This is a genomic window from Duganella sp. Root1480D1 (genome assembly GCF_001427305.1).
Classification (GTDB): Bacteria; Pseudomonadota; Gammaproteobacteria; order Burkholderiales; family Burkholderiaceae_D; genus Rugamonas.
This window is the reverse complement of the sequence record NZ_LMFZ01000049.1, coordinates 110240-166779: the sequence shown is the minus strand read 5'-3', so window position 1 is coordinate 166779 and position 56540 is coordinate 110240. Positions and strand designations below refer to the sequence as shown.

The window sequence follows — 56540 nt, the reverse complement described above, 5'->3', positions numbered from 1 at the left end:
GACAAACCTTCACGGCGCGCCAGCTCATCAAGTACCTGCTGCGGCGACAAATCGAATTGCGCCAGCAGCACCAGCGAATGGAACCACAGGTCGGCGCATTCGTACAGCACTTTCGATGCATCGCCGCTGACGCGGGCGTCTTTCGCCGCCATCACGGTCTCGGTGGCTTCCTCGCCGATCTTTTTCAGGATCGCGTCGTCGCCCTTGGAAAACAGCTTGGCCACGTAGGAGGACGACGGGTCGCCGCCCTTGCGCGATTCGATGGTGGCCGCCACGCGGTCCAGTACATTGCTCATTTTTTCACTTCCGCGTAAATCTCTTCGGGGTCTTTCAGCACCGGTTCGGTGTTCTGCCAATCGCCATTTTCGAACTTGTTGAAGAAGCAGGAGTGGCGGCCGGTGTGGCAGGCGATCGAACCTTCCTGTTCGATCTTCAGCAGCACCACGTCTTCGTCGCAATCGAGGCGGATTTCCAGCACTTTCTGCACGTGGCCGGACTCTTCGCCCTTATGCCATAGCTTCTTGCGCGAGCGGCTCCAGTAGACGGCCTCGCCCAGCTCCACGGTTTTGTAGAGCGCATCGCGGTTCATCCAGGCGAACATCAGCACGTCGTTGCTGCCGGCTTCCTGGGCGATGACAGGCACCAGGCCATGCTCGTCCCACTTCACCTTGTTCAGCCATTTGGCTTTGGCGACATTAGCTGCAATTGCGGTAGCCATTGTGTGTTCCCCGAAGTTTAAGAAAGGCGCATGGGAATGCCCTGCGCCGCCATGAATTGCTTGGCTTCCTGTACGGTGTGCTGGCCGTAGTGGAAGATGCTGGCTGCCAGCACTGCATCGGCATGGCCCAGCTTGACGCCGTCGGCCAGGTCCTGCAGGCCGCCCACGCCGCCGGAAGCGATCACCGGGATGTTGACCGCATCGCTCACCGCGCGCGTCAGGCCCAGGTCGAAGCCGGACTTGGTGCCGTCGCGGTCCATGCTGGTCAACAGCAGTTCGCCCGCGCCCAGCTCCGCCATCTTGCGTGCCCACTCGACTGCATCGAGGCCGGTGGCGTTGCGGCCGCCGTGCGTGAACACTTCCCAGCGCCCAGGCGCCACGTTCTTGGCGTCGATCGCCACCACGATGCATTGGCTGCCGTGCTTCTGCGAAGCTTCGTACACCAGTTGCGGGTTGGTCACGGCGGAGGTGTTCATGCTCACCTTGTCGGCGCCGGCGTTCAGCAGGCGGCGCACGTCTTCCACCTTGCGCACGCCACCGCCCACCGTCAGCGGGATGAAGACTTGCGATGCCACGGCTTCGATGATGTGCAGGATCAGGTCGCGGTTGTCGCTCGACGCAGTGATGTCGAGGAAGGTCAGTTCGTCCGCGCCCTGCTCGTCGTAGCGGCGTGCGATTTCCACCGGGTCGCCAGCGTCGCGCAGCTCGGTGAAGTTGACCCCTTTCACGACGCGGCCATCGGTCACGTCAAGGCAGGGGATGATGCGTTTAGCCAGCATATTCTTTACTCTGAAAGTTCGTCGGCACGTTCCTGCGCCGAAGCCAGGTCCAGCGTGCCTTCATAGATCGAACGGCCGCAGATCACGCCTTCGATGCCTTCGTCCTGCACTTTGCACAGGGCTTCCACATCGCTGATGTTATGCAGGCCGCCGGAGGCGATGATCGGGATGCGCACTGCCTGCGCCAGGCGCACGGTGGCTTCGATGTTCACGCCGCCCATCATGCCGTCGCGGCCGATGTCGGTGTAGATGATCGATTCAACGCCGTAGCCTTCGAACTTCTGCGCCAGGTCGATCACTTCGTGGCCGGACAGCTTGCTCCAGCCATCGGTCGCCACCTTGCCGTCCTTGGCATCCAGGCCCACGATGATGTGGCCAGGGAAGGCGCCGCAGGCATCCTGCAGGAAGCCCGGGCTCTTCACGGCGGCGGTGCCGATGATGATGTAGCTGATGCCGTCGTCGAGGTAGCGTTCGATGGTGTCGAGGTCACGCACGCCGCCGCCCAGTTGCACCGGGATTTCAGGCAGGTCGAATTCTTCCGCATAGTCTTGCACGGCTTTGAGGATGGACTTCACCGCGCCTTCGTTCTTTGGCTTGCCGGCGAAGGCGCCATTCAGGTCCACCAGGTGCAGGCGGCGCGCGCCCTGATCCAACCAGTGGCGGGCCATCTTGCCCGGGTCGTCGGAGAAGACGGTTGCAAGTTCCATATCGCCTTGTTTCAGGCGAACGCAGTGACCGTCCTTGAGGTCGATAGCAGGAATGAGCAGCATGATGTTGTTCTTGAGGTTAAGGATTCCAGTGGATGAAATTTTTGTACAGTTGCAGGCCGGTGGCGGCACTCTTTTCAGGGTGGAACTGTGTGGCAAAAATATTGTCGCGGGCTACCGCGCAGCAGAACGGCTGACCGTACACGGTCTCGCCGACGTTCTGCGCATCGATCTCCGGCTGCGCAAAGTAGCTGTGCACGAAGTAGAACCAGGCATTGTCCGGAATGCCGTCCCACATGGCATGCGGCACGCGCTGGCGCACCTGGTTCCAGCCCATCTGCGGCACTTTGAAGCGCGAGCCGTCTTCCTGCACCTGGCCTTCGAGCTGGAAGCGCACTACCTTGCCTGGCAACAGGCCCAGGCCCGGCGTGTTGCCGTTTTCTTCGCTGGCGTCGAACAGCATCTGCTCGCCCACGCACACGCCCATCATGGGCTTGGACGCGGCAGCGCGCATCAGCGCTTCCTGCACGCCCGACTCACGCAGACTGCCCATGCAGTCGCGCATGGCGCCCTGGCCGGGCAGTACGATGCGGTCGGCGGCATCGATGGCGGCGGGATCGCCGGAAATCATTACGTCGGCTTCGGGCGCGACCGCACGCAATGCCTGCGCAACGGAGCGCAGGTTGCCCATGCCGTAATCGACTACTACGATTTTTTTCATGTCAGTCAGCCGGTGTGTCGTTACAGGCTTCCTTTGGTGGACGGGATGGCGCCAGCAGCGCGCGGGTCAAGTTCGCTGGCCATGCGCAGGGCGCGGCCGAAAGCCTTGAACACCGTTTCGCACTGGTGGTGTGCATTGGTGCCGCGCAAGTTGTCGATGTGCAGCGTGACGCCGGCATGGTTGACGAAGCCGCGGAAAAATTCCAGCGTCAGGTCGACGTCGAACGCGCCGATCATCGCGCGGGTGAACGGGATGTGGTATTCGATGCCCGGGCGACCGGAAAAGTCGATGACGACGCGCGACAGCGCTTCATCCAGCGGCACATAGGCATGACCGTAGCGGCGGATGCCCTTCTTGTCGCCAATTGCCTTGGCGATCGCCATGCCCAGCGTAATGCCCACGTCTTCCACCGTGTGGTGGTTGTCGATGTGGGTGTCGCCGGTGGCTTCGATATCGAGGTCGATCAGCCCGTGGCGGGCGATCTGGTCCAGCATATGGTCGAGGAAAGGCACGCCCGTGTTCAGCTTTTGGGCGCCGGTGCCATCGAGGTTGATGGCAACGCGGACCTGGGTCTCGCTGGTGTTGCGAGTGATTTCTGCGGTGCGGTTCATGAAAAGCTCTTGAGTTTCGCTTCAGGACGCCAGGGCGGCTTTCAGGCCGTCCAGCATGATTGCGTTTTCCTCGGGCGTGCTGACCGTGATGCGCAGGCAGTTGGCCAGTACATTGTGCATTCTACCCACATTTTTGATCAATACCTTGCGCTCCAGCAGTTTGGCATGAACCTGGTCGGAGTTCGGTACGCGAATGAGGATAAAGTTTGCCGCCGAGGGGAAAACGTTGACACCCGGCAATTCCGCCAGTGCCGCCGACAGCTCGCTGCGCTGTTGGCGCAACAGGGCGGCCTGCCCATTCAGCACCTCGAGGTGGTCGAGGCAGAATTCGGCGGCGGCCTGGGTCAGGACGTTGACGTTGTAGGGTGGGCGGATCTTGTCGAATTGTTCCAGCAGGGCTGGCGCGCACGACATATAGCCAAGGCGGATGCCCGCCAGGCCAAGTTTCGACAGTGTACGCATGACGATCAGGTTGGGGAATTCAGGCAGGCGGCCCATGAAGCTTTGTTGCGCAAATGGCTCATATGCTTCATCGACCACGCACAGGCCCTTGTCGCCCAACGCATTGATGACTTGTTCGATATCGCCGGCAGCAAACAGGTTGCCGGTCGGGTTGTTCGGGTAGGCCAGGAACACCAGCGCAGGCTGGTGCTGTTCGATGGCTGCCAGCATGGCCGCCAGGTCCAGCGTCAGGTCGGCCTTCAGCGGTACGCCGACGAAGTCCATGCCCGCCACCATGGCCGAACGCTGGAACATCACGAAAGACGGCGCGGGCGCCATCATCACGACGCGGCGGCCTTCCGCCGGCTGCAAAGCGCAGGCTTGCGCCATGATGGCAATCAGCTCGTCGGAGCCATTGCCCAGCATGACGTCATAGCCTTGCGGTACACCCAGCTTGGTCCGGATGCGTTGCTTGATGGTGTCGTAGCTGGCGACCGGATAGCGGTTCAGCGCGACGCTGGCGATACGGTTCGCCAGTTCATGATGCAGGTGGCTCGGCAGCACATATGGATTCTCCATCGCATCCAGCTTGATAAATCCGCTGGCATCCGGCACATGGTAGATGTGGTCGGAACGCACATCCTGGCGGATCGTATTGGCGATAAGGCTGTCGAGGGACATCTGCATTACTCCTGTTCTAAAGCCTCGCTGGGCAAGGGCGCCGATTTGGCCCTGCGCCCTCTGCGTGGCGGAGGTGTCTGACCCTGCGGGTCCGACACCGGTTTACCGGTTTCGGCTAGCGCCTCGAGGCGCCTCCGAGCTATGTCGCAATACTCCGGATTCAACTCAAAGCCGACAAAATCACGCCCGCAGCGACGCGCGGCAACAGCGGTCGTCCCGCTGCCCATGAACAGGTCCATCACCACGCCATCCGGCGGGCAACTGGCCTTGACCATGCGCTCGATAATTTCCAGCGGCTTTTGCGTCGGGTGATCGACCCGTTCCGCATGCTCCCGGTGCAAGCGCGATACGCTCCACAGGTCCTTGGGGTTGTAGCCCACTTCCAGCCATTTCGCGCCGACGAAGATCGAGCGTGAACGGGCTTTCTTGGTTTCGGCGTCATACGGGATACGCACGGCGTCGAGGTCGAAGTAGTAATCCTTGCGGCGCACGAAAAAACCAATCGTGTCGTGCACCGACGAAAAGCTGCGGGTACTGCCGCCCATGGAAGGCACGCGGCGGTCCCAGATAATTTCATTCATCATCGTCATGCGCTTTTTCAGCATGACGAAAATCTCCGGCGAGTAGCGCCAGGTCAGGAAGATGTACAGGCTGCCGTTCGGCTTCAGTTTCGGCAGTGCCGCGTCGATCCAAGCTTCGGTCCACGCCAGGTAGTCTTCCATCGACTGCTGGTCGGAAGTGTTGCCGTAATCCTTGCCCAGGTTATAGGGCGGATCGGTCAGGATCAGGTCGACGGAACCATCCGGGACGCGGGCCAGTCCGGCCATCGCGTCCTCTTGGAAGACCTGGTTTTTCCAAGGATGGGATGAATGCGTCATTTCAAGCGCAACTCCGCGCTGCGGGCGTGGGCTTGCAAGCCTTCGCCGTAAGCCAGTTCGGCCGCGATCTTGCCCAGCGTCTGAGCGCCGACTTCGCTGACATGGATCACCGAAGAGCGCTTCTGGAAGTCGTACACCCCCAGCGGCGACGAGAAGCGCGCGGTGCGCGAAGTCGGCAGCACGTGGTTCGGGCCGCAGCAATAGTCGCCCAGCGATTCGGACGAGAAGCGGCCCAGGAACATGGCGCCGGCGTGGCGGATCTGGTCGGCCCACTGCTGCGGGTTCTCGGCCGAAATTTCCAGGTGTTCGGCAGCGATGCTGTTGGCGATGGCGCAGGCTTCCGCCATATCACGCACTTTCACCAGCGCGCCGCGGTCGCGCAGCGAGGTTTCGATGACGGCCTTGCGCGGCATGGCCGGCAGCAGCTTGGCGATGCTCGCTTCGACTTGCGCGATATAGCCGGCGTCAGGGCACAGCAGGATGGCTTGCGCCAGCTCGTCGTGCTCGGCCTGTGAGAACAGGTCCATCGCCACCCAGTCGGGGTCGGTGGTGCCGTCGCAGATCACCAGGATCTCGGACGGGCCGGCAATCATGTCGATGCCGACGGTGCCAAACACGCGGCGTTTGGCCGATGCGACGTAGGCATTGCCCGGGCCGACGATCTTGTCGACCGGCTGGATGGTTTCCGTGCCGTGCGCCAGCGCCGCCACGGCTTGCGCGCCGCCGATGCCGATCACGCGCGTCACGCCGGCAATCGCAGCCGCAGCCAGCACCATCTGGTTCTTCACGCCGTCCGGGGTTGGCACGACCATGATGATTTCCTGCACGCCGGCGACTTTGGCCGGCACGGCGTTCATCAGCACCGACGATGGGTAGGCAGCTTTGCCGCCAGGGACGTAGATACCCACGCGGTCCAGCGGCGTAATGCGTTGGCCGAGGATAGTGCCGTCGGCTTCGGTATAGGTGAAGCCTTGCAGTTCCTGCTTCTGGCGCTCGTGGAAGGCGCGGATGCGGTCGGCAGCGGTTTGCAGCGCGCTGCGTTGCGCAGCTGGCAGCGCTGCCAGGGCTACCTCCATTTCGGCCTGGCCAATGTCGAAATCGGCCATCGACGCGGCTTTGGTGCGGTCGAAGCGGTTGGTGTATTCCAGCACGGCTTCGTCGCCACGTGCGCGCACGTCGGCGATGATCTTCGCTACCACGCTTTCGATGGCATCGTCGGTTTCAGCTTCAAAGGCCAGCAACGCGTCGAGCGTTTCCTGGAAGTCGTCCTGGGTGGAGTCGAGCTTGCGGATCATATTCATGCTTTCGCCAGCGAGGCGCGTTCAAAGGCTTCGATAATCGGTTGCAGGCGGGTGCGCTTCAGCTTCATCGCAGCCTGGTTCACGACCAGGCGCGAAGAGATGTCCATGATCTCTTCCACTTCCACTAGGTTGTTGGCGCGCAGCGTGCTGCCGGTGGAGACCACGTCGACGATCGCGTCGGACAGGCCAACCAGCGGCGCCAGCTCCATCGAGCCATACAGTTTGATCAGGTCGACGTGCACGCCCTTCTTGCCGAAGTGCTCGCGCGCGATCGTGGTGAACTTGGTCGCTACGCGCAGGCGCGCACCCTGGCGCACCGCGGTCTCGTAATCGAACCCGGCACGCGTCGCCACCGACATGCGGCACTTGGCGATATGCAGGTCCACCGGCTGGTACAGGCCTTCCCCGCCGTGTTCCAGCAGAACGTCCTTACCCGCCACCCCGAAGTCCGCCGCGCCATGCTGCACATAGGTCGGCACGTCGGATGCGCGCACGATCAGTACGCGAATGCCAGGGTCCGAGGTAGGCAGGATCAGCTTGCGGGAGGTTTCCGGATTTTCGAGGACTTTGATGCCTGCGGCTTCCAGCAGCGGCATCGTGTCTTCAAAGATCCGGCCTTTCGACAGGGCGAGGATAAGTTCCATAACGATTTATTTGATACGGGTGATATTGGCGCCAACGGCGGACAGCTTGTCTTCCATGCGGTCATAGCCACGGTCCAGGTGGTAGATCCGGTCCACCAGGGTTTCGCCCTTGGCTGCAAGGCCGGCGATCACCAGCGACGCCGATGCGCGCAGGTCGGTCGCCATCACCGGCGCGCCGATCAGCTGCTCGACGCCGTCGATGTAGGCGGTATTGCCATCGATGGAAATCTTCGAGCCCAGGCGGTTCATTTCCTGCACGTGCATGAAACGGTTCTCGAAAATCGTTTCGGTCACGCGGCTGGAGCCGTTGGCGATCAGGTTCACGGCCATGAACTGCGCCTGCATATCGGTCGGGAAGCCCGGGTATTCGGTAGTGCGGAAGGTGACCGGGTTCGGGCGCTGATCCATCTGCGCGCGGATCCATTTGTCGCCCACGGTCAGTTGCACGCCCATTTCACGCAGCTTATCCAGCGCCACGTCGAAGATGTCGGTGCGGGTGTTGCGGATGGTGATATCGCCACCGGTGGCAGCAACTGCGCACAGGAAGGTCGCCGCTTCGATACGGTCGGAAATTACTTCATGCCTGGCGCCGTGCAGTTCCGGCACGCCCTGGATCACCAGGCGGTCGGTGCCGATGCCTTCGATCTTGGCGCCCATCGCCACCAGCAGGTTGGCCAGGTCTGTCACTTCCGGTTCGCGCGCGGCGTTTTCCAGGATGGTCTCGCCTTCGGCCAGGGTGGCCGCCATCAGCAGGTTCTCGGTGCCGGTCACGGTGATCATGTCGGTGACGATGCGGGTGCCCTTGAGCTTCTTGCACTTGGCGTAGATGTAGCCGCCGTCGATGCTGATCTCGGCGCCCAATGCCTGCAGGCCTTTGATGTGCTGGTCGACAGGACGCGAACCGATCGCGCAGCCGCCCGGCAGCGAGACCTTGGCTTCGCCGAAGCGCGCCAGCAATGGGCCCAGCACCAGGATCGAAGCGCGCATGGTTTTCACCAGCTCATACGGCGCTTCGTACTTGTCGATCTTCGAGCCGTTCAGCGTGACCTTCTCGCCGTCCTGCTCGACCGACAGACCGGTCTGACGCAGCAGCTTGAGCATGGTCGCCACGTCGTGCAACAGCGGCACATTGGTCAGTTCCAGGTCGCCCGCGGTCAGCAGGCCCGCGCACAGGATAGGCAGGGCAGCGTTCTTGGCGCCGGAAATCTTGATGTCGCCGACCAGGCGTTTGCCGCCGGTGATAAGCAGTTTGTCCATATTGTTCTTATCCTTGGAATTCTTCTGGGGTCAGGGTTTTCATCGACAGCGCATGGATCTCTTCGCGCATGCGGTCGCCCAGCGCGGCATACACCAGCTGGTGGCGCTGGATCGGGCGCTTGCCGGCGAAGGCAGGCGACACGATCACGGCCTGGAAGTGCTGGCCGTCGCCCTCAACTTGCAAGTGGGTGCATTCAAGGCCGGCAGCGATGTAGCTGTGGATTGCTTCTGGAGTTGTGGTCACGTTGAATTCCTCAATAAATCAGTGGCGCAAGCGATAGCCGCTGCGCAGGAGTTTGATAGCGAGCAGCGCCAGCCCCACCAGGAAAGCGGAGACGATGGCGACGCTGACCCATGGGTTCACGTCGGACTGCCCAAAGAAGCCGTAGCGGAAGCCGTCGATCATGTAGAAGAACGGATTGGCGTGCGATACGGCCAGCCAGAAAGGCGGCAGCGAATGGATCGAATAGAACACGCCAGCCAGGAAGGTCAGCGGCACGATCAGGAAATTCTGGAAGGCTGCCAGCTGGTCGAACTTCTCGGCCCAGATGCCGGCGATCAGGCCCATGGTGCCGAGGATGGCTGCGCCGAGCAGTGCGAACACCAGGATCCACAGCGGCGCGGTGAAGCTCAGGTGCGCGAACCAGGCGGTGATGGCGAACACGCCAAAGCCCACGGTAATGCCGCGCACCATCGAAGCCAGCACGTAAGCGGAGAAGATCTCCCAGTGCGACAGGGGTGTCAACAGCACGAACACCAGGTTGCCGGTGATCTTGGACTGGATCAGCGAAGAAGACGAGTTGGCGAAGGAATTCTGCAGCACGCTCATCATCACCAGGCCCGGGATCAGGAAGGCGGTGTAGGTCACGCCCGGATACACCTCGACGCGGCCCGACAGCACATGGCCGAAGATCAGCAGGTACAGCATGGCGGTCAGGATCGGCGCGGCAATCGTCTGCGTGGCGACCTTGTAGAAGCGCAGCGTCTCTTTATAGACCAGGGTGCGGAAGCCGGTGGTGATCATACGATGTTCTCGTCCATGATTTGCAGGAAGATGTCTTCAAGGTCGGCCTGCTGCAGCTGCATCTCGTCGATGCTGATGCCGCCCTGGCGCAGGCGCGCGAGGATGCATTCCACTTCCGCGTAATCGTTGATGCGCAGGCTGTACTTGTTGTCTTCCGGAGGATGGTTCAGCAGCGGCTGCAGCTCTTCCGGCAGGGAGTTGTGCGGCAGGTGCAGCACCAGTTGCGAGCCGGAGATGCGGCGGATCAGCTGCGACATGGTATCCAGCGCCACCACTTTGCCCAGCTTGAGCATGGCGACGCGCTTGCACATGGCTTGCGCTTCTTCCAGGTAATGCGTGGTCAGCACGATGGTGTGGCCTTCGCGGTTCAGGCGCGAAATGAATTTCCACAGGGTCTGGCGCAACTCGACGTCGACGCCGGCGGTCGGCTCATCCAGCACGATGACCGGCGGTTTGTGTACCAGCGCCTGCGCCACCAGCACGCGGCGCTTCATGCCGCCGGACAGGGCGCGCATATTGGTGTCGGCCTTGTTGGCCAGGCCCAGCTCTTCCATCACCTCGTCGATCCACTTGTCGTTGTTTCCGAGGCCGAAGTAGCCGGACTGCAGGCGCAGGGTTTCGCGCACGGTGAAGAAAGGATCAAACACCAGTTCCTGCGGCACCACCCCCAGCTTCTTGCGCGCGGCGCGGAAATCCGACACCACGTCATGGCCGTGAATCTTGACCCCGCCGGCGTCGGCGCGAATCAGGCCGGCAATGATGGAGATCAAAGTGGTCTTGCCCGCGCCGTTCGGACCGAGCAAGCCAAAGAACTCGCCCTCTTCGATTTTCAGTGACACGCCGCCAAGCGCCTGCAGCGCCTTATAGCGCTTCTGGACGTTGCTGATTTCGATTGCTGTCATGCTTACTTGTATAGATAACTGGGACAACGATGACCGTTGCAAAGGCGCGCGCTCAACAGGCGCGGTAGACGGTCAATTATATGGGAAATTCGGTTCGGGCTCGCTGGACCCGTATTTACTTAGCGGTGCCAGGTGCTGACAGGCGGAGCCTGCTAGCCCCTGATACCGCTAATTTAGCGGCGGAGGGGGAGGCGGGGGTCAATGATGATGCAGGTCGGCGGGCGACACGAGCGTGCACACGCCGTAGAGCTTGGTCAAGCTCTGGAGCTGTCCTGGCAGGTTGCGCAGTTCCAGCTTGATGCCGTGTTGAACGGCAGCGCGCTGCCATGCCAGCATGACTGACACGGCAGCGGAGTCCACGGTTTCCACCTGGCCCAGGTCGAACACGGTCTGGCCGGCGCGCAGCGCAGCCAGGCCCTGTGCCAGCGCTTCCGTGGCATTGGCCACGGTCAGCGTCTTCAGCGACAGTTGGTTGGAAACAGTGGTGTCAGGCATTTTTATTTACCTGCGGTCTTCAGCGGCTTGGAAGCCAGTTTCTTGTTCTTCTCGGACAGGGTCTTGATCAGGCCATCGACGCCGCCCTTCGAGATTTCCGAAGCGAAGGTGCCCTTGTAGGCTTCTACCAGCCAGGCGCCCAGCACGTTGATGTCATAGATCTTCCAGCCGGCATCGGTCTTGGCGACGCGGTAGTTCAGTTGCACAGGCTCGCCGCGCTGCTGATTGACCTGGGAACGCACTTCCACTTCAGTGTCGCCCGGGGACGAACGCATAGGCTTGAAATCGACGGTCTGGTCTTTCACCTGGGACAGGGCGCCCGAGTAGGTGAAGATCAGCAGGGTACGGAATTCGGCAGCCAGCTGCTTTTGCTGCTCCGGGGTAGCTTCACGCCAGTAGCGGCCGGCGGCCAGCGAGGTCATGCGCTGGAAGTCGACGTAAGGCAGGATCTTGGTTTCCACCAGGTCCATGACTTTCTTCTGGTTGCCGGCCTGGATGTCCTTGTCGGCCTTGGCGGTTTCCAGCACTTCGGAGCTGATGCGCTTGACCAGCACGTCCGGCGCTTCGTTGGCAGGAGCAGGGGCGGCAATTGCGCTGGTGGCCAGGGCTACCGTTGCTACCGCGATCAGTTGTTTGATCAGTTTCATTGTTCTTTACCTATGTAGGGTTGTGTTCCGGATCACAGGCTGGGTTTGGTTTCAGCCGGTTCCGGCATTATAGCCTGAGGCTGTTTTGGCGCCTCGTCCTCCTCGTCAGGCTTCTTCTGCTTGTCCTGCGGACCGTCTTCACCATCGTAAACCTGGCTGTTACGGCGCTGCATCCAACCGTCACGGATGAACTCGTAGCGGTCGAGGGCGGCATCTTCAAGCAGCGTGGAGGCGTCCAGCAGAGCTGCACGCTGATCCACAACACGAAGAACGGTGCCGGTGTTGCGCACGTTGACAGGATCTTTGTATTGCCATGGGTCGGCGGTGATATCCACCGGCAAGGCCGCCGTGTCACGCACGGTCGACGGGCCCAGCAGCGGCAACATCAGGTAAGGGCCGGATGGCACGCCCCAGGAGCCCAGGGTCTGGCCGAAATCTTCTTTATGTTTTTGCAAACCTGCTTCGGATGCAATGTCGAGCACGCCCAGCAGGCCGAAAGTCGAGTTCATTGCTACGCGCATCAAGTCCGACATGCCATCGCCAACCTTGCCTTGCAGCAGATTATTGGCAGCGGTCCAGACGTCGGCCAGGTTGCCGAAGAAGTTGCTCACGCCGGTCTGGAAGAAACCCGGGGTGACGTTCTTATAGGCGGTGGCAGTTGGTTTCAGCGCGTATTCGTCGACCTTGTCGTTGAAGTTGAAAACGGCGCGGTTATAACCTTCGAACGGGTCGCGTGGGTTCGGACCGGCGCAGCCGCTCAGCGTGCCCACCACGGCCAGGCTCAGGGCAAGTGTACGGAATTTGCTCATTGGGCGTCCTTTCCTTCTGCTGCCTTGCTATAGATAAATTGGTTGATCAAGTCTTCCAGCACGGTTGCGGACTGGGTACGGGCGATCTTGTCGCCAGCCACCAGGTTCTTGTCGTCGCCACCGGCTTCGATGCCGATGTACTGTTCGCCCAGCAGGCCGGCGGTCAGGATCTTGGCCGAGCTGTCTTTCGGGAATTTGAAGCCCTCTTCCATGTCCAGCGTGACAACGGCCTTGTAGACCTTGTCGTCAAAGCCGATCGAGGCAACGCGGCCCACCACCACGCCAGAGGCCTTGACGGCAGCTTGTGGACGCAGCGAGCCGATATTGTCGAAGCGCGCAGTTACCTGGTAGGTCTTGCCAAAGGCCATCGAGCCAAGGTTGCCGGCCTTGAGGGCCAGGAACATGAGCGCAGCCGCGCCCATCACGATAAACAGGCCAACCCAAACGTCGAGAGATTTACGTTGCATATCAAATCCTATAATCAGCGGTGTCAGGTCCTGACATACAACACGCTGCGCGTGTCGTATGTCAGGACCTGACCCCGGTTTTCATTTACTGAACATCAGCGCCGTCAGCATGAAGTCGAGCCACCAGATCATCAGGGAAGAGATGACCACCGTGCGCGTCGTCGCACCGGAAACGTCTTCCGGGGTAGGCTGGGCTTCATAACCCTGGTACAGCGCGATATAAGTGATGGCTACGCCGAACACCACACTTTTCACGAATCCATTGAATACGTCTTTCCATACGTCCACGCCGCCCTGCATCTGCGACCAGAACGCGCCTTCGTCGACACCGATCAGCTCCACGCCGATCAGGTAGCCACCGAGGATACCCACAGCGCTGAACATCGCGGTCAGCAGCGGCACCGAAATCACGCCAGCCCAGAAACGCGGCGCCAGCACGCGCTGGATCGGGTTCACTGCCATCATTTCCATGGCGGACAGCTGTTCGCCCGCCTTCATCAGGCCGATCTCCGCGGTCAGCGAAGTACCGGCGCGGCCGGCGAACAGCAGGGCGGTGATCACCGGGCCCAGTTCGCGGGTCAGGCCCAGCGCCACCAGCAAGCCCAGCGACTCGGATGCGCCGTATTTATTAAGGGTGTAGTAACCCTGCAGCCCCAGCACCATGCCGACGAACAGGCCGGACAGGATGATGATCAGCAACGAATAGTTACCGATCACGTGCAACTGTTCGACCAGCAGACGCGGGCGGCGCAGCAGGCCGGGCGACAGGCCCAGCATGACGAACATGGTACGGAAGGAAAGGCCGATGCTTTCCACATAGTCGCGCGCGCCACCACCCACGCTCAGCAGGAAACGGCGCATCATTTGCGTGCTCCCAGGCCCAGGTCGTCGGCCAGCGATTTGCCAGGATAGTGGAATGGCACGGGGCCATCCGATTCGGCATGCACGAATTGCTTCACGTAAGGATCAGTCGAAACCATCATGTCCGCCGGTGTGCCGTGGGCAACGATCTTGCCCTGCGACAGGAAATACACATAGTCAGCGATCATGAACGACTCTTTGACGTCGTGCGACACCAGGATCGTGGTCGAACCGAGCGCATCGTTCAGGTTGCGGATCAGGTTGGCGGTCACGCCCATCGAGATCGGATCCAGGCCGGCAAACGGCTCGTCATACATGATCAGTTGCGGGTCCAGCGCGATCGAGCGCGCCAGCGCCACGCGGCGCGCCATGCCGCCGGAAATTTCACCCGGCTTCAGCTTGGCGGCGTTGCGCAAGCCGACCGAATGCAGTTTCATCAGCACCAGGTCGCGGATCAGTTCTTCCGGCAAGTCGGTATGTTCGCGCAGCGGGAAGGCCACGTTTTCGTACACGGTCAGGTCGGTGAACAGTGCACCGTGCTGGAACAGCATGCCCATTTTGCGGCGCAGCACGTACAAGTCCCTGGTCTTCAACTGGTGAACGACCTGGCCTTCCACATTGACAGTGCCTTTTTGCGGGCGGATCTGGCCGCCGATCAGGCGCAGGACCGTGGTCTTGCCACTGCCGGAACCGCCCATGACAGCCACCACCTTCCCGCGCGGGAAGTCCATATGAAGGCCGGACAGGATAGCCCGCTTCCCATAGCTGAAGTGTAAGTCACGGATTTCGACTAAATTTGACACTGATGTCGCTCTTTGTTCTTGAGGCCACATTGTAATTCAGAAACGCGTCTCTCTGCTTGCAGCCCCGAAGCGGCCCAGGTGGCACAGCTAAAGAGGCAAATTTTACAACACTAATAACCGCAAAGTCAGCAATTTACAATTAGAAACGCCTGTTGACTGGCTGTTCACTGCTGCAAGGCAGCAAATTCCTGCTATTTTAATAACTTTGGCTCATTCATAGGAAAAAAGGCATGAAAATTCGTCGGACGGTCCTTGCTTGCTCCCTGGCAGCTATTTCAGTCCAGGCCCTGGCGGAAAGCGACAAGATCGAAGTCGTCACCGTGACCGCGCAAAAGCGCAAGGAAGATCCGAACAAGGTGGCGATGAGTATTTCCGCCATCAGCGGTTCATCCCTGCTTTCGCAGCAGGTGGACGATTTCACCGACCTGACGCGCGCCGTGCCGAATATTTCCTTCACCGCAGCCACCGGCAACGGCGGCGCCGGTCCCGGCACTTCCAATATCGAGATCCGCGGCATCAGCTCCGCAGCCGGCCAGGCGACCGTGGGCATCTACCTCGGCGACGTGTCGCTCACCGTAGGTAACCTGTACACCATGGGCACGGTGGAACCGAAGTTTTTCGACATCGACCGGGTCGAAGTGCTGCGCGGCCCGCAAGCCACGCTGTACGGCGCCAGTTCGATGGGCGGCACCATCAAGTTCGTGCCGAACGAGCCGGACCTGAAAGAACGTGAAATCAGCGCGTATGCCGAAGCCTCTTCCACCAAGGGCGGCAGCCCAGGCTATTCCACCAATGTGGTCGGCAACTTCCCGCTGGTTGCCAATGAACTTGCGCTGCGTATCGGCGCCCAGGCCCAGCGCTCCGGCGGCTTCATCGACCAGATGGATGGCGACGGCAAAGTGCTGGCCAGCGATATCAACAAGATCAATGACCAGGAGTTGCGCGTAGCACTCAAGTGGGCGCCGACGCGCGACCTGACCATCACGCCATCGGTCTACTACCAGCGGGTGGATGCCAAGGATATTGCTGCCTTCAACCTGGACCGCCCGCCATACCAGGCGCAAAAGCAGGTGCGCGAGCCTTCCATCGACAAGCTGCTGACGCCGAACCTGGCCGTCAACTGGGACCTGGGCGGGGCCGACCTGACCTCCAGCACCAGCTACTTCCAGCGCAAGTTCGACCGCACGCAGAACGGCTCCGCCTACAACAGCTATTCGCTGTCGACCTTCCTGACCTCGACCGACGATGGCGGCAAGGCGCCGCCGGAGTTGATCGAAGCGATCGCCGGCCTGCCCTCGGCGGTCTACCTGAACAACGCGGTGCGCCAGATTTCGCAGGAATTCCGCCTGGCCTCCAAGCCTTACGAGGCGGGCGGCTCGCCTGTGACCTGGCTGGCGGGCTACTACTTCTCCAACCAGCACACCAACCTGAACGAGAACGATCCGATCTTCGGCGTCAACGACACTTTCACCAGGTTCGGCTTCTCCAGCGCCGATCCGGACTTGCTGCCGGATTCCTATCCAGGCGCCTTCCCGAACGATAATTCCTTCGCCGGTGAATTCCACTACCGCGAAAAACAGCACTCGATCTTCGGCGAAGTGAATTACTACTTCTCGCCGGCGTTGCACGCCACCATCGGCGCACGCTACCTGAAGGGCAAGTCCGCACTGGCGCAGCGCAATAGCCTTTACCTGGCCGGCGCGGGCAATAACAGCACCACCAACCTGTCATCGCATGCCTTCACGCCGAAATACGCGCTCACCTGGGAAGCTTCGCCCGACCATACGGTGTATGGCTCGGTTGCCAAAGGCTTCCGCCTCGGCGGCTCCAATGTGTTCGTGCCGCCCACCACCTGCGGCCCCGATCTCGAAGAAAACGGCCTCACGGCCGGTCCGCCGACCTACGCCTCCGACAGCCTGTGGAGCTATGAAGTCGGCAGCAAATCGCGCTTCATGCAAGGCCGCATTGCCGTCAACGCCGACGTGTTCTACGTGAAATGGAAGAACATCCAGCAAGGCGTCTACCTGCCAACCTGCGCCTATTCGTACAATGCCAACGCCGGCAACGCCACCAGCAAGGGCTTCGAATTCGACGTCAAGGCCAAGCCGATGGCGGGCCTGACCCTGAGCGCCGCCGGCGGCTATGTGAAGGCCGAGCTGTCGAACGATGACGGCATCGCCAACGGGGTAGTCGGCGCAGTCAAAGGCGCGCAAGTACAGGGGGTACCGAAGTACAATGGCACCGTCACCGCGCAATACAACTTCTCGACCGCCGGCGGCCGCAGCGCCTTCGTGATGGGCGGCGTGCAATGGGTCGGCCCCAGCAAAGGCTCGCTCAACCCCGAACAGACCGACTACCAGCGCCCGGGCTACCACACCGCCAACTTCAGCGCCGGCATCTCGCTAGACCGCTACCAGTTGACCGCCTTCGTGAAGAACGCCTTCGACGAAGACAAGGTAATCCAGCACCCGCAGGTCGCCTCGATCGTGCAGGGCTATCGATTGGCACCGCGCAGTATCGGCATGAGCGTTGCAGCGAAGTTCTAAGTTGATGAAAGCATCGGATTTCGGTGCACGCCTTGTCGTGCTGCTGTTCGCGCTTGCATTTGCGCTTGTGTTCACTTGGGGCGGGGTTTGGGCTTGTCTCCGCCCCTTGTACATGCAGTTGCACGACAGCTGGACGGCCAACAGTTATGTGCCAGTGCCGGCGCGAGTCGAGTCGATTGTGCTCGACGAATGGTCTAGCAAGAAGACCGGCACCGCGTACCGAGCGAGAGGTGAATTCAGTTACGAATTCCAAGGCAGCACCTACCATGGCAACCGCCTTAACTTCAGCCTCACAGCGGACAACAAAGGCGGCTACCAACACGCCTTATATGCAAAGCTGAACAAGGCTCGGACGTTTGGGCGACCCGTGAATTTGTGGGTGGACCCAAACAACCCTGAATTCTCCGTCTACGACCGCTCGATACGCTGGGACGACTCGATCCTGGAACTTGTGTTCGGCCTTCTGTTCACGGCCGGTGGACTTTATGCCTGGCGCATCGTCTACCGCATATTTCGGGTTTGACACAACTACAATGATGTCAATTCCGAAATTGAGTCTTGAACGATGTTGGCACCTGCCAGAAAATTTGACCAATAATTGGCTGCGAAATAGCTCCGCTCCGCAAGCGCTGATCGATAAACTCTGTCGGGAATGTCCATTCCCAATTCCTTCCGGTCTACTTGCGTTATGGGCATATTCCAACGGCGGCGAAAGCGGTCACCTGGACCTGCCACCTGGCACTTTTATCCTGGACCGTGTTGAAGAAGCCATCGTATCTTTAACGAGGGATTTCGAATGCACTGAATTTCCCGGACTGTTCTTCTTCAGCGGGAATGGGGGTCTCGAACGGCTGGCGCTCGACTATCGGGCTTCGGCATCGCCACTTGTCGTAATGGTCGACCCCATCGCCGGAATTGAAAGCGTCGAAGTCATCGCGAATTCGGTCGAGGAATTGTTTTCAGCTGTCTGCGCTTACCCGGAAGATCACGACGAGCCATCCAGCTCGGATGGCTATTCTTGCTAAACCGCCGAGCGCTAATATTACAATTCGTCCATATTCCAAAACATAGCGTTAGATCATGGACGACAAAGACGACGACAATCCGCTCAGTATGCGTGTAGCCGTGGTAGTGGCAATCCTCGCCACCTTCATGGGCATCTGCAAGGTGAAGGACGACAACATCAACCAGGCCATGCAGCAGTCACAGGCCAACAAGGTAGATCACTGGTCGTTCTACCAGGCCCGCAATATCCGCGAAGAAGTTGCCAACTCGACCATCCTGCAGCTCAAGCTGGCCAAGGCCGGGCGGCCGGTAAGCGAGCAGGCTGCCTACGACGAGGCCATCGCCAGTTACACCAAACTTGCAGCGGACCAGAAGCGCAAGAAGGAAGAGCTGAAGGCCCAGGCCAAAGAGGATGACAAAACCTATGATGCCTTGAATTTCAAGGACGATCAGTTCGACCTGTCCGATGCCATGCTGGCGATCGCAATCGCCCTGCTGGCCATCACGGCGCTGACCAAGCAGCACTGGCTGTTCACGCTATCCATGGTGCCGACGACGTTTGGCGTGTTCATGGGCTTGTGCGGCTTGTTCGGCTGGCACTTCCATCCAACGGCGCTAGTCGCGCTGCTTTCCTGAAGTGCTGGACGAATGTTTGAGTTTAAGGTGGTTGACCTCCTCCCAATCCGTGACCGTAACATCGTATTTACCGGGAGGGTTGCGCAAGGCGAGGTACGCACCGGCGATACGCTTCTCCTGCGCTCCCCGCGAGGTGAACTTCCTGTCACTGTCATCAGCCTCGAGCCAAGTGGATTCCGTCGAGCTGGAGCGAAGGCTGGAGACAATATCGCAATTGTCATCAAATTCCAGGACCTTCGCGAAGTCGCAGATGGTTTTCGTCACTTAGAAGGGAGTACTTATCAAGTACAGTCCCTGACTTTGCTAGGAAAATGAGTTCCCAACAAGTAAGAGCGGCACCAGGTACCGAAGGCTACGCTGAAGATGCCACTTGGCTGATTCCTCGATACGACAGCATTTCGTTTGAGGACAAATATCGAGCTGTCTCGCATCTGATGCCTACGGCACCGAGTTCGGTTCTTGATATAGGAGCTGGCACAGGTAGCGATTCAGTTTGGCTCGCGGCACGAGGGCACAAGGTGATGGCCATTGAACCTGTCACTGAATTTCGCAACGCAGGTATCCAGCGACACTTCCCGCTTCAAATCGATTGGATTGACGATAGCCTTCCGGACTTGGTAAAAGTCGCACGATGTTTGGAATCCTTCGACCTGGTGCTGGTTGCCGCTGTCTGGCATCACCTCACGCCAGATGACCGGATAGTCGCTATGTCCAACATAGCGCGGTTACTGAAAAATGGCGCTATCCTCATAATGTCGATCCGTCATGGCCCGTCCCCAGCGAATCGTCGAGTATTTGAAGTGTCCGCTGACGAAACGATTGACCTCGCGATTTCATATGGCCTCAAGAAGATGCTTGAAACTCAAACCGCCTCGGCACAGCAAATCAACCAGAAAGCTGGTGTTACATGGACTTGGCTAGCCTTCGCCAATGAGAGATTCATACCCGCTGAATACATTAATAATCAGTGTAACTGTGCCGAATCCCATTGCCGCGATCATCTCTTCATCGGTCACATTGGAAGCACTAAGCGCCATAGACTTTGGCCAGGATCGCGACTACTCCAAGCACGACCGTAAATAGCATGCCTGTAAGGACACGAATTTCCACACGAACGCCCCGAATTTCCGCTCGAACATCACGAAAATTCCCTCTCGTCTCCTCTCGGAATTCACGGAAATTCTCGCGCGTATCCTCGCGAAATTGATTTAGCAACACCGATTGATGTTCAGCCTCGAGCCGAGATACTCGGTTTTCAACGTCACCATTTGGCTTGCGGGTTGGATCGCCGTTCATGGCTGCCTCGCATGAGAATGCGTGAAACCAGTTTACGCTCATGCGGAAAAGCGTCAAGCGCACTGGGCTGTGCGCTTGACGTGTACGAAGATCAGTTCACCGTGATCTTGCCGGTGCCTGCGTTACTCAATACAGATGCCTTCACCGCCGACGCGTTCAGCGGCGTCACCGAGTACGGCACGCTCCAGCCGACCTGGTTGCTGAAGTTGCACTTGCCTGCTACATCGAGCGCTGCACCGTTCAGCAGCGAGCCAGCATCAGTAATCGCGCCGGTCTTGCTGGACGAGCCAGGGTTGGTCACGACATTCGGGCAGCTCGAAGCGCCGGCAATATCAAATGCGTTGTTTTGCGAGATGATCTTTGCCTTGTAGGCGACGCCAATGCTGTAGTGGTTCGGGTAGACAGGATGCGAACGCGAGCCTTCAAAATAATTGTTATACAGGTGCACCTTGCCGAACCGCACGCGAGGACCGCGTTCCGCCACGTTCAGGAAGTGGTTATTGTTGAAGGTAACGGTCAGGTGGCCCTCATCGGAGGTGCGGCTGTCCGACGAGCCAATCAGGTTGTTTTTCTGGTGCAATTCGAAGCGGTTGTTCGATACGGTCACGTAGTCCGAGCCGTTCTTCACATCCAGCGCGCCGTCATGGCATTGCTTGGTCTTGCCGTTTTCAATTGGCAGCTTGTCGTCCGTGATCGAGCCATCAGTGAAGACGTTGTGGTCGACCCACACGTTGCGGGAGCCGGAGATGGTAATGCCATCGTATTCCGAATTCCAGTTGCCGCTGCTGCCATCGTTAGGGTCCCAGACCGGGTAGAGCGAGCATGGGTTCTGGATGGTCAGGTTGCGCACGATGACATTCTGAACGCCGCTCAGCACGATATTGCCGTTAACCAGGCGGGCATCGCTGCCCACGCCGATCAGGGTGGTGTTGCTGCCCGGTTTGATTTGCAGGCGCAAGCCTTCATCGGTAGCGCTCTTGAATGGACCGCCATTGTCGGATGCGGCCATATTGATGGTGCCCTGCAGCTTGATGATCTTCGGATTGTCGCCTTGTGCCTTGAGCGCGGCGACGAGTTGCGAACCGGTGTTGACCAGGTAGATCGCCGAAGCTGGGGCTGCTGCGCCGCCGGTGGTGCCGCCGCCTTGCCCAGCCCAACCGGTGGAAGGCGCAGCTTCCTTGGTGGCGTTGGCGGATGGCGCCGGGGTTGGCGTTGGGGTTGGGGTGGGTGTCGGGGTCGGTGTTGGGTCGGTGCCCAGCGCTCCGACTGCGCACTTCTTGGCCACGCCAGGATAAGGGTCGCTGCCAAACGTGCTGGTGTCGCACTTGATATCGCCCGACAAGGTCTTGAGGACCCATTTGTCTTTGATGCCATACGACACCGAGCGGCCGCTGCTACCAACTTTGCAGGTGCCGCCCTGGTCGGCACACTTGGAATAGCCACCGGGCCAATCTGCCGCAAATGAGCCAGCGGAATAGATCAACATCAGGGCGCCGCAAATGAAGCTTTTCTTCATAGCCAAGATATCTCCAAAAATTGTTTAGGGGAAGTGACATGCTGGACAATATTGTTCAAATAACGCATGTCGTCAGACATCCTATAACATTACAGGAATTTACGCAAAAATATTTCTTATAGGTAACTATATCGCAGGTATGGCGGGATTTTGGCGGGTTGGATGCCCACAGTTGTATGATGACTATGAATTTTGAACCTTTTGAGCGCGGTGTGGAATCAACCTCCATCGACATTCGAAAGGAGACGCCATGAAAATCCGATATCCCTCCAGCAGGGCGTGTGCGGCCGGCCTTGCCACCATGATCGCTGCTGCAATGCTGGCAGCTTGCGGCGGCGGTTACGGCGGTGGCAGCGATTACATGCCTCCCGCCCCGATGCAGCAACCGCCCGTCATCGCCGGCTACAAAAGCACCAGCCTGGTTGTCGACGTGGCCACGGCTGGCGTGGCCAACACCGACGCAAAACTGGTCAACGCCTGGGGCATTGCCTTCAACCCGGCAGGTTTTGTCTGGGTGGCCAATAACGGCAGCGCCACTTCCACCCTGTACGACGGCAACGGCGTGCCGCAAACGCTGGTGGTGGCCACACAGCCCGGCCCTACCGGCATCGTTTTCAACGGCAGCCAGGATTTCAAAGTCACGCAGAACGGCGCGACAGCCGCCAGCCCCTTTGTCTTTGCCAGTGAAGGCGGCATTATCTCGGCCTGGTCGCCGACGGTGAACCGCAACGCCGTGGTCAACGTTTTCGACGGCAGCTCGGCGAATAAGGTGTACAAGGGCCTCGCCACAGCGCCTTATCTCGGACTGAACTACCTGTATGCGGCGGACTTCCACAACAACGCCATCAATGTCTTTGACCGCAATTTCGCTCCGGCTGTGTTGCCCGGTTCGTTCAGGGATCCTGGTTTGCCGGCTGGCTTTGCGCCGTTCAATGTCCAGGCAATTGGCGACAAGATCTACGTGGCATATGCCAAACGGGAGGCCAGCGGCGACGACGAACAGGCCGGTGCAGGGCTCGGCGTGGTCAGCGTGTTCGATACGGGCGGAAACTTCGTCAAGCAACTGGCTTACGGCGGGGCGCTCAACGCACCGTGGGGCCTGGCGATGGCGCCAGCGAATTTCGGCGCGGCCAGCAACATGCTGTTGGTTGGGAATTTCGGTGACGGCAAGATCAATGTCTACAATCCGGCGACCGGTGCGTTTGCCGGCGCGCTGGCCAGGGCCGACAACACGCCAATCGTGACTGAAGGCTTGTGGGGCATCGCATTCGGGCCGGGCGTCAACAGCCAGCCCACCAACACCCTGTTTTTCACCGCCGGTCCGGGCGACGAGAAACATGGGCTGTATGGCCGCATCGATATGCAGTAAAGCTATGGAAGGGCGTCAAGCGCACAGGCATGTACGCTTGACGCGAGGCAGGGCTTAGCGTGGCAGGACGGAGCTACCCATCAGGTATTCATCCACCGCGCGGGCGCACTGGCGACCTTCGCGGATCGCCCACACCACCAGCGACTGGCCGCGGCGCATGTCGCCTGCTGCGAACACGCCTGGCTTGCTGGTCTTGTAGCTGTTGTCGCCTTCAGTCTGCGCGCGCGCGTTGCCGCGTGCGTCCTTGTCGACACCGAAGGCGTCCAGCACTTGCGCCACTGGCGAGACGAAACCCATGGCCAGCAGCACCAGGTCGGCCTTCATTTCGAACTCGGAGTTCGGCACTTCGCTCATCTTGCCGTCTTTCCATTCGACGCGGCAGGCGATCAGCTTTTCAACCTTGCCGTTCTTGCCTTCGAAGCGCTTGGTGGCGACAGCCCAGTCACGCTCGCAGCCCTCTTCGTGCGAGGAGGAGGTGCGCAGCTTGGTCGGCCAGTATGGCCATACCATCGGCTTGTTTTCCTGCTCCGGCGGCATTGGCATCAGTTCGAACTGGGTAACGCTGGCAGCGCCGTGGCGGTTGGAGGTGCCGACGCAGTCGGAACCGGTATCGCCGCCGCCGATCACGACCACGTGCTTGCCGCTGGCCTTGATCTGGTCCTTGATCTTGTCGCCGGCATTGACCTTGTTCTGCTGCGGCAGGAAGTCCATCGCGAAATGGACGCCTTTCAGATCGCGGCCGGGCACTGGCAGATCGCGCGGTGCTTCCGCGCCGCCTGCCATCACCACGGCGTCGAAGTCCTTTTCCAGGTCTTCAGGGAAGATGGTTTCCTTGGAGCCGTTGGCCACGCTCGCCGGGAAGTCCTTGCCGATCAGGACCGAGGTGCGGAATTTCACACCCTCCGCCTCCATCTGTTCGACGCGGCGGTCGATGTGGTGCTTTTCCATCTTGAAGTCGGGGATGCCGTAGCGCAGCAGGCCGCCGATGCGGTCAGCCTTTTCGAACACGGTCACGTCGTGGCCGGCGCGCGCCAGCTGCTGCGCGGCGGCCAGGCCTGCAGGGCCGGAACCGACCACCGCAACCTTCTTGCCGGTTTTGACTTCGGCCGGCTGCGGCACGACCCAGCCGTGCTCCCAGCCTTCGTCGATGATCTTGTGCTCGATCGACTTGATGCCGACCGGCAGCTCGTGGATGCCCAGCGTACATGCGCTCTCGCAAGGCGCAGGGCAGATACGGCCGGTGAACTCCGGGAAGTTATTGGTCGAATGCAGCGTGTTCAGCGCTTCGCGGTAGTGGCCGCGGTATACCAGGTCATTCCAGTCCGGGATGATGTTGTTGACCGGGCAGCCCGAGTTACAGAACGGGATGCCGCAATCCATGCAGCGTGCGCCCTGTACCTTGGCCTGGTCGTGCGTCAGGTGGATGACAAATTCCTTGTAGTTCTTGAGGCGAGCCTCGGGTGCCAGGTAGCTTTCTTCCTGGCGCTGGAATTCCATAAAGCCGGTGATCTTACCCATTTTCGTGATCCTCTCTTACGCTGCGATTGCTTGAGTTTCCGCTTCGATCGCGGCGTTGTCTGCCATTTCCACCAGGGCGCGTTTGTACTCGCTCGGGAACACTTTGACGAATTTGGAACGGCTCTCGTTCCAGTTGTCGAGCAACAGGCGCGCGCGCGTGCTGCCGGTGTGTTTGAAATGGCGCTCAATCAGGCGCTTGAGGATGATTTCATCGGCCTCCGGTTCGCCATTGCGATGCTGGCTATGCCAGGTGGCTTTGTCGACCAGCTGGTCGGCTGCCGCCCTCACTTCTTCCAGGCTCACCATGGACATATTGCATTTGCTGTGGAATTCGCCGTCCGGGTCGTACACATAGGCGATACCGCCCGACATCCCCGCCGCGAAGTTGCGGCCGGTGGCGCCCAGCACGACCACGGTACCGCCGGTCATGTATTCGCAACCGTGGTCGCCCAGGCCTTCCACAATCGCGGTGGCGCCCGAGTTACGCACGGCGAAACGCTCGCCGGCCACGCCGTTGATGAAGGCTTCGCCGGCCACCGCGCCGTACATCACGGTATTGCCAACGATAATGTTATTCACAGCCCAGCCGCGGAACTCGGTGTTCGGGCGCACGATGATGCGGCCGCCCGACAGGCCCTTGCCCACATAGTCGTTGCCTTCGCCCACCAGGTCGATGGTGATGCCGGCCGCCAGGAAGGCCGCAGCCGACTGGCCTGCAGTACCCTGCAGCTGGATGTGGATGGTGTCGTCCGGCAGGCCGGCGTGGCCGTATTTCAGGGCCACTTCGCCCGACAGCATGGTGCCGACGGTGCGGTTGACGTTCTTCACCGGCGAGATGAAGGACACGCGTTCGCCTTTTTCCAATGCCGGCTTGGCTTGGGCGATGAGTTTCAGGTCGAGGGCCTTGTCCAGGCCGTGATCCTGCTCTTCGCTGTGGAAGATCGACATGCCGTCGTCCACCTTCGGCTGATAGAACACATTGGTGAAGTCCAGGCCCTGCGCCTTCCAGTGGGTGATGGCTTTCGACTTGTCCAGCAGGTCGGCGCGCCCAATCAGTTCCTGGAAGGTGCGGATGCCCAGTTGCGCCATCAGCTGGCGCGCTTCTTCGGCGACGAAGAAGAAGTAGTTCACCACGTGCTCCGGCTTGCCCTGGAACTTCTTGCGCAGTTCAGGATCTTGCGTTGCAACGCCGACCGGGCAGGTGTTCAGGTGGCACTTGCGCATCATGATGCAGCCTTCCACCACCAGCGGTGCGGTGGCGAAGCCCACTTCGTCGGCGCCCAGCAAGGCGGCGATCACCACGTCGCGGCCGGTACGCATCTGGCCGTCGGCCTGCACGCGCACACGGCTACGCAGGCCGTTCAGCACCAGGGTTTGCTGGGTTTCGGACAGGCCCAGTTCCCATGGCGTACCGGCGTGCTTGACGGAGGACAGCGGCGATGCACCGGTGCCGCCGTCATGGCCGGCCACCACGATATGGTCAGCCTTGGCTTTCGACACACCGGCAGCCACGGTACCGATACCGACTTCCGACACCAGCTTGACCGAGATCGAAGCGCGCGGATTGGCGTTCTTCAGGTCGTGGATCAGCTGTGCCAGGTCTTCGATCGAGTAGATGTCGTGGTGCGGCGGCGGCGAGATCAGGCCCACGCCTGGTACCGAGAAGCGCAGTTGCGCAATGTACTCGGAGACCTTATGGCCCGGCAGCTGGCCGCCTTCGCCCGGCTTGGCACCCTGCGCCATCTTGATCTGGATCTGGTCGGCGGAGTTCAGGTACTCCGCGGTGACGCCGAAGCGGCCGGATGCTACTTGCTTGATGCGCGAACGCAGCGAGTCGCCTTCCTGCAGTTGGATATCCGATTCAACCTGCTCCTTGCCCAGCACGGAAGCCAGGGTTTCGCCGACCTTGATCGGGATGCCTTTCAGCTCGTTGGAGTAACGGCGTGGATCTTCGCCGCCTTCGCCGGTGTTGGACTTGCCGCCGATGCGGTTCATTGCAACTGCCAGGGTGGCGTGAGCTTCGGTCGAGATCGAGCCCAGCGACATGGCGCCGGTAGCGAAGCGCTTGACGATTTCCTTGGCCGGTTCCACTTCATCCAGCGGGATCGCCTTGGCCGGGTCGATCTTGAATTCAAACAGGCCGCGCAAGGTCAGGTGGCGCTTGGTCTGGTCGTTGATCAGCTGCGCATACTCTTTATAGGTCGAGTAGTTGTTGGAACGGGTCGAGTGCTGCAGCTTGGCAATGGCGTCCGGCGTCCACAGGTGGTCTTCGCCGCGCACGCGGTAAGCGTATTCGCCGCCCGCGTCCAGCGCGTCGGCCAGCACTGGGTCATTGCCGAAGGCCAGCTTGTGCAGGCGCAGGCCTTCTTCAGCCACTTCGAACAGGCCGATGCCTTCCACATTCGACTGGGTGCCGCGGAAGTACTTGTCGACCAGCTGGCGGTTCAGGCCAACGGCTTCGAAGATCTGGGCGCCGCAATAGGACATGTAGGTGGAGATGCCCATCTTCGACATCACCTTCATCAGGCCCTTGCCGACTGCCTTGGTGTAGTTGTAGATGGCAGCTTCCGGAGTCAGGTCGCCCGGCAGCGAGTGCGCCAGTTCGGCCAGCGATTCCATCGCCAGGTAAGGGTGCACCGCTTCCGCGCCGTAGCCGGCCAGCAGGGCGAAATGGTGGGTCTCGCGGGCCGAGCCGGTTTCCACCACCAGGCCGGTGGAGGCGCGCAGGCCCTTGCTCACCAGGTGCAGGTGGATGGTGGACGTTGCCAACAGGGCAGGGATCGCGACGCGGTCAGGGCCGACAGTGCGGTCGGAGATGATCAGGATGTTGTGGCCGGATTTCACCGCATCGACGGCTTCCGCGCACAGCGACGCCAGCGACGCTTCCACGCCTTCCTTGCCCCAGGCCAGCGGATAGCAGATGCTCAGTTCATAAGACTTGAACTTGCCGCCGGTATGCTGGCTGATGGTGCGCAGGCGCGCGATGTCGTCGAAGCCCAGCACCGGCTGCGACACTTCAAGGCGCATCGGCGGGTTGACGTTGTTGGTATCCAGCAGGTTCGGTTTCGGGCCGATGAAGGACACCAGCGACATCACCATCGCTTCGCGGATCGGGTCGATCGGTGGGTTGGTCACCTGTGCGAACAGCTGCTTGAAGTAGTTGTACAGCGGCTTCAGTTTGTTGGAAGTGACGGCCAGCGGCGAGTCGTTGCCCATCGAGCCGACGGCTTCTTCGCCATTGATCGCCATTGGCGCCAGGATGAAGCGCATGTCTTCCTGGGTGTAGCCGAACACCTGCTGGCGGTCCAGCAGCGATGCCGATTGCTTCTCGCCGGCGGCCGGGCCGTACTTGGCCACGTTGGCCGCGGTCTGGCTTTCGCTCATTTTGAGCTCGCCCAGCTTGATGCGCACGGCGTTGATCCATGCCTTGTATGGCTTGGCGTTGGCGTAGGTGTCTTTCAATTCCTTGTCGTCGATGATGCGGCCGGCTTCCAGGTCGATCAGGAACATCTTGCCCGGCTGCAGACGCCATTTCTGGATGATCTTCGATTCAGGAATCGGCAGCACGCCCGATTCGGACGCCATCACGACCAGGTCGTCGTCGGTCACGATGTAGCGGGCCGGGCGCAGGCCATTGCGGTCCAGGGTGCCGCCGATGTAGCGGCCGTCGGTGAAGGCCATGGCGGCAGGGCCGTCCCATGGTTCCATCATCGATGCGTAGTATTCGTAGAAAGCCTTGCGGTTGTCGTCCATCAGCGTGTGGTTTTCCCACGCTTCAGGAATCATCATCATCATCGCTTGCGCCAGCGGGTAGCCTGCCATCAGCAGCAGTTCCAGCGCGTTGTCGAAGCAGGCGGTGTCGGACTGGCCTTCGTAAATCAGCGGGAACAGCTTCTGCAGGTCGTCGCCCAGCACGGCCGACTTCATCACGCCTTCGCGAGCCCGCATCCAGTTGAAGTTGCCCTTCACGGTGTTGATTTCGCCGTTGTGCGCGATCAGGCGGTATGGGTGGGCCAGCGGCCACTCAGGGAAGGTATTGGTCGAGAAGCGCTGGTGCACCAGCGCCAGCGCGGAGATGCAGCGCGGATCCTGCAGGTCCTTGTAGTACACACCCACCTGGTCGGCCAGCAGCAGGCCCTTGTACACCACGGTACGGGCCGACATCGACGGCACGAAGAATTCCTTGCCGTGGATGAGTTTCAAAGCCTGGATCGCGTGGCCGGACGATTTGCGGATCACGTACAGCTTGCGTTCCAGCGCATCGGTCACCATCACATCCTGGCCGCGGCCGATGAAGATCTGGCGGATGACCGGCTCTTTTTCGCGGACGCGCGGCGACATCGGCATTTCCGAGTCGATCGGCACGTTACGCCAGCCCAGCACGACCTGGCCCTCGATGCGCACGGCGCGTTCGATTTCCTGTTCGCAGGCGATGCGGGACGCGTTTTCCTTCGGCAGGAAGACCATGCCGACGCCGTATTCGCCAGGCGGCGGCAGTTCCACGCCCTGCTTGGCCATTTCGTCGCGATAGAACTGGTCAGGAATCTGGATCAGGATGCCGGCGCCGTCGCCCATCAGTTTGTCCGCACCGACTGCGCCCCTGTGGTCCAGGTTCTTCAGGATCAGCAGACCCTGTTCGACGATCGAGTGGCTCTTGTTGCCTTTGATGTGGGCGACGAAACCAACGCCACAGGCGTCGTGTTCGTTGGCTGGGTTGTACAAACCTTGCGCTTGCATGCGATTCTCCGCTGAATTTTTGGTCACGAAAATCCAGAGTAGTGCAACGCAGCAAAACGCGCAACAAAAACAATTAGGGTCGGAGTCGAATTAATCCATGGACAGTCGCTTGAAAATTTAAATGGGGACAGAGTGGCACTTAAAACCGATAAACCAGTGTCTGACCCGCAGGATCAGACACTTCGGCACGCACCCGCCGCGTTCTATGGTGTCTGACCCTGTGGGTCAGACATCGGTTTACCGGTTTTGGCAGGCCGCCCCCGCTTCGCCGGCAGCACCTGCCGCTTCATGCGCCGCTCCAGCTCAGCCTTCCACTTGTCGCTGCCTAATGGCCACCCTTTCAGCGCCGTGCCCTCAATCGCCCGCGTTTCCGTCCCCGCCAACCCCTGTGCCGCCAGTTCTATATAGGCCGCCTCACGCTGGAACGGCGTATTGCCCAGCGCCCAGTAAATGGGATGGTCATTGACTGCTCCGTCCTGGCGGATCCCGGCATGATGCGGATAGCTCGACCATTGGTAATGCTCCGGCCCCTCGGCCAGTCGCGCTCGCACCGCAGCGAATTCAATGTATTTTGAGCAAGAAACGAAGTAGCGCTCAGCCTCGATCACCGAGGTTTTATAGCGGCCCTGCCATAAAGTCCCGGCGCGGGAGTACTTTTGATTGAAATAAGGGACATAGTGCCGCCCGATCCATTGCATCATGCTGCCCAGCCCTTCCTCATCGCTGGGGGAGGCTAGGAGATGCAATTCCCCCGGCAAAAGGGTGTAAGCGTGCACCGCCACCTTGTACAGGCGGGCAGCGGCGCGCATCCAGGCGACAAAACTGCTGAAATCTTCATCATCCAGGAAGACTTCCTGGCCATTCAGGCCACGCTGGATGATGTAATGAGGCTGGTTGGGGACGACGAGACGAGGCAAACGGGCCATAAAGAAACAAAAAAGGGTAGGATCGGGAAACCCCGATTCTACCCAGTTCGCTTGACTCTGTCCCTTTTAAGAGAGATTGAAGCTGGCGGACAGGCTATAGCCCTCGCCATAGGCCGAGCGCAGGGGCAAATCCTGGCCCAGGCCGCTACGCGCCTTTTTGCGTAAACGATACACCAGCATGTCGACGCGGCGGCCGGCATCCGGATCGTCGCCGCCGATGCCAGCCACGATCACCTGGCGCGGCACTGGACGGGTGTTAATGGTCAGCAGGTGCAGGAAATTGCACTCTTTCTCGGTCAGGGTGATGGCCTGGCCCTGCAGTTCAAGCTGGCGCGCCGACACTTTCAGGGTCCACTTGCTCGGCACAGGAATCGCTTCCTGCGGCCCGACGCGGCGGTCCAGCGCCTCGATGTGGGCGGCCAGTTCCGGGAATTTGATCGGCTTGGTCAGGTAATGGTCAGCGCCCAGGCGCAGGCCCATGATGCGGGAATCGAATGCCACGCGGCCGGTCAGCACAAGCAGGCCGATCTGCGGGTACAGCTGGCGCATGCGCGGGATGACATTAAAACCATCCTCGTCCGGCAAGCCCAGGTCGAGCACGACAACGCCCACGGTGCCCTGGCTGAGGGCGGACCACATTTCCTGGGCGTTATTGGTGGTGTGAACTACATGGCCAAGCTCAGCCAGGAAATCCGCCATCTCTTCGGCGTATTCCAGGTTGTCTTCCACGATCAGTATTTGCGTCATTGATGCGCCATTTTCCATTCTGTCGCGAGCCGGGGTTTAGGGCTTGCGTCAAAGAATTATCACGGTTGGTCACGGGCTGCGCAAGGCTTAAGCAGCGATAGGGAGCCAAATCCGAAATTTCTTGCCGCTTTCAGGCAAATTTTCCACAGACAGTGTGCCGCCGTGGACCTCTACAACATTCCTGGCCATATACAGGCCGAGGCCGGAACCGGCATGCCCTGCGGCCGCCTTGCCTCGGTAACCCTTGTCGAAGAGTTTGCCTAGCTCATCATCCGGAACGTGATCGCCGCGATCGATGACGAGGAGCTCAACCCCGCCTTCGCTAGCTTTCCTACCCTGCAATTCTATCGCAACGTTGTCATTTGTGTACTTGAGGGCGTTATCTAAAAGTATGTCGAGACACAAACGCATGCCTTGCGGATCACAACGCATCCATTGCGGCAAACCTTCCGCGCGCACCGTGACGTCGGCGCGGCGCTGGCGCGCGGCGTCGGCCGCCGTTTCCAGCAAGGCTTCCGGCGATACTTCGTCCGCCTGGCGCTTGCGGCCGATGCTGGCCAAGCGCTCCGGGCTCAGGTACTCATTGATCAATTCCAGCAAGCGGTCCACCGCAGTCTGGATCTTGCGGTAGCGCTTCCTGGTGTTTTCGTCAGCATTGGCCGAAGTCATTTCCAGGCGCTGGATGGCGCCGTCAATGGTCGACAATGGCGTGCGGAATTCGTGCGACACCATCGAAGCAAACTTCTTTTGCTGCTTCTCGCGTTCGACGCGTTCGCGAATATCGCGCACCGTGCCCACCAGGCGCAGCACGCCGCTGTCCACATCAGGCACCAGGGTCGATTCGATTTCCACCGGGATCATCACGCCATCGCGGCCCGCCATTTCAGCATCGCGCACGGTGTGGCGGCGCGTCGTGTCGCCGGAGGTGTAGGCTTCCAGCCGCGCCGGCAACTCGCCCATCAAGTCTGCCGCTATCTGCTGCGCGCGGTCCGGCATGTAGCCGAACAGCTTTTCGGCGGAAGGGCTGACGTACAGCAGCTGGCCACTATCGCAGTCCAGCATCCAGTGTACGTCGCTACTGTGGTCGAGGATCTGGCGATAGTGTTCGGCACTCAGCATGGGATCAATCCTGTAACGGTGCGAAGATCTGTTGCAGGTCTTCCTGGGTCAATGCCATCTTCTGCGATTCGCCTTCGGCCAGCACGGATTGCGCCAGGTCCGATTTCTTCTGTTGCAGCAGCTGGATCTTTTCTTCCAGCGTGCCCTTGGCGATCAGCTTGTACACGAACACCGGCTTGTCCTGGCCGATACGCCAGGCGCGGTCGGTGGCCTGGTTTTCGGCAGCAGGATTCCACCATGGATCGTAGTGGATCACGGTGTCGGCTGCCGTCAGGTTCAGGCCCACGCCGCCAGCCTTCAGCGAGATCAGGAAGATCGGCACCGCGCCTTGCTGGAAGGCTGCTACCTGGGCGCCGCGGTCGCGGGTTTCGCCGGTCAGGATGGCGTATGGGATATCGCGTGCTTCCAATTCCTCTTCGATCAGCTCCAGCATCGAAGTGAATTGCGAGAACACCAGGATCTTGCGCTTTTCTTCCAGCAGGTCTTCGACCATCTGCATCAGGTCGACCAGCTTGGCCGAGCCGGTAGTGGCGGCCTTCTTGGTGCTCTTCACCAGGCGCGGATCGCAGCAGACCTGGCGCAGCTTGAGCAGCGCTTCCAGGATCACGATCTGGGAGCGCGCTACGCCCTTGCGGTCGATCTCCTCGCGCACTTTCTGGTCCATCGCAAGACGCACGGTTTCGTACAGGTCGCGCTGCGCGCCGCTGAGTTCCACCTTGCGCACCATCTCGGTCTTCGGCGGCAGTTCTTTCGCCACGCTGTCCTTGGTACGGCGCACCAGGAACGGTTTGATGCGGCGGTTCAACAACTGGCGGCGCTGCGGGTCGTCCTGGCGTTCGATCGGGTGGCGGAAGTTGCTGTTGAAAGTCTTCTCATCGCCCAGCAGGCCAGGCAGCAGGAAGTGGAATTGCGACCACAGCTCACCCAGGTGGTTTTCCAACGGCGTGCCGGACAGGCACAGGCGGTGGCGTGCACGCAGCAGTCCCGCGCTCTGAGCCGCCTTGGAGCGCGTGTTCTTGATGTAATGCGACTCGTCCAGGATCACCAGGTGGAAGTCGTGCTCGCGCAGCTTTTCTTCATCGCGCGGCAGCAGGGCGTAGGTGGTCAGCACCAGGTCGACTTTCGGGATTTCGTCGAACAGTTCGGCGCGGTCCTTGCCTTGCAACAGCAGTACTTTCAAGCCGGGTGCGAAGCGCGCGGTTTCGTCCTGCCAATTATTCATCAGGCTGGTCGGCGCGATGACCAGGGCTGGATGATCGAGGCGGCCGGCTTCCTTCTCCACCAGGATGTGGGCGATGGTCTGCACCGTCTTGCCCAGGCCCATATCGTCGGCCAGGATGCCGCCGAAGTTGTACTCGCGCAGGAATTGCATCCAGCTCAAGCCATCGGTCTGGTAATCGCGCAAGGTCGCTTGCAGGCCAGCCGGGGTCGGCACGCGCTGCACCGAGGAGAACTGGTTGAGCTTGCGGCCCATTTCGCGCAGCGCTTCGCCGCCGGTCCACTGGAAGTCGACATTGCGCGCCAACTCATCCAGGCGGGCCGCGTCCAGCGACGACATGCGCACCGAGTGACGGATCTTCTCGCTGAAGTACAGCTCACCAATGGTGGCCAGGATAGGGCGCAAGCGATTCCATGGCAGGGCCACGCGGGTGCCATCCGGCAGGGCAGCCAGCATCTGGTCCGAATCGCCGTGCACGGCCAGCGCTTTCGGGCCGAAGTCGTTCGGGAAGTTGCGGATCATCTGCACCAGCACCGGCAGCAGCGGCACGCGCTCGCCGTTGACGGTGATGCCCAGCTCCAGGTCGAACCAGGCATTGCCGTTATCAGTGGATTCTTCCTCGACCTCGGCATACCAGTCCTCGACCACCACCATATCGTAGCGATACTTCGGCGATTTCTCGACACGCCAGCCGGCGGCCAGCAATTCCCCGATGCCCGATTCCGCGAAGCGGATCCAGTCAGCCTGGCTGGCCAGCAGCAGGCCGCCGCGCACGCTGGACAGCGGCAGCGCGGTAGGCTTGCGGAAGCCAAGCTGGGTCAAGGTTTCCAGCGCAGCCACTTCGGCGGCTTCGTCGCGCTGGATAATTTCGGTCACTTCGCCACGTTGGCGCACCACGCGCTGCGACGGATCGAAGGACACACGCTCGCCATCATAGTCATACGACAGCACGGCATAGTCGTTCCAGCGCTGCAGCGTGCCATCGGCCAGTTGGGCCGAGTCGAGCACCAGGATAGGACGCGGCTTGACGTCGGTGCGCACGCGCTGCGGCAGCGGCTGCGGCAGCGGCATCAATTGCTGCAGGCCGTGTGCCAGCAAGAGCTGGGACACGCGCATCTTATCGTTCGGCATCAGCAGCGGCGCCTGCGCCACCAGGGCTTGCAAGTCCGCCAGCGGAATGGTGGTGCCGCCCTGGTTCAGTTGCAGCACGCCGGTCGACAGGTTGTCGATATACCACGGCGGTTCGGTCGGCAACATGTAGTCGATCTGGTCGGCGGCGCGGTGCTTGGCGCCTTCCGGCACATCGACTTGCCAGCCGAGGCGCAAGCCCTTGCCTTCTTCGCGCCAGGCCAGGCTGGCATTGCGCCTGTCGCCCGATTTCATCGGGTAGACCAGGCCGTTACCCACGTCAGACCAGGAATTGGCCCACAGCAGCTTGTCCTGCTCGGACAGCATCTGCAGCAAGGCCGCGCCGATCTTGCCGCGCGGCTCGGTCGCACTGCCGGTCTGGGAATTGGGGCCGCTGCGCATGGCCACGAAGAAGCGCACCAGGTCTTCATCGCCCGGCGCCAGGAACGCGGGCGGGGCGGAAAGCAGGGAAAACACTTCGCTGACCGGGCTGGCCGCGGCCACGTCGCCGTTCGGCTTCAGACGTGCCTTGTAGAGGCAGAGTGCAACATGGCGCCCGCCGCTGGTAGGCGCCAGCACATAAATCAGTTTGTAGTTAGTCTGTTTCGGGTCGATTTCGACCGGGGCCAGTTTAGGCTTGGGATGCGCGGCTGCATCCACCCTCTGCAACCAGGTCGCCACTGCATACGGGAGCTGGTTGGGCGGTGCGGCAGGCACCGGAGAAGAGGCAGGGGCCGGTGCGACTGGAGTTTCGCGGGCTTCGTCGCGGGTAATATCCATTGGGCGCATTCTTTTAAATCAGCGGTTCAAAAACAGCAACATGCAATATTATCCGCCTTCCACAGTTTCGTGTTTGTGAAAATCCTAACTTAGTGCAACTACAAGTTAGACGGACAACGTTAACTAATTAATAATAATCTATTCCGGCGCCCGTTGGCCATGCGGGCGTTGTATGATTTCGGCCTTCACCGTTTGGAACACCGCAATGCTGCCTTCTATCGAACAACGCCTCGCCCTCGAACTGGCCGCCAAGCCGGTCCAGGTCGCCGCCGCCATCGCCCTGCTGGACGAAGGCGCCACCGTCCCCTTTATCGCCCGCTACCGTAAGGAAGCGACCGGTGGGCTGGACGATACCCAGTTGCGCAACCTCGAAGAGCGCCTGCGCTACCTGCGCGAGCTGGAAGAACGCCGCGCAGCGATCGTCAACTCGATCAACGAGCAGGGCAAGATGACGCCGGAGCTGCTAGATGCGGTCATGCACGCAGAGGACAAGACCCGGCTGGAAGACCTTTACCTGCCCTACAAGCAAAAGCGCCGCACCAAGGCCCAGATCGCCATCGAAGCCGGCCTGGCCCCGCTGGCCGACGCCCTGCTGGCCGACCCGAGCCTGAATCCTGACGAGCAAGCCGCCGGCTACCTGCGCGAAGCCTTCGAGACTGCCGACGGCAAGAATCCTGGTGTTGCCGATGCGAAAGCGGCCCTGGACGGCGCCCGCCAGATCCTGATGGAACGCTTCGCGGAAGACGCCACCCTGCTGCAATCGCTGCGCGAATATGTCCAAGATCATGGCGTAGTTGAGTCCAAAGTTGTTGATGGAAAGCAAGAAGAGGGTGAAAAGTTCGCCGATTACTTCGATTATTCCGAGCCGTTGGCCGCCGTACCGTCGCACCGCGCCCTGGCACTGTTGCGCGGACGCCGGGAAGGCATGCTGGACGTGACCCTGCGCCTGGATTCGGAGGAAGAAAAACCGAAGTGGGATGCCCCGCATAACCCATGCGAAAGCCGCATTTCCGCCCGTTTCGGCATCAAGCAAGCCGGCCGCCCGGCCGACAAATGGCTGGCCGACACCGTGCGTTGGACCTGGCGCGTGAAATCCTTCATGCACCTGGAAACCGAACTGATGGGCGCCCTGCGTGAAAAAGCCGAGCTGGACGCCATCAACGTCTTCGCTACCAATTTGAAAGCCTTGCTGCTGGCCGCGCCGGCCGGCCCGCGCGCCACCATGGGCCTGGACCCGGGCCTGCGCACCGGCGTGAAAGTTGCCGTGGTCGACGCCACCGGCAAGGTTGTGGATACCTCAACCATTTATCCACACCAGCCGCGCAACGACTGGCACGGCGCCCTGCACACCCTGGCGCAGCTGGCCGCCAAGCACAATGTGTCGCTGGTCTCGATCGGCAACGGCACCGCCTCGCGCGAAACCGACAAGCTGGCACAGGACCTGATCAAGCAATGCCCAGAGCTGAAGCTGACCAAGATTGTGGTGTCGGAAGCCGGCGCATCGGTCTACTCCGCCTCCGAATACGCTTCGCGCGAACTGCCGGAGCTGGACGTGTCGCTGCGCGGCGCGGTCTCGATCGCACGCCGCCTGCAAGACCCGCTGGCGGAACTGGTCAAGATTGATCCGAAGTCGATTGGCGTGGGCCAGTACCAGCACGACGTATCGCAAACCCAGCTGGCGCGTTCGCTGGACGCGGTGGTGGAAGATTGCGTGAACGCGGTTGGCGTCGACGTGAACACCGCCTCCGCGCCGCTGCTGGCGCGCGTCTCCGGCCTGTCCACCAGCGTAGCGCAGAGCATTGTCACTTACCGCGACATGAAGGGCGCCTTCGCCTCCCGTGCAGCGCTGAAAAACGTGCCGCGCCTGGGCGACAAGACCTTCGAACAGGCGGCCGGCTTCCTGCGCGTGATGGGCGGCGAGAACCCGCTGGACGCATCGGCGGTGCACCCTGAGTCTTATCCTGTGGTCGAGAAGATCCTGGCGGACATCCAGAAGGACGTGCGCGGCGTGATTGGTGAAAGCAAGCTGTTGAAAGCGCTGTCGCCGGCCAAGTACGCCGACGACAAGTTCGGGGTGCCGACCGTGACCGACATCATCAAGGAACTGGAAAAACCGGGCCGCGACCCGCGTCCCGAATTCACCACCGCCACCTTCAAGGAAGGCGTGGAGGAGATCAGCGACCTGCGCGTGGACATGATCCTGGAAGGCGTGGTGACCAACGTGGCTGCCTTCGGCGCCTTCGTCGACATTGGCGTGCACCAGGACGGCCTGGTGCACATCTCCGCGCTGTCGAACACCTTCGTGAAAGACCCGCACACGGTGGTGAAAGCAGGCCAGGTGGTGAAGGTCAAGGTGCTGGAAGTGGACGCCAAGCGCAAGCGCATCGCCCTCACCATGCGCCTGAGCGACAGCGCACCGGCGGCCGGCTCGCGTCCCGAACAACGCGGCGACCGCAACGACCGCCGCGCCATGGGCCAGCAGCAGAAGCAGCAATCCCGCGAGCCAGCCCAGCAAAGCTCGATGGCCGCCGCCTTCGCCAAGCTGCGCAGCTAAAAAATTCGGGGTCAGGTCTGTCTTTTGGACAGGTATCGCTATCCTTTGATTTATATCAATACGCGAAAAGCAGCTAAATTCGGTATTGATGCAGATCAAATGGTGGCGCTAGCTGTCCGAATGACAGACCTGACCCCGAATTGTTGGTGGCGGCCGGACATGACCTGCGTCATCTGGCAAAGCGCCGTTTCGCGGTAAAATGGCGGGATTCCAATCCTTAGCAGTGAGAATGCAATGAGCGACGTACAAACCTGGATCAAAGAAACCGTGACCAACACCCCTGTCGTGCTGTTCATGAAGGGCACCGCCCAGTTCCCACAGTGCGGCTTCTCCGGCCGTGCCATCCAGATCCTGAAAGCTTGCGGCGTTGAGAACATCGCCACCGTCAACGTGCTGGACGATCCGGAAGTGCGCCAGGGCATCAAGGAATATTCGAACTGGCCAACCATCCCGCAGCTGTATGTGCGCGGCGAGTTCATCGGCGGCTCCGACATCATGTCCGAGATGTATGAATCCGGCGAACTGAAGGCCCTGCTGGACAACAATGGCTGATCGCCCGCAGCGGCTGGTCATTGCCATCACCGGCGCCACCGGCGCCGTGTATGGTGTGCGGCTGCTGCAACATCTGCGCAATATCCAAAGCGTCGAGACCCACCTGGTCATCTCCGACGCCGCCGTCCTCACCCTCCACCAGGAAACTGGCTTGCAGCGCAAGGAAGTCGAAGCGCTGGCCCATGTCGTCCATAAGCAGAACAATATCGGCGCTTCCATCGCCAGCGGCTCGTTCCAGGCCGACGGCATGGTGATTGCGCCCTGCTCAATGAAAACCCTGGCCTCCGTCGCGCACGGCCTGTCGGACAACCTGATTGCCCGCGCCGCCGACGTGATGCTGAAAGAGCGCCGCCGCCTGATACTGATGGTGCGCGAAACGCCTTTCAACCTCGCGCATTTGCGCAATATGACCGCCGTGACCGAGATGGGCGGCATTATCTTCCCGCCATTGCCTGGTTTTTACCACCAGCCGAAAACCATCGATGAAATGGTGGACCACACCGTGGCCCGCGTGATCGACTTATTCGGCATATGTCACAATCTGGCCCCTCGCTGGAATGGCATGAACCCTTGAAAACATGCGCCTTTGCGGGCCGATGTATCAAGTTTGTTACAAAGTGGTATGGTCGTTTGTGACATGGCGGGACACCATGCTGGCAGTATCAAAAACATCATTTTGATACCCGCGGAAGGCAGGCCGGGAGCCGGCGCGCTAAGTGAAACCCGGACGCAACTTTGAAAGCTATTTGCCCCGTTTTGCGCAGGACAAATAGTGTCGTTCTGTTACTTTTGGTAGTTGACCCTGACGAGCATGCGAATAAATTCGCGCGCAATTTGCTTGTGATGGTCATCCAGCCGTTGCAAATCAGCGATCAATTTGACGTCGGCCGACTCGAAACGGGCCAGGTTGCTACCGTTCGTGTCCCCATTATGGTGCTCGATTTCGGCACCGCCAAAGCGCAGCCATTCAGCAGGAACGCCAAGCCACTGCGCAATCATGCGCAGCTTTTCCTGGGTCGGAATTGCCTCTCCAACCAGCCATTTTCGGGCCGCGTGGACCGTAATCGGCCTGCCCTCAAACCTGATGTTGAACTCTCTCGCCAGCCGGGTAGGGCTGTCCGGAGAGTAGTGGGCATTTTTCAAAGCCTGCTGGAGTCGCTGGCTGAAGCTTTCACGTTCGTTCGAAGAATTCATAGTTGCACTATTTCATGTCACAACATGAATGTCAGTCTCTAGAACCATCAGACCAATTGTGACAATTGTAGATAACAACAATTAACAATTGGCGCTACAGACTGCCCGATTTCCTGCTCTGCCACCCCGAATTTCTTTCGGTCAAATTGGTGAAAATTAGCAGAATCTACTTGTCAGGACGACAAATAATCGGTTACAACTTTAGAAATAAAGTTGATTTGCGACTACAAACCTAGGGGCCGTCTTTGTTGTCGACCGGTCGGCTGGTATTAAGGACCGACGGTAACTTTATGCGCCTTTATGAATTTTATGATGCCGTCATTTCCGGTATCCCGGCGCACGATACCATCCCGCCATAACTTATGCAGATGGGCCAGCGCTTCGCCCAGCGCAAAGCTGAGCTGGTGGGCGTCCAGCGGCCGGCGGAACATGATTGGTACTATCTCAGCCGCAGAGCGTGGCTGGTCGGCACAGGCGGCCAGCACCTCGGCCAGGCGGGCTTCGTGGTGATCGCGCAACTGCCTGATGCGGGTGTGCAGGCCGCGGAAGGGGCGGCCGTGCGATGGCAGGACCAGCACATCATCCGGCAGGCCGGCAAATCGCTCGAGCGAGTCGAGGTATTGCTGCAACGGGTTGCCTTCCGGCTCGACGGCAAATACCGAAACGTTGGTGGAGATGCGCGGCAAGACCATATCGCCGGAAATCAGCACATTGAGCTGTTCGCAATACAGCGCCGCGTGCTCCGGCGAGTGGCCGGAACTCGTGATCACGCGCCAGCTGCAGCCACCGGCCAGGATCGACTGGCCGTCCTGCAGCCGGACATAGGAAGCCGGTACCGAGGGCACGAGCGATGGGTAATAGCTCTTCCGCGAACGCATCTTTTCCAGCATGTCGGGGTCGGCCAGGCCGTGGCGCTCGAAGTGCGGCACGGCAGAAGGGCCGTCCACACCCGGCAGGGCCGCCGACATCATGCGCGCGAAGGCATATTCGCCGGTCGTCATCCAGAGCGAAACGCCGAAGCGCTGGCACAGCCAGTCCGCCAGCCCGACGTGGTCAGGATGACAGTGAGTGGCCACTACACGCTGCAAGGGCTGGCCCGCCAGCGGCCCGGCCAGCACGGCATTCCAGGCCTGCTTGCTGGCATCGAGCGCCACACCGCAATCAACCGCGCTCCAGCCGCCTGCCTCACGCAGCAGCCACAGGTTGATGTGGTCGAGGGCGAACGGTAATGGCAGGCGCATCCACGCCACGCCGGGCGCGACTTCGAGCACCGTGCCGCTGGCCGGCAGGGTGTCGCCTAATGGATAGTCAAGCTGGGATTCGAGCGGGTTCATGGCGTACAATAGATTGACGTTACGTAAACGGAAGATCCATTGTAAGCCATGCCGACCTACACCATCACCGAACTGGCCCGCGAGTTCGATATCACACCGCGCGCCATCCGTTTCTATGAGGACCAAGGCCTCCTGGCGCCTTCGCGCGAAGGCGCCGGCGGCCGCAACCGCGTGTATACACCACGCGACCGCACCCGCCTCAAGCTGACCCTGCGCGGCAAGCGCATCGGCCTGTCCCTGAGTGAGATCAAGAGCCTGGTCGACATGTACGAGTCGCCGAAAGACACCGAAGCCCAGATGAACCGCTTCCTGGGCGTGCTGTCGCAACACCGCGAAACGCTGGAACAACAGCGCGAAGACATTGAAATGTCCCTGCAAGAGATCGCTACCCACGAGGAAGAGTGCAGGCGCCTGCTGGCGGCACTTGCTGAAAAGCAAACGACTGCTGGTTGAGTTGACGTTTACGTTAACGTCACTCAGGCGTATCATTTGCGCTTCAATACCCAACACCAATAGAGGAAGACATGCTCCATCTCCCAGGCCTGACCTTTGATCACGGCGAAGACATCGCCGCCCTGCGTGAAGCGGTACAGCAGTTTGCCGCCGCCGAGATCGCCCCGCGCGCCGCTGAAATCGATCGTACCGACCAGTTCCCGATGGACCTGTGGCGCAAGATGGGGGAACTGGGCCTGCTGGGCATTACTGTCTCCGAAGAATACGGCGGCGCCAATATGGGCTACCTGGCCCACATCATCGCGATGGAAGAAATTTCCCGCGCGTCTGCTTCGGTGGGCCTGTCCTACGGCGCGCACTCCAACCTGTGCGTCAACCAGATCAAGCGCAACGGCACTGAAGAACAGAAGAAGAAATACCTGCCGAAGCTGATCTCCGGCGAGCACGTGGGTGCGCTGGCCATGTCCGAGCCGAACGCCGGTTCCGACGTGGTGTCGATGAAGCTGCGCGCCGACTTCAAGGGCGACCGCTGGGTCCTGAACGGCACCAAGATGTGGATCACCAACGGCCCGGACGCCGACACCCTGGTGGTGTACGCCAAGAACGACATCGAAGCCGGCCCGCGCGGCATGACCGCGTTCCTGATCGAGAAGGGCTTCAAAGGTTTCTCCATCGCCCAGAAGCTGGACAAGCTGGGCATGCGCGGCTCCCACACCGGCGAGCTGGTATTTGAAGACTGCGAAGTGCCGGCCGAGAACGTGCTGGGCGGCCTGGGCAAGGGCGTCAACGTGCTGATGTCCGGCCTGGACTTCGAGCGCACCGTGCTGTCCGGCGGCCCGCTGGGCATCATGTCGGCTTGTATGGACGCTGTGGTTCCTTACATCCACGACCGCAAGCAGTTCGGCCAGCCGATCGGCGAATTCCAGCTGATGCAGGGCAAGCTGGCGGATATGTACTCCACCATGATGGCTTGCCGCGCTTACGTTTACGCCGTGGGCCAGGCCTGCGACCGCGCCACCTCGCCTGAACAGGTGCGTGCACTGCGCAAGGACGCGGCCGGCGCCATCCTGTACTCGGCCGAGAAGGCAACCTGGATGGCTGGCGAAGCAATCCAGGCCCTGGGCGGCAATGGCTACATCAACGAGTACCCGGTAGGCCGCCTGTGGCGCGACGCCAAGCTGTATGAGATCGGCGCCGGCACCAGCGAGATCCGCCGCATGCTGATCGGCCGCGAGCTGTTCGCCGAGACCAAGTAAGCAAAGCTGCCCGCAAGGCCGCCATGATTCACGCCGCCTTCCCCAAGCTGCTGTCGTCGCAAATCGCGTTCGACATCGCGCGCACCATCCGCGAGGGGTTCGACAAGCACTACCGCCTGTTCCGGCAGGCGGCGCAGGCGGCCAAGCGGCATTTCGAGCAAGGCGACTGGGCGGTGGCCCAGCTCGCGGCGCGCGAACGGATCGATTTTTACGACAAGCGCGTGCAGGAATGCGTGCAGATGCTGGAGGACGAGTACGATCCGTCCGAGTTGACCGACGAAGTGTGGCGTGAACTCAAGCTGCACTACATCGGCATGCTGTCCGGCCACAAGCAGCCGGAGCTGGCGGAGACCTTCTTCAACTCCGTGTGCTGCAATATCCTGCACCGCTCCTACTTCCACAATGAATTCATCTTCGTGCGCCCGGTCGTATCGACCGAGTACATCGACACGGAAGAAGTTGCGCCGACCTACCGCGTGTACTACCCGGGCAAGGATGGCCTGACCTTCACGCTCAAGCGCATCGTCACCAACTTCCAGCTCAACACACCGTTTGCCAACCTGTCGCGCGACGTGGCATTAGTGGAAGAACGGCTGTCCGACCTGTTCGGCGAGCTGGAGCCGAATGCACAGATCCAGGTTCTTTCGAGCCTGTTCTTCCGCAACAAAGGTGCCTACATCGTGGGCCGCGCCATCAACGGCAGCCGCGAGTTGCCATTCGTGGTGCCTATCCTGCACAACAAGAACAGGCAGCTGGTGCTGGATGCGGTGCTGACGGAGCAGCAGGACATCGTGCTGCTGTTCTCGTTCACGCGTGCCTACTTCCTGGTCGACATGGAAGTACCGTCGGCCTATGTGCAGTTCCTGCGCAACCTGCTGCCGCTGAAGCCGCGCAGCGAGATCTACACCATCCTCGGCCTGCAGAAGCAAGGCAAGAATGCCTTCTACCGCGACTATCTGCAGCACCTGAAGCACTCGTCCGACCTGTTCGCAATCGCGCCCGGCATCCGCGGCCTGGTGATGCTGGTGTTCGCACTGCCGTCCTTCCCTTATGTGTTCAAGGTGATCAAGGATTTCTATCCGCCGCCGAAGGAAACCACGCGCGAGCATATCAAGGGCCGCTACCTGCTGGTGAAGCACCACGACCGCGTGGGCCGCATGGCCGACACGCTGGAGTACTCCAACGTCGCCTTTCCGCGCAACCGCTTCAGCGAAGAGCTGGTGATGGAGCTGAAACACTTCGCGCCATCGCTGCTCGAAGAAGAAGGCGACCAGCTGGTGATCAAGCACCTGTATATCGAGCGCCGCATGGTGCCGCTGAATATGTTCCTGTCGCATGCCGATGAAGTGGGCGACGATGCGGCAATGGAGCACGGCATCATCGAATACGGCAATGCCATCAAGGACCTGGTGGCGGCCAATATCTTCCCGGGTGACATGCTGTACAAGAATTTCGGCGTCACCCGTCACAAGCGTGTCGTTTTCTACGACTACGATGAAATTGAGTACGTCACGGACTGTGTGTTCCGTGTGATTCCGACGCCGCGTAACGAGGAGGATGAAATGTCCGCCGAGCCGTGGTACCCCATCGGAAAGCACGACGTGTTTCCCGAGCAGTTCGACAAGTTCTTGCTCGGGAACGCGAAAATCCGAAAATACTTTATGAAGCATCACGCCGACCTGCTCTCGCCTCACTGGTGGGCCAAGAAAAAAGAGCTGATCGCCAGTGGCGTCATTGAGGACGTGTTCCCGTATCCGCAGCACGTCCGTTTCCGCAACCGAGATTCGCTGCCCGAGGCAGCGAAGCAGGCAACACCTTCCCTTTTGGAGACCTTTGAAAATGAATGACCCTATCGTAATCGTCGGCGCAGCACGTACCCCAATGGGTGCATTCCAGAGCGACTTCGCCAGCCTGAGCGCCAATGACCTGGGCGCAGTGGCCATCAAGGCCGCCGTCGAGCGCGCCGGCATCAAGCCGGAAGCCGTGGAACACGTCTATTTCGGCAACTGCCTGATGGCAGGCCAGGGCCAGGCGCCTGCACGCCAGGCATCGATCAAGGCCGGCCTGCCGGTTTCCGCCGGCGCCGTGACCCTGTCCAAGATGTGCGGCTCGGCCATGCAGGCAGCGATCTTCGCCTACGATGCACTGGCAGCCGGCAGCGCCGAAGTGATCGTGGCAGGCGGCATGGAATCCATGACCAACGCCCCTTACCTGATTCCCAAGGCACGCGGCGGCTACCGCATCGGCCACGGCATGATGTTCGACCACATGATGTACGACGGCCTGGAAGATGCCTACACCCGCGACGCCAAGACCGGCGCCGGCCGCTCCATGGGCACTTTCGCCGAACAGTGCTCCGCGACCTACAAGTTCACCCGCGAAGCGCAGGACAATTTCGCCATCGAATCCGTCAAGCGCGCACAGGCTGCGCAGGCTTCCGGCGCCTTCAACTGGGAAATCGCTCCGGTGACCGTGTCCGGCCGCGCCGGCGACGTGGTGATCGACAAGGATGAAGGCCCGCTGAAAGCCAAGATCGAAAAGATCCCGGCACTGAAGCCGGCCTTCGCCAAAGACGGCACCATCACCGCCGCATCGTCCTCCTCGATCAACGACGGCGCTGCCGCACTGGTCATGATGCGCGAGTCCACCGCCAAGAAGCTGGGCGCCAACGTGATCGCCAAGGTCACCGGCCACGCCACCAACTCCCTGGTCCCGGAACAGTTCACCACCGCTCCAGTGGGCGCGATCCAGAAGCTGCTGGCCAAGACCGGCTGGAAAGTCAGCGAGGTTGACCTGTTCGAGATCAATGAAGCCTTCGCCGCCGTGCCAATGGCAGCGATGCACGACCTGGACATCCCGCACAGCAAGGTGAACGTGCACGGCGGCGCTTGCGCCCTGGGCCACCCGATCGGCGCCACCGGCGCGCGCATCATCACCACCCTGATCGGCGCACTGAAGGCCCAGGGCGGCAAGAAGGGCGTGGCGGCACTGTGCATCGGCGGCGGCGAAGCCACCGCCATGGGCATCGAGCTGGTGTAAGCAGGATGGCGCTGGCACTCGTTATCGGCGCCTCGCGCGGCATCGGCCTGGAACTGGTTCGCCAGTACCTGGCCGACGGCTGGCGCGTGATCGCCACGGCCCGCAGGAAGGAAGACGTCGCCATGCTGGCCGAAATGGGTGCCGAAGCCCATAAGCTGGATGTAACGAATGTGGAAGCCGTGGCAGGCCTGGGCTGGAAACTGGATGGCGAACAGCTTGACGTCGCCATCCTGAATGCCGGCGTGTATGGCCCGCGTTCCGACGGCTTCCCGATGCAGGTTGATTTCGACTCCGTCATGCACATCAACGTGCTGTCGGCAATGCGGCTGCTGCCGATCATCGCGCCGCTGGTTTGCGCGGGTCGCGGCAAGCTGGCCGTGATGTCGTCGCGCATGGGTTCCCTCAGCGAACGCAACGGTTCCACCGGCTCGCTGTACCGCGCCAGCAAGGCCGCGCTGAACTCCGTGCTGGTCGACACAGCACACCAGTTCGGCCCACAAGGCGCCACTTGCGTGGCCCTGCACCCGGGCTGGGTGCGCACCGACATGGGCGGCGCCGGCGCCGCGTTGTCGGTTGAAGAAAGCGTGCGCGGACTGCGCAAGGTGCTGGCCGAACTGCCCGCATCCGAACAAGCCGTCTACCGAGACTACGACGGTTCAACAATTGGCTGGTAAAACTAGAACATGATCCTCAACGAACAACACGAAATGATCCGCGACGCGTTGCGCGCGTTTTCGCAGGAACGCCTGGCGCCCAACGCAGCACGCTGGGACAAGGAACATCACTTCCCGAAAGAAGAGCTGAAAGAGCTGGCCGCGCTGGGCGCCTTCGGCGTCGCCGTGCCGGAGGACCTCGGCGGTGCGGGCCTGGATTATGTTTCCCTGGCCCTGGTACTGGAAGAAATCGCGGCCGGCGATGGCGGCACATCGACCGTGATCTCCGTCAACAACTGCCCGGTGTGCAGCATCGGCATGATGTACGCCAACGAACAGCAGAAGCAGCAGTGGCTGCGTCCATTGGCGCAAGGTGAAATGCTGGGCGCCTTCGCCCTGACCGAGCCGCATACCGGCAGCGACGCCGCCGCCCTGCGCACCACCGCCACCCAGGACGGCGACGACTACATCATCAACGGCACCAAGCAGTTCATCACCTCGGGCAAGCATGCCGACGTGGCGATCGTGTTTGCCGTGACCGACAAGGCAGCCGGCAAGAAGGGCATCAGCGCCTTCTGGGTGCCGACCAATACGCCGGGCTACATCGTGGCCGGCATCGAGCACAAGATGGGCCAGCACTCGTCCGACACCGCCCAGATCCAGTTCGAAAACTGCCGCGTACCGGCAGCGAACATGATCGGCGAAGCGGGCCAGGGCTACAAGATTGCCCTGTCCGGCCTGGAAGGCGGCCGTATCGGCATCGCCTCGCAATCGGTCGGCATGGCGCGTTCCGCGTTTGAGGCGGCCCTGAAGTACGCGCGCGACCGCGAATCCTTCGGCAAGCCGATCTTCGAGCACCAGTCGGTGCAGTTCAAGCTGTCGGAAATGGCGATGCAGCTGGAAGCGGCACGCCAGTTGATCTGGCACGCCGCCTCGTTGAAGGACGCTGGCCAGCCCTGCCTGAAAGAGGCTGCGATGGCCAAGCTGTTTGCCTCCGAGATGGCAGAACGCGTCTGCTCCGACGCGATCCAGATCCACGGTGGCTACGGCTATACCGCGGACTTCCCGGTGGAGCGCATCTACCGCGACGTGCGCGTGTGCCAGATCTACGAGGGCACCAGCGACATCCAGAAACTGCTGATCGCCCGCGCGCTGTAAGGCAGCACGCAACCGGCCTGGGGTTCTGCCAACTGCCGCTTCACAAAATGTATCGTTTTGTCGGATTTCAAGTGCATATATGCCATGTGCTTGTAGCTCTTATAAAATGTCCGCCATAAGGAGAAAGACATGGTTCATGTGATGTTGGTGGAAGACGATGAGCGCCTGGCCGAACTGGTCACGGAGTACCTGGCGGGCTACGAGTTCAAGGTCGATGTGGTACCGCGCGGCGATGAGGCTTTGCCGCGCTTCAAGGCGGCCAACCCCGACGTCGTGGTGCTGGACCTGATGTTGCCGGGCATGGATGGCATGAAAGTCAGCCAGCAGATCCGCGAAATCAGCGATGTGCCGATCCTGATCATGACCGCCCGCGAGGATTCCTACGACGAGGTGTCGCTGCTGGAACAGGGCGCGGACGACTTCATCAACAAGCCGGTGCAACCGCGCGTGCTGCTGGCGCGCCTGCGCGCCCTGCTGCGCCGCCGCCAGGGCAAGTCGGAAGTGGATCAACTGAGCTTCGGCCAGTTGAGCATTGCCACCAGCGACCGCTCGGTCACCTGGCGCGGCCAGCATTGCCCGCTGTCGAATACGGAATACAAGCTGCTGCTGGTATTGGCGGAATCGGCTGGCACCGTGCTGTCGCGCGATGCGCTGCTGAAGACCATGCGCGGCATCGAGTTCGATGGCCTGGACCGCTCGATCGACAATTCGATTTCGAAACTGCGCCGCAAGTTCGACGACACGGATGGCGAGAAGATCAAGACCGTCTGGGGTGAGGGCTACCTGTTCTCGCCTTCGGCCTGGAATTAAGCGCGTCTATTCAAACAGCGGGGCGATCGCCAGCGGCGTATTCTGGCTGACGACCTGGCCCTGCGCAGACCAGTCGGCGAAGCGGTAGGTAGCGGTGCGATAAGTGCCGAGCGTTTCGCCATCGAAGGCTGGTCCATCCACCACCGGCAGGGGCGCTTCCCGCGGCCCGTACTTGGCCTGGACTAGCGCATCCGCGCGGTTGCCGAACACGAAACGAACACCGCCGCATTTTTTTGAGCCATAGGAGGCATCGATATAACGCTGGTAGGCCAGCGCCTGTTCGCACGCTGCCTGCAGGTCGGCCGATTCGTAAATGCCGTCGTTGCGCGTGATAATCGTCACACGCGGGACAAAGCGGTAACTGGACATGCGGCGGTTCAGCGCCAGCACGGCATTATCGTCATAAGCTGCCTTCAGCAGCGGGAACACGGCGCGGCCGGTGGCATCCAGCGGCAAGTTCAGCTGGGTATTCTTGCCGGTCAGCGTCAGGTGCAAGCCTTCCAGCGTTGCCGATGGATCGCGCGGCCTGACTTCATAATGGATCTGCAGGAAGTTCTTCGGCTTGCCGTATTTGGCGAACACCACCATCTGCTTGTAAGCGTCGCGATAGCTGACCCACTCCTCCTGCGCCTGGACGGCGCAAGTCACCACCGCCAGGCATACAGCCGGCAGCGTGGTGCGGAGTGGGGGCAGAATATTCATCAGAATCGGTAAGCCAGGGCAGTTGAAACGGAATAATTGGTAGCCCGCTCAACCAGCGGGCTGTCTTTTGCATCGCCGACCAGGCGGTTGACGGTAGCGCCGGACGTCAGCATCCAGTCCGGGCTCAGTACCCAGTTCCAGCGCACACCCGCGCGCACATCCTGCACGCCAGCGCCAGGGCGGTACGATCCCTTGATGCCGGAGCGCTCGGCTTCATCCTGGGTCACGCCGAACCAGGTCTCGTTGTAGGCGCGATTGGCCAGCGACACGCCGGCCGACAACACGACGGTATGGTGGGGCGCCACATCTTCCATCATGTACTGCAAGGCGGTGTGCAGGCGCGCGCCATTGCGGTCCTTGCCGCTGCCATAGGTCAGGGTATTGGTCAGGCGCAGTTTGGGCGACAGGTAATAGTTGAAAAAGCCACCGGCCAGGAGGCGGCGCTTGATCACGTCCATATTGCGCAGGCGGTTGTCGTCAACCGGTTCGCGCTCGGTGAACTCGCCGGGACGCAGGCTGGAATAGGCCATGCGCGCGCCGGAGCCTTCGCCCACGCCGCTGAAGCTGAAGGAAACGCCATCCTGGTCGCGGCGCGGCGACAGCGCCAGCATCGGGCCGAATTCCATCGATGGAGACTGCGACAAGTGCCAGCCCAGCGAAGTGCCGGAGACGAAGATGCCATTGCTCCATTGGACCTGCAGTACCGGCAGGGGCAGGGTGCGGTTGTCGCTGGAACCGTCGTAGCGCGGTACGGACTGTGCGCCGATGCCAATATACATATCCCGGCTGCCGTCCGGCATCGGGTTGGTGGCCGGCGTCTGTGCAGCTACTGTGCTGCAGGCACTGGCAATGGCGAGGAACAGGTACTGTCGCATATCAGGTCTACGGTTGGGATAGCCGGTCATTGTAATTGCAATACCTTCCCAGGCCGCTAAAACGCTCAGCTCCCTAATCTCAAATTCGTTGCGAATTCACCCAAGCGGTAGCGTAATCATATAAAAAAATGCTGCTGAAATCCGCCCTGAGCTGTACGCTTTTTGTCGGAAATTTGTACGGCCGATTCGCTCCAGGCCCTTGTTTCTTATACAATGCGCCTTGATGAATCGCCTGTTCTTCCGTTTTTTCATACTGGTGATGCTGTCCATCAGTGCGGCGGCATTCATCGTCTATTTCGCGATCAATCGCCTGTTTGGCGACCCGCTCGACTCGATTGCGCGGCGCCAGGCCGCGGCCCAGATCTTCCTCCTCGAGCAGTACATCGACCAGGCGCCGGCCGACCAATGGCTGGACCGCCTGAACAAGGTGCGCGAAGTATCCGGCGTGCGATTCGAACTGGTGCCGCTGGGCGACGTGCGGCGCCAGCTTTCGGGCATCGACGCGGCGGGGTTTGAACGCGGCGACGTGGTGCTGGATATCAGCCGCAAGGCTTTTTACCGGCGCGTGGACCTGATCGGCGAGCGCTATATCGGCAGTAATGAGGAAGCGTTGGTGGCGCAGGACCTGCCGATCGATATCGGATTCGCGCTGTCGATGGAGGCGGTGCGCTACCTGATCGTGGCCCTGGTGCTGCTGATCCCGATCGCGGCATGGTCGCGCGCGCACTGGCAGGGGCTGCAGCAGCTCTCCGACGTGGCGGACCGCTTCGGCGGCGGCGAACTGGGGGCACGCGCGCATATGGAGCCCAAGGACAGCATCTACCCGCTGGCGGAACGCATCAACCACATGGCAGACCGCATCGAACGCCTGCTGGATTCGCAGCGCAACCTGCTGCATTCGGTGGGGCACGAGATCCGCACCCCGATCGCGCGGCTGGAATTCGCGCTGGAACTGCTGCGCGATGTGGCGGAGAATCCTGCGCTGGACAAGCGCATCAACGCCATGGAAGGCGACCTGCGCGAGCTGAAAGAGCTGGTCAACGAGCTGCTTGGCATGACCCGTCTGGATGCCGAGCCGCACTTGCAGCGCCGCTCGTTCGACCTCGGCTCGGCGCTGGCCCACTGCCGCGAAACCCTGCCGCCTTCCGAAGGCATGGTGCTGGAAATGGAGCTTGGCACCACCCTGGGCCAGTTCAGCGGCGACCAGCGCTTGCTGGAGCGGGCCGTTGGCAACCTGCTGCGCAACGCCCTCAAATACGGCACGCGCTCGGTGCGCCTTGGGGCGGCGCGGATGGGCAGCGTGGTGCAGGTGGTGGTCGAGGATGATGGTCCCGGCATCCCGGATGGCGAGCGCGAACGCATTTTCGAGCCCTTCTACCGGCTGGACCGCAGCCGCGACCGCAATACCGGCGGCTTCGGCTTAGGCTTGTCAATCGCACGCAAGGCGGTGCAACTGCACGGCGGCACCCTGGTGGCGGGCAGGTCCGCGCTGGGCGGGGCACGCTTCACGATTACCCTGCCCGGCTAACAGGCGGTCTTGGTTTGCAGGCGGTGCGGCGCCTTGTGCTGCTCGCCGCGGCCGACCCGCTCGAATTCCGAGATGACCTGGGCACCGAACAGCAGCAGGGTGGCGCCGATCTCCAGGCTGAACATGACAACGATGGCGGTGGTCATCGAGCCGTACACCAGGTTCACCTGGGACAGGGTGGTGAAGTACCAGACCAGCACATGGCGCGCGACTTCCCACAGCGCGGTGGCGGTGGCGCCGCCGATCAGGGCATGTGACAGCGACAGGCGGCCGACCGGCATGACGAGGTAAATGGAACTCAACATCAGCACTTCGCCGGCCAGGCCAAGCATGTACAGCAGCACGCCGGACAGGCCGTGCAGCGACCATTCGTAGCCGAACAGGTGCACGCTCTCTTCGCCGATGACTTGCAGGCTGCCCGCGACCAGGGTCATGACCAGCGCGCCGATGCCGAGGAACAGGATGTAGCAGTAGGGCAGGATGGCCGACACCAGGTAATGCCGGCGGCGCAGCTTGCCGCGGTGCAAAAAGATGAAGCACATGGCGTTTTCCAGCACCGAAAAGGCCAGCGAGCTAAAGAACAGCATCACCAGCACCAGCGCCCAGCCCACCAGTTCCCGGTGGTCGAGGAAATGGCCGACTTCCGCCACCACGGCCTTCGACTGGCCGGGGATCAGCCATTCGAGGTAGCGGCCGATAATCTGCAGCAATTCCTGCTGCGGGATCACGTGGGACAGCGCCACCACCACCAGCATCAGCAGGGGGACGATGGACAGCAGCGAGTAATAGGCCACGGCGCCGGCCAGCAGCAAGCCCTGGTTAGCCCTGAATCCCTTCAGGCACTGGAGCGCAAAGTCCAGGGGATGCGCCAGCACAAAAGCCACCGCCTTGTGCTTGAGTATTCGCATCGCCCCATTCTACGCCGAAGTCCGCAGCCGAGCCCGTGTCACACTTGGGGTGTGACCCCAGGGTGGGACACGGGCTCGGCTGTCAGGAAACGGCGGGTTCGAGCAGGGTGAGTGTCTGGCGTTCGGTGTCCAGGCGGGCGCGGATGCCCATCGGGAGCGTGAACTGGTGGCGGATGTGACCGAAACTGTATCCCGTCACTGCCGGTACTTTCAAGGGTTTGAGATGCTGGTCCGTGGTTTCGTCCAGCGTCAGGGAGATGTCGCTGTCCTGTGGGCCGCAGTTCTCGCATATTCCGAGCATGACACCGGCGGCATGGTCGAACTTCTGGTTGAGCTGGAGCTGCATCAGCATGCGGTCGATCCGGTACGGCGCTTCATTCACTTCTTCCAGGAACAGGATGCCACCCTTGTAGTTGCTGGCATATTCGGTGCCGACCAGCGCGCTTACCAGGCACAGGTTGCCGCCAGTCAGCGGGCCTTCGCATATGCCGGGCACCACGGTGCGCAGCGCATAGTGCGGCTCCTCTTCCGCCTTGCGGCTGTTTTCCAGCGCCATCGGGATGGTGTATTGGTCTTCCGGGTGCATCAGCACATTCAGTAGCTGGGTCACCGTATAGTCGGAGAACGTGGAGGAGGCCACCGGGCCATGGAAAGTCACCAGCCCCACTTTCTTCTGGATCGCCAGGTGCAGCGCGGTAATGTCGGAATAGCCGATCAGGATCTTCGGATGGCGCCGGATCAGCTCATAGTCGAGATGCGCCAATAACTGGATGCAGCCTGAGCCGCCGCGAATAGCCCAGATCGCCTGCACTTCCGGATCGGCAAACATGGCATGCAAATCGTCCAGCCGCTGCTCGGGCAAGCCGCCATAGTTGCCATACACGGCTTCCAGGTTGCGGCCCAGCTTGACGTGGAAGCCCAGCGATTCAATGTTCTTGATGGCCTTGGCGATCGCCGGGGTGTCGGTGTGGCCGCCAGGGGCGATCAGACCCACAGTATCGCCTGCCTTCAGGCGCGCTGGCTTGACCAGGGCGGTTTTCTTCATGGTTGGCTTTCGGGAAACTGGACGGCCGCCCGCCGCTGCCGACACCCGGGGGAGCGCGGCAGCGGCCAGGGCGGCCGCCACGATTCGGCCAAAACTGCGCCGAGTAATCAAGTCAGTAGAACTTGTATTTCAGGTTGAGCGCGAAGGAACGGCCACGGCCATCTGCCACGCGTGGGTCCCAGCCCGCGCCCACCACCTCGTCCACATTGTGGGCGGTGAACGGCGGATCGGTGTCGAACAGGTTCTGGATGCCGGCCGTGATGGTGGTGTTCTTGAAGCCCGTATACGTGCCAGAAATGCCGAAGATGCTGTAGTGCTTGATCTGCGGATCGAAGCCGGCCGGCGGCGTGCCTTTGCCGCCGTTCGGTACCTGGTCGGCGTAATGCGAGGCGAATTTGTTGGTGAACAATACGCTCCAGTCGCCGCGCGAGACGGTCACGCCGGCGTTATGTTTCCAGCGCAGGTAAACGTCGCGGGTGGCGAACTGGCCCACTTGCTCGACGAAGGGCTGGCCTTCGAATTCGGCAAACTTGAACGATTGCATCCAGGTGCCATCCAGGGTGGCGCTGGCCTTGTAGCCGCCGAACTTGGCGTCATAGCGCAAACCCAGGTCCAGGCCGCGGGTTTTCAGCCCGGCAGCGTTGATCCAGCCCGCTTCCACATGGTCGATCGCGCCGGTCTGCGGGTTGCGGATGATGTAGTCGTTCAGGTATTGCCAGTTCTTCAGCACTACTTGCGGCGTGCGGTTCAGGATGCGGTCCTTGACGTTGATGGCCCAGTAGTCCAGCGAGGCGGTGAAGCCGGTGAACGGTGCCACCACCATGCCGAGCGTGCCCTGCTTGGAGGTTTCCGGCTTCAGCGCTTGATTGCCGCCCGAGAAGTAGTTCAGGCGCGGAATCGCGCAGAAGGCAGGATCGCCTGGATGTGCGGCGCAACCTTCCTGGTCGATAACACCATTCGGCAGCTCGCCCAGCAGGCGGCCCGAATAGAGTTGGGTGAAGCTCGGCGCCAGGAAGCCTTCCGAGGCGGAGCCGCGGAACATCAGGGCCTGCGACGGCTGCCAGCGGAATGACACTTTCGGGTTGGTGGTGGAGCCGAATACCGAATAGTGGTCGCGGCGCACCGCCAACTGCACTTCCAGGTCTTTCATGATCGGGATGATCATCTCAGCGTACACAGCCCTGACATTGCGGCTGACCCTGTTTTGGTTGGCATTGCCTGGTGCCAGCAGCAGTTTGCTTGCGTCCACGTCTTGCGCGAACTCATAACTTTCTTTGCGCAGGTCGAGGCCAGCCGCCATCATCACCGCCCCCGCTGGAAGCTGGAAAACTTCGCCCGAGAACGAGCCATCGAGCTGGGTCATAGTGGTCTTGCCATGCTGCAGGCGGCCGCGGAACTTGGTCGATTCGACCAGGCTCATGGCTTCGTCGGTCTGGCTCTGGCCGGGCAACAGCCATGGATTGATCTTGCCGCTACCGAGGGCCGAGTAGATCTGGCTGGTCCAGCCATAACCGTCGACCAGGTCGGTCTTGGTGGTGCTCTGGGCGCGCGACAGGCCGACTTTGTAGTCGTATTTACCGGCCAGCAGGCCTTCCATGCCGATCAGCCCGCGCAGGTTTTCGGTAACGTTTTCCTGGGTGCGGTTGCCCCATGGGGTGGAGCGCCATTTGTAGATGATCGGCTTGGTCTTGTCGTAGCTCGGAATGAACTGCATCATGTCCAGGTAGTACGGGCCGTTGACCGGGTAGGCGGCGCCGTTGGCCAGGCTGGTCGAGATCTGCACCGGGGTCAGTTCGGCAGTGGCCTCGGTGCGCGAGCCCAGGAGTTCGGCGAACAACTTGTGTTGTGGGCTCAACTGGAATGTCGCGCGCGAAATTGCGTTGGTGCGCTCTACCGGGAAGCTGATCACGTAGTCCGCGCCATAGTCGTAGGCGCAGGAGTATCTGGTGCGGGTCGGCGCGGTGACGTCTTTCCACAAGTCGGTCTGGTATTGCGACATGCCGGGAATGCTGTCGCACTTGCCCTGGAAGCTCAGCGGGCTGGCCTGCAGGTAGGTGGTGTTGTCGCCTGGGACCTTGAAGCCGGTGCCCAGTGCCGTCCCGGCACCGGTCAGGACGTTGGCATAGGGCGTGCCGGTGGTGTCCGGCGACAGGCCGCGTGCCGGCTGGAAACCGTTGGCGAAATCGCGCTGGTGCGAGGACAACTTGTCGTTGACATCGTGTGTCACGCTGGCCATCACATTCCAGCCCTGTTCGGCGAGGTTGCCAGCGCCGCCCAGCAGGGAATAGCGGCGCTGCATGCCGCCGCCGGCTTCGGTGGCGTTGTAGCTGACGCTTGCTTCCACGCCCGTGTAATCGGTGCGCAGGATGAAATTGACCACGCCGCCTATCGCGTCGGTGCCGTAGATTGCGGAGGCGCCGTCCTTCAGGATTTCCACGCGCTGGATGGCGCCCAGCGGGATCGAGTTCAGGTCAACCGCCTTGCCGGAGGCGCCGTGGTTGCCCACGCGGCGGCCATTCAGCAGCACCAGGGTGGCGTTTGGGCCCAGGCCGCGCAGGGAGGCGAAGGAGGCGCCACCGGAGACGCGGTCGGCGTCGGCGCCGAACACGTTGTTACCGGAAGTCATATTGTCGGCGCCAGTGCCGTTGGCGGAAATGCTGCGCAACAGGTCTTCGGTGCTGGTGATGCCTGCCTTCTGGATGGCGTCGAACGTGATGACCTGCACCGGGAGGGCGCCTTCCGCCGCCACGCGCTTGATGCTGGAACCCGTGATCTCGACGCGCGGCATGGGCTGCGCGGCTTCCTGTGCGATTGCTGGACTTACTACCCCGATCAGCGCAATCAACTGCGCCAGCTTCTTAATCTTCACAAGCCTCTCCCCGATAGTGTTTTTTGCAGAGTAGCGCTATGAAAAACTTGTCATCCAATGAAAATTACTATTGCGTCCATAACTTAATGTAATGCAGTGGTCACATTGCTTTTTGGTTCAAGGTCCAGGTAACGCCAATTGGTCAGTTCGACCGGGTGTCGATTGTAGTTTTTAAGCCACGGTTGCTGGATATCGGCCGAAATCGGGTGGATCAGCAATACCCAGGGGTTATACGCGTGGATCAGCTGGTTCATCTCGCGGTACAGGGCGTTGCGCTCAGGGCCATCGCTGAGCTGGCGGGCTTTCTCATATCGGCTGTTGT

At 61.0% G+C, this 56540-nt stretch carries 53 protein-coding genes (2 of these 53 running past the window's edge); 17 read left to right on the top strand and 36 right to left on the bottom strand.

From position 1 onward, the window contains the following. The 20 genes from ASD58_RS28775 to ASD58_RS28680 all read right to left on the bottom strand — a co-directional run. On the bottom strand, window positions 1–296 hold the 5' portion of the coding sequence (locus ASD58_RS28775) for a phosphoribosyl-ATP diphosphatase (RefSeq protein ID WP_057265682.1). Its footprint begins 34 nt before the window's first position; 296 of the gene's 330 nt are visible here — the first part of the coding sequence; the start codon lies at window positions 294–296; its stop codon lies off the left edge, out of view. Next, entirely contained in the window at window positions 293–718 is a 426-nt protein-coding gene (hisI, locus tag ASD58_RS28770; RefSeq protein WP_055938965.1) for a phosphoribosyl-AMP cyclohydrolase, read from the bottom strand. Before hisI ends, ASD58_RS28775 begins: the two co-directional genes overlap by 4 nt. A gap of 17 nt (window positions 719–735) precedes the next feature. Further along, window positions 736–1497, bottom strand: a complete 762-nt coding sequence (gene hisF, locus ASD58_RS28765) for an imidazole glycerol phosphate synthase subunit HisF (protein WP_057265680.1) — start codon at window positions 1495–1497, stop codon at window positions 736–738. A gap of 5 nt (window positions 1498–1502) precedes the next feature. Further along, window positions 1503–2267: a 1-(5-phosphoribosyl)-5-[(5-phosphoribosylamino)methylideneamino]imidazole-4-carboxamide isomerase gene (gene hisA, locus ASD58_RS28760; RefSeq protein ID WP_057265677.1), complete on the bottom strand. Its 765-nt coding sequence runs from the start codon at window positions 2265–2267 to the stop codon at window positions 1503–1505. Between the two features lie 16 nt (window positions 2268–2283). After that, window positions 2284–2925 carry an imidazole glycerol phosphate synthase subunit HisH gene (hisH, locus tag ASD58_RS28755; protein ID WP_082565758.1) on the bottom strand — a complete coding sequence of 214 codons (642 nt, stop codon included), beginning with the start codon at window positions 2923–2925 and terminating at the stop codon, window positions 2284–2286. A gap of 20 nt (window positions 2926–2945) precedes the next feature. Further along, complete coding sequence (gene hisB / locus ASD58_RS28750) at window positions 2946–3536, bottom strand: imidazoleglycerol-phosphate dehydratase HisB (protein ID WP_057265675.1); 591 nt, start codon at window positions 3534–3536, stop codon at window positions 2946–2948. 21 nt (window positions 3537–3557) lie between these two features. Continuing rightward, window positions 3558–4658 carry a histidinol-phosphate transaminase gene (hisC, locus tag ASD58_RS28745; RefSeq protein WP_057265856.1) on the bottom strand — a complete coding sequence of 367 codons (1101 nt, stop codon included), beginning with the start codon at window positions 4656–4658 and terminating at the stop codon, window positions 3558–3560. Between the two features lie 5 nt (window positions 4659–4663). Then, window positions 4664–5485 (bottom strand): site-specific DNA-methyltransferase, encoded by an 822-nt coding sequence (locus ASD58_RS28740; protein ID WP_229210141.1) that lies wholly within the window; start codon window positions 5483–5485, stop codon window positions 4664–4666. Window positions 5486–5532: 47 nt separating this feature from the next. After that, entirely contained in the window at window positions 5533–6837 is a 1305-nt protein-coding gene (gene hisD, locus ASD58_RS28735; protein ID WP_057265671.1) for a histidinol dehydrogenase, read from the bottom strand. After that, the gene (gene hisG / locus ASD58_RS28730; RefSeq protein ID WP_057265669.1) at window positions 6834–7481 is read right to left on the bottom strand and encodes an ATP phosphoribosyltransferase; all 648 of its coding nucleotides are present in this window, start codon (window positions 7479–7481) and stop codon (window positions 6834–6836) included. Before hisG ends, hisD begins: the two co-directional genes overlap by 4 nt. A 6-nt stretch (window positions 7482–7487) precedes the next feature. After that, window positions 7488–8738 carry a UDP-N-acetylglucosamine 1-carboxyvinyltransferase gene (gene murA / locus ASD58_RS28725; RefSeq protein WP_057265667.1) on the bottom strand — a complete coding sequence of 417 codons (1251 nt, stop codon included), beginning with the start codon at window positions 8736–8738 and terminating at the stop codon, window positions 7488–7490. A gap of 7 nt (window positions 8739–8745) precedes the next feature. After that, a complete protein-coding gene (locus ASD58_RS28720) occupies window positions 8746–8982 on the bottom strand; it encodes a BolA family protein (protein ID WP_028103535.1) in 237 nt (78 codons plus the stop codon). A gap of 18 nt (window positions 8983–9000) precedes the next feature. Continuing rightward, the gene (locus tag ASD58_RS28715; protein ID WP_057265665.1) at window positions 9001–9762 is read right to left on the bottom strand and encodes an ABC transporter permease; all 762 of its coding nucleotides are present in this window, start codon (window positions 9760–9762) and stop codon (window positions 9001–9003) included. Beyond that, window positions 9759–10664 carry an ABC transporter ATP-binding protein gene (locus ASD58_RS28710; protein WP_057265663.1) on the bottom strand — a complete coding sequence of 302 codons (906 nt, stop codon included), beginning with the start codon at window positions 10662–10664 and terminating at the stop codon, window positions 9759–9761. The genes ASD58_RS28715 and ASD58_RS28710 overlap by 4 nt, the downstream gene beginning before the upstream one ends. Window positions 10665–10862: 198 nt before the next feature. Then, entirely contained in the window at window positions 10863–11159 is a 297-nt protein-coding gene (locus ASD58_RS28705) for a lipid asymmetry maintenance protein MlaB (protein ID WP_057265661.1), read from the bottom strand. A 2-nt stretch (window positions 11160–11161) separates the two neighbouring features. Further along, window positions 11162–11806: a phospholipid-binding protein MlaC gene (locus tag ASD58_RS28700; protein ID WP_057265659.1), complete on the bottom strand. Its 645-nt coding sequence runs from the start codon at window positions 11804–11806 to the stop codon at window positions 11162–11164. Window positions 11807–11838: 32 nt separating this feature from the next. Continuing rightward, window positions 11839–12615, bottom strand: coding sequence for a VacJ family lipoprotein (locus ASD58_RS28695; RefSeq protein ID WP_057265657.1), 777 nt, complete (start codon window positions 12613–12615; stop codon window positions 11839–11841). Continuing rightward, a complete protein-coding gene (gene mlaD / locus ASD58_RS28690) occupies window positions 12612–13082 on the bottom strand; it encodes an outer membrane lipid asymmetry maintenance protein MlaD (RefSeq protein ID WP_057265655.1) in 471 nt (156 codons plus the stop codon). Before mlaD ends, ASD58_RS28695 begins: the two co-directional genes overlap by 4 nt. An 81-nt stretch (window positions 13083–13163) precedes the next feature. Then, window positions 13164–13946 carry a lipid asymmetry maintenance ABC transporter permease subunit MlaE gene (mlaE, locus tag ASD58_RS28685; RefSeq protein ID WP_057265653.1) on the bottom strand — a complete coding sequence of 261 codons (783 nt, stop codon included), beginning with the start codon at window positions 13944–13946 and terminating at the stop codon, window positions 13164–13166. Further along, a complete protein-coding gene (locus ASD58_RS28680; RefSeq protein WP_057265651.1) occupies window positions 13943–14746 on the bottom strand; it encodes an ABC transporter ATP-binding protein in 804 nt (267 codons plus the stop codon). The genes mlaE and ASD58_RS28680 overlap by 4 nt, the downstream gene beginning before the upstream one ends. 230 nt (window positions 14747–14976) lie before the next feature. Between ASD58_RS28680 and ASD58_RS28675 the strand changes: the two genes are divergently transcribed. From ASD58_RS28675 to ASD58_RS28665, 4 genes are read left to right on the top strand one after another with little or no spacing between them, the layout of a single operon-like run. Further along, window positions 14977–17292, top strand: a complete 2316-nt coding sequence (locus tag ASD58_RS28675; RefSeq protein WP_057265649.1) for a TonB-dependent receptor — start codon at window positions 14977–14979, stop codon at window positions 17290–17292. A 4-nt stretch (window positions 17293–17296) separates the two neighbouring features. Next, the gene (locus tag ASD58_RS28670; protein ID WP_229210145.1) at window positions 17297–17815 is read left to right on the top strand and encodes a DUF3592 domain-containing protein; all 519 of its coding nucleotides are present in this window, start codon (window positions 17297–17299) and stop codon (window positions 17813–17815) included. 10 nt (window positions 17816–17825) lie between these two features. Continuing rightward, window positions 17826–18317 carry an SMI1/KNR4 family protein gene (locus ASD58_RS31580; RefSeq protein WP_156401545.1) on the top strand — a complete coding sequence of 164 codons (492 nt, stop codon included), beginning with the start codon at window positions 17826–17828 and terminating at the stop codon, window positions 18315–18317. Window positions 18318–18372: 55 nt separating this feature from the next. Further along, a complete protein-coding gene (locus ASD58_RS28665; protein ID WP_057265645.1) occupies window positions 18373–18933 on the top strand; it encodes a DUF4337 domain-containing protein in 561 nt (186 codons plus the stop codon). Here the strand turns inward: ASD58_RS28665 and ASD58_RS31740 are convergent. Then, on the bottom strand, window positions 18913–19197 hold the full coding sequence (locus tag ASD58_RS31740) for a hypothetical protein (RefSeq protein ID WP_057265643.1): 285 nt from the start codon (window positions 19195–19197) through the stop codon (window positions 18913–18915). The genes ASD58_RS28665 and ASD58_RS31740 overlap by 21 nt on opposite strands. 47 nt (window positions 19198–19244) lie before the next feature. Here ASD58_RS31740 and ASD58_RS30945 point away from each other — a divergent pair, with 47 nt between their 5' ends. Continuing rightward, on the top strand, window positions 19245–20012 hold the full coding sequence (locus tag ASD58_RS30945; RefSeq protein WP_082565757.1) for a bifunctional 2-polyprenyl-6-hydroxyphenol methylase/3-demethylubiquinol 3-O-methyltransferase UbiG: 768 nt from the start codon (window positions 19245–19247) through the stop codon (window positions 20010–20012). Between the two features lie 308 nt (window positions 20013–20320). Here the strand turns inward: ASD58_RS30945 and ASD58_RS28650 are convergent, their stop codons facing one another. Then, window positions 20321–21745: a polysaccharide lyase family 1 protein gene (locus tag ASD58_RS28650; protein WP_057265639.1), complete on the bottom strand. Its 1425-nt coding sequence runs from the start codon at window positions 21743–21745 to the stop codon at window positions 20321–20323. Between the two features lie 250 nt (window positions 21746–21995). Here ASD58_RS28650 and ASD58_RS28645 point away from each other — a divergent pair, with 250 nt between their 5' ends. Next, window positions 21996–23114 carry a TIGR03118 family protein gene (locus ASD58_RS28645; protein WP_057265636.1) on the top strand — a complete coding sequence of 373 codons (1119 nt, stop codon included), beginning with the start codon at window positions 21996–21998 and terminating at the stop codon, window positions 23112–23114. A gap of 54 nt (window positions 23115–23168) precedes the next feature. On the opposite strand, the gene ASD58_RS28640 is transcribed toward ASD58_RS28645, so the two are convergent. The 6 genes from ASD58_RS28640 to ASD58_RS28615 all read right to left on the bottom strand — a co-directional run bounded on the left by ASD58_RS28640 (window position 23169) and on the right by ASD58_RS28615 (window position 35288). After that, entirely contained in the window at window positions 23169–24632 is a 1464-nt protein-coding gene (locus ASD58_RS28640) for a glutamate synthase subunit beta (RefSeq protein ID WP_057265634.1), read from the bottom strand. 15 nt (window positions 24633–24647) lie between these two features. Beyond that, window positions 24648–29369, bottom strand: coding sequence for a glutamate synthase-related protein (locus tag ASD58_RS28635; protein ID WP_057265632.1), 4722 nt, complete (start codon window positions 29367–29369; stop codon window positions 24648–24650). A 203-nt stretch (window positions 29370–29572) separates the two neighbouring features. Next, window positions 29573–30295 carry a transposase gene (locus ASD58_RS28630; RefSeq protein WP_057265631.1) on the bottom strand — a complete coding sequence of 241 codons (723 nt, stop codon included), beginning with the start codon at window positions 30293–30295 and terminating at the stop codon, window positions 29573–29575. Between the two features lie 66 nt (window positions 30296–30361). Beyond that, window positions 30362–31042 (bottom strand): response regulator transcription factor, encoded by a 681-nt coding sequence (locus tag ASD58_RS28625; RefSeq protein WP_055939590.1) that lies wholly within the window; start codon window positions 31040–31042, stop codon window positions 30362–30364. Between the two features lie 87 nt (window positions 31043–31129). Beyond that, entirely contained in the window at window positions 31130–32161 is a 1032-nt protein-coding gene (locus ASD58_RS28620) for a PAS domain-containing sensor histidine kinase (protein WP_229210140.1), read from the bottom strand. A gap of 4 nt (window positions 32162–32165) precedes the next feature. Continuing rightward, a complete protein-coding gene (locus ASD58_RS28615) occupies window positions 32166–35288 on the bottom strand; it encodes a DEAD/DEAH box helicase (protein WP_057265629.1) in 3123 nt (1040 codons plus the stop codon). A 205-nt stretch (window positions 35289–35493) separates the two neighbouring features. On the opposite strand from ASD58_RS28615, the gene ASD58_RS28610 reads away from it, so the two are divergent. The 3 genes from ASD58_RS28610 (at window position 35494) to ASD58_RS28600 (ending at window position 38968) form a co-directional block, all read left to right on the top strand. Continuing rightward, a complete protein-coding gene (locus ASD58_RS28610; protein WP_057265854.1) occupies window positions 35494–37842 on the top strand; it encodes a Tex family protein in 2349 nt (782 codons plus the stop codon). Window positions 37843–38076: 234 nt separating this feature from the next. Next, a complete protein-coding gene (gene grxD, locus ASD58_RS28605) occupies window positions 38077–38394 on the top strand; it encodes a Grx4 family monothiol glutaredoxin (protein ID WP_057265627.1) in 318 nt (105 codons plus the stop codon). Further along, window positions 38387–38968 carry a UbiX family flavin prenyltransferase gene (locus tag ASD58_RS28600; protein ID WP_057265625.1) on the top strand — a complete coding sequence of 194 codons (582 nt, stop codon included), beginning with the start codon at window positions 38387–38389 and terminating at the stop codon, window positions 38966–38968. The genes grxD and ASD58_RS28600 overlap by 8 nt, the downstream gene beginning before the upstream one ends. 209 nt (window positions 38969–39177) lie before the next feature. Here the strand turns inward: ASD58_RS28600 and ASD58_RS28595 are convergent, their stop codons facing one another. Then, window positions 39178–39588, bottom strand: a complete 411-nt coding sequence (locus ASD58_RS28595) for a hypothetical protein (RefSeq protein ID WP_028103511.1) — start codon at window positions 39586–39588, stop codon at window positions 39178–39180. A gap of 269 nt (window positions 39589–39857) precedes the next feature. Next, the gene (locus ASD58_RS28590; RefSeq protein ID WP_057265623.1) at window positions 39858–40922 is read right to left on the bottom strand and encodes an MBL fold metallo-hydrolase; all 1065 of its coding nucleotides are present in this window, start codon (window positions 40920–40922) and stop codon (window positions 39858–39860) included. A 48-nt stretch (window positions 40923–40970) separates the two neighbouring features. Here ASD58_RS28590 and ASD58_RS28585 point away from each other — a divergent pair, with 48 nt between their 5' ends. The 7 genes from ASD58_RS28585 to ASD58_RS28555 all read left to right on the top strand — a co-directional run bounded on the left by ASD58_RS28585 (window position 40971) and on the right by ASD58_RS28555 (window position 48291). Next, complete coding sequence (locus tag ASD58_RS28585; RefSeq protein ID WP_057265622.1) at window positions 40971–41375, top strand: MerR family DNA-binding transcriptional regulator; 405 nt, start codon at window positions 40971–40973, stop codon at window positions 41373–41375. Window positions 41376–41446: 71 nt separating this feature from the next. After that, window positions 41447–42631 (top strand): isovaleryl-CoA dehydrogenase, encoded by a 1185-nt coding sequence (locus ASD58_RS28580; RefSeq protein ID WP_057265620.1) that lies wholly within the window; start codon window positions 41447–41449, stop codon window positions 42629–42631. 23 nt (window positions 42632–42654) lie between these two features. Further along, window positions 42655–44478, top strand: coding sequence for a bifunctional isocitrate dehydrogenase kinase/phosphatase (gene aceK / locus ASD58_RS28575; protein WP_057265618.1), 1824 nt, complete (start codon window positions 42655–42657; stop codon window positions 44476–44478). Next, a complete protein-coding gene (locus ASD58_RS28570; RefSeq protein ID WP_057265617.1) occupies window positions 44471–45670 on the top strand; it encodes an acetyl-CoA C-acyltransferase in 1200 nt (399 codons plus the stop codon). The genes aceK and ASD58_RS28570 overlap by 8 nt, the downstream gene beginning before the upstream one ends. A 5-nt stretch (window positions 45671–45675) precedes the next feature. Beyond that, on the top strand, window positions 45676–46344 hold the full coding sequence (locus ASD58_RS28565) for an SDR family oxidoreductase (protein ID WP_057265615.1): 669 nt from the start codon (window positions 45676–45678) through the stop codon (window positions 46342–46344). Window positions 46345–46353: 9 nt separating this feature from the next. After that, window positions 46354–47481: an acyl-CoA dehydrogenase family protein gene (locus ASD58_RS28560; RefSeq protein ID WP_057265613.1), complete on the top strand. Its 1128-nt coding sequence runs from the start codon at window positions 46354–46356 to the stop codon at window positions 47479–47481. Window positions 47482–47610: 129 nt separating this feature from the next. Then, window positions 47611–48291, top strand: a complete 681-nt coding sequence (locus ASD58_RS28555; protein ID WP_057265611.1) for a response regulator — start codon at window positions 47611–47613, stop codon at window positions 48289–48291. A gap of 6 nt (window positions 48292–48297) precedes the next feature. Here the strand turns inward: ASD58_RS28555 and ASD58_RS28550 are convergent, their stop codons facing one another. Continuing rightward, the gene (locus ASD58_RS28550) at window positions 48298–48993 is read right to left on the bottom strand and encodes a hypothetical protein (protein WP_229210139.1); all 696 of its coding nucleotides are present in this window, start codon (window positions 48991–48993) and stop codon (window positions 48298–48300) included. Beyond that, window positions 48993–49868 carry a MipA/OmpV family protein gene (locus ASD58_RS28545; RefSeq protein WP_057265610.1) on the bottom strand — a complete coding sequence of 292 codons (876 nt, stop codon included), beginning with the start codon at window positions 49866–49868 and terminating at the stop codon, window positions 48993–48995. The genes ASD58_RS28550 and ASD58_RS28545 overlap by 1 nt, the downstream gene beginning before the upstream one ends. A gap of 223 nt (window positions 49869–50091) precedes the next feature. Between ASD58_RS28545 and ASD58_RS28540 the strand changes: the two genes are divergently transcribed. After that, complete coding sequence (locus tag ASD58_RS28540) at window positions 50092–51396, top strand: ATP-binding protein (protein WP_057265608.1); 1305 nt, start codon at window positions 50092–50094, stop codon at window positions 51394–51396. Here the strand turns inward: ASD58_RS28540 and ASD58_RS28535 are convergent. The 4 genes from ASD58_RS28535 to ASD58_RS28520 form a co-directional block, all read right to left on the bottom strand. Then, window positions 51393–52304 (bottom strand): YihY/virulence factor BrkB family protein, encoded by a 912-nt coding sequence (locus ASD58_RS28535; protein ID WP_057265606.1) that lies wholly within the window; start codon window positions 52302–52304, stop codon window positions 51393–51395. The two genes, ASD58_RS28540 and ASD58_RS28535, sit on opposite strands and share 4 nt — an antisense overlap. Window positions 52305–52386: 82 nt before the next feature. Next, window positions 52387–53349: an LD-carboxypeptidase gene (locus ASD58_RS28530; protein ID WP_229210138.1), complete on the bottom strand. Its 963-nt coding sequence runs from the start codon at window positions 53347–53349 to the stop codon at window positions 52387–52389. Between the two features lie 112 nt (window positions 53350–53461). Next, window positions 53462–56218: a TonB-dependent receptor gene (locus ASD58_RS28525; protein WP_057265602.1), complete on the bottom strand. Its 2757-nt coding sequence runs from the start codon at window positions 56216–56218 to the stop codon at window positions 53462–53464. A gap of 83 nt (window positions 56219–56301) precedes the next feature. After that, window positions 56302–56540: the final stretch of an ABC transporter substrate-binding protein gene (locus ASD58_RS28520; protein WP_057265600.1), read on the bottom strand. It continues 1441 nt past the right edge of the window; only the last 239 of its 1680 coding nucleotides appear in the window; the start codon falls outside the window, past its right edge; it ends in the stop codon at window positions 56302–56304.

Excerpts from the sequence above, each read along its gene's own strand:
- hisF (WP_057265680.1), bottom strand. The coding sequence starts at position 1,497 with ATGCTGGCTAAACGCATCATCCCCTGCCTTGACGTGACCGATGGCCGC.
- ASD58_RS28670 (WP_229210145.1), top strand. The coding sequence starts at position 17,297 with ATGAAAGCATCGGATTTCGGTGCACGCCTTGTCGTGCTGCTGTTCGCG.
- ASD58_RS28590 (WP_057265623.1), bottom strand. The coding sequence starts at position 40,922 with ATGAACCCGCTCGAATCCCAGCTTGACTATCCATTAGGCGACACCCTG.
- ASD58_RS28645 (WP_057265636.1), top strand. The coding sequence starts at position 21,996 with ATGAAAATCCGATATCCCTCCAGCAGGGCGTGTGCGGCCGGCCTTGCC.
- ASD58_RS30945 (WP_082565757.1), top strand. The coding sequence starts at position 19,245 with ATGAGTTCCCAACAAGTAAGAGCGGCACCAGGTACCGAAGGCTACGCT.
- hisD (WP_057265671.1), bottom strand. The coding sequence starts at position 6,837 with ATGAATATGATCCGCAAGCTCGACTCCACCCAGGACGACTTCCAGGAA.
- hisG (WP_057265669.1), bottom strand. The coding sequence starts at position 7,481 with ATGGAACTTATCCTCGCCCTGTCGAAAGGCCGGATCTTTGAAGACACG.
- ASD58_RS28580 (WP_057265620.1), top strand. The coding sequence starts at position 41,447 with ATGCTCCATCTCCCAGGCCTGACCTTTGATCACGGCGAAGACATCGCC.
- ASD58_RS28600 (WP_057265625.1), top strand. The coding sequence starts at position 38,387 with ATGGCTGATCGCCCGCAGCGGCTGGTCATTGCCATCACCGGCGCCACC.
- ASD58_RS28675 (WP_057265649.1), top strand. The coding sequence starts at position 14,977 with ATGAAAATTCGTCGGACGGTCCTTGCTTGCTCCCTGGCAGCTATTTCA.
- ASD58_RS28550 (WP_229210139.1), bottom strand. The coding sequence starts at position 48,993 with ATGAATATTCTGCCCCCACTCCGCACCACGCTGCCGGCTGTATGCCTG.
- ASD58_RS28585 (WP_057265622.1), top strand. The coding sequence starts at position 40,971 with ATGCCGACCTACACCATCACCGAACTGGCCCGCGAGTTCGATATCACA.
- hisH (WP_082565758.1), bottom strand. The coding sequence starts at position 2,925 with ATGAAAAAAATCGTAGTAGTCGATTACGGCATGGGCAACCTGCGCTCC.
- ASD58_RS28610 (WP_057265854.1), top strand. The coding sequence starts at position 35,494 with ATGCTGCCTTCTATCGAACAACGCCTCGCCCTCGAACTGGCCGCCAAG.
- ASD58_RS28695 (WP_057265657.1), bottom strand. The coding sequence starts at position 12,615 with ATGAGCAAATTCCGTACACTTGCCCTGAGCCTGGCCGTGGTGGGCACG.
- mlaD (WP_057265655.1), bottom strand. The coding sequence starts at position 13,082 with ATGCAACGTAAATCTCTCGACGTTTGGGTTGGCCTGTTTATCGTGATG.
- ASD58_RS28715 (WP_057265665.1), bottom strand. The coding sequence starts at position 9,762 with ATGATCACCACCGGCTTCCGCACCCTGGTCTATAAAGAGACGCTGCGC.
- ASD58_RS28570 (WP_057265617.1), top strand. The coding sequence starts at position 44,471 with ATGAATGACCCTATCGTAATCGTCGGCGCAGCACGTACCCCAATGGGT.
- ASD58_RS28710 (WP_057265663.1), bottom strand. The coding sequence starts at position 10,664 with ATGACAGCAATCGAAATCAGCAACGTCCAGAAGCGCTATAAGGCGCTG.
- ASD58_RS28640 (WP_057265634.1), bottom strand. The coding sequence starts at position 24,632 with ATGGGTAAGATCACCGGCTTTATGGAATTCCAGCGCCAGGAAGAAAGC.
- ASD58_RS28635 (WP_057265632.1), bottom strand. The coding sequence starts at position 29,369 with ATGCAAGCGCAAGGTTTGTACAACCCAGCCAACGAACACGACGCCTGT.
- ASD58_RS31580 (WP_156401545.1), top strand. The coding sequence starts at position 17,826 with ATGATGTCAATTCCGAAATTGAGTCTTGAACGATGTTGGCACCTGCCA.
- ASD58_RS28700 (WP_057265659.1), bottom strand. The coding sequence starts at position 11,806 with ATGAAACTGATCAAACAACTGATCGCGGTAGCAACGGTAGCCCTGGCC.
- murA (WP_057265667.1), bottom strand. The coding sequence starts at position 8,738 with ATGGACAAACTGCTTATCACCGGCGGCAAACGCCTGGTCGGCGACATC.
- hisC (WP_057265856.1), bottom strand. The coding sequence starts at position 4,658 with ATGTCCCTCGACAGCCTTATCGCCAATACGATCCGCCAGGATGTGCGT.
- ASD58_RS28625 (WP_055939590.1), bottom strand. The coding sequence starts at position 31,042 with ATGACGCAAATACTGATCGTGGAAGACAACCTGGAATACGCCGAAGAG.
- ASD58_RS28560 (WP_057265613.1), top strand. The coding sequence starts at position 46,354 with ATGATCCTCAACGAACAACACGAAATGATCCGCGACGCGTTGCGCGCG.
- ASD58_RS28535 (WP_057265606.1), bottom strand. The coding sequence starts at position 52,304 with ATGCGAATACTCAAGCACAAGGCGGTGGCTTTTGTGCTGGCGCATCCC.
- ASD58_RS28630 (WP_057265631.1), bottom strand. The coding sequence starts at position 30,295 with ATGGCCCGTTTGCCTCGTCTCGTCGTCCCCAACCAGCCTCATTACATC.
- ASD58_RS28740 (WP_229210141.1), bottom strand. The coding sequence starts at position 5,485 with ATGGCCGGACTGGCCCGCGTCCCGGATGGTTCCGTCGACCTGATCCTG.
- ASD58_RS28555 (WP_057265611.1), top strand. The coding sequence starts at position 47,611 with ATGGTTCATGTGATGTTGGTGGAAGACGATGAGCGCCTGGCCGAACTG.
- ASD58_RS28540 (WP_057265608.1), top strand. The coding sequence starts at position 50,092 with ATGAATCGCCTGTTCTTCCGTTTTTTCATACTGGTGATGCTGTCCATC.
- ASD58_RS28665 (WP_057265645.1), top strand. The coding sequence starts at position 18,373 with ATGGACGACAAAGACGACGACAATCCGCTCAGTATGCGTGTAGCCGTG.
- ASD58_RS28620 (WP_229210140.1), bottom strand. The coding sequence starts at position 32,161 with ATGCTGAGTGCCGAACACTATCGCCAGATCCTCGACCACAGTAGCGAC.
- ASD58_RS28595 (WP_028103511.1), bottom strand. The coding sequence starts at position 39,588 with ATGAATTCTTCGAACGAACGTGAAAGCTTCAGCCAGCGACTCCAGCAG.
- aceK (WP_057265618.1), top strand. The coding sequence starts at position 42,655 with ATGATTCACGCCGCCTTCCCCAAGCTGCTGTCGTCGCAAATCGCGTTC.
- ASD58_RS28705 (WP_057265661.1), bottom strand. The coding sequence starts at position 11,159 with ATGCCTGACACCACTGTTTCCAACCAACTGTCGCTGAAGACGCTGACC.
- hisB (WP_057265675.1), bottom strand. The coding sequence starts at position 3,536 with ATGAACCGCACCGCAGAAATCACTCGCAACACCAGCGAGACCCAGGTC.
- ASD58_RS28530 (WP_229210138.1), bottom strand. The coding sequence starts at position 53,349 with ATGAAGAAAACCGCCCTGGTCAAGCCAGCGCGCCTGAAGGCAGGCGAT.
- ASD58_RS28615 (WP_057265629.1), bottom strand. The coding sequence starts at position 35,288 with ATGGATATTACCCGCGACGAAGCCCGCGAAACTCCAGTCGCACCGGCC.
- hisA (WP_057265677.1), bottom strand. The coding sequence starts at position 2,267 with ATGCTGCTCATTCCTGCTATCGACCTCAAGGACGGTCACTGCGTTCGC.
- grxD (WP_057265627.1), top strand. The coding sequence starts at position 38,077 with ATGAGCGACGTACAAACCTGGATCAAAGAAACCGTGACCAACACCCCT.
- hisI (WP_055938965.1), bottom strand. The coding sequence starts at position 718 with ATGGCTACCGCAATTGCAGCTAATGTCGCCAAAGCCAAATGGCTGAAC.
- ASD58_RS28545 (WP_057265610.1), bottom strand. The coding sequence starts at position 49,868 with ATGCGACAGTACCTGTTCCTCGCCATTGCCAGTGCCTGCAGCACAGTA.
- mlaE (WP_057265653.1), bottom strand. The coding sequence starts at position 13,946 with ATGATGCGCCGTTTCCTGCTGAGCGTGGGTGGTGGCGCGCGCGACTAT.
- ASD58_RS28565 (WP_057265615.1), top strand. The coding sequence starts at position 45,676 with ATGGCGCTGGCACTCGTTATCGGCGCCTCGCGCGGCATCGGCCTGGAA.
- ASD58_RS28650 (WP_057265639.1), bottom strand. The coding sequence starts at position 21,745 with ATGAAGAAAAGCTTCATTTGCGGCGCCCTGATGTTGATCTATTCCGCT.